This is a genomic window from Inquilinus limosus (assembly GCF_051487185.1).
Lineage (GTDB): Bacteria > Pseudomonadota > Alphaproteobacteria > DSM-16000 > Inquilinaceae > Inquilinus > Inquilinus limosus_F.
Genome location: NZ_JAHVDK010000003.1, coordinates 275,948 through 329,073 on the forward strand (window position 1 = coordinate 275,948; position 53,126 = coordinate 329,073).

The 53,126-nt window shown below is 70.4% G+C and carries 61 protein-coding genes and 1 pseudogene (2 of these 62 running past the window's edge); 33 read left to right on the plus strand and 29 right to left on the minus strand.

The window, feature by feature from the left end:
* The 3 genes in view from KXR53_RS04915 to KXR53_RS04925 are tightly spaced (at most 11 nt apart) and all read right to left on the minus strand, a layout consistent with a single transcriptional unit that may run on beyond the window.
* Positions 1-611, minus strand: the 5' portion of a protein-coding gene (locus tag KXR53_RS04915) for a quinone oxidoreductase family protein (RefSeq protein ID WP_437373967.1). Its footprint begins 370 nt before the window's first position; 611 of the gene's 981 nt are visible here — the first part of the coding sequence; its start codon is at positions 609-611; its stop codon lies off the left edge, out of view.
* A gap of 11 nt (positions 612-622) precedes the next feature.
* Positions 623-1,345: an alpha/beta fold hydrolase gene (locus KXR53_RS04920; RefSeq protein ID WP_437373968.1), complete on the minus strand. Its 723-nt coding sequence runs from the start codon at positions 1,343-1,345 to the stop codon at positions 623-625.
* A complete protein-coding gene (locus KXR53_RS04925; protein WP_437373969.1) occupies positions 1,300-1,539 on the minus strand; it encodes a hypothetical protein in 240 nt (79 codons plus the stop codon). Before KXR53_RS04925 ends, KXR53_RS04920 begins: the two co-directional genes overlap by 46 nt.
* 106 nt (positions 1,540-1,645) lie before the next feature.
* Between KXR53_RS04925 and KXR53_RS04930 the strand changes: the two genes are divergently transcribed.
* Positions 1,646-2,614, plus strand: coding sequence for a GlxA family transcriptional regulator (locus KXR53_RS04930; RefSeq protein WP_437373970.1), 969 nt, complete (start codon positions 1,646-1,648; stop codon positions 2,612-2,614).
* A gap of 3 nt (positions 2,615-2,617) precedes the next feature.
* Here KXR53_RS04930 and KXR53_RS04935 read toward each other — a convergent pair whose 3' ends face one another.
* The gene (locus KXR53_RS04935; RefSeq protein WP_437373971.1) at positions 2,618-2,917 is read right to left on the minus strand and encodes an HlyU family transcriptional regulator; all 300 of its coding nucleotides are present in this window, start codon (positions 2,915-2,917) and stop codon (positions 2,618-2,620) included.
* 272 nt (positions 2,918-3,189) lie between these two features.
* Here KXR53_RS04935 and cml point away from each other — a divergent pair, with 272 nt between their 5' ends.
* Positions 3,190-4,374: a CmlA/FloR family chloramphenicol efflux MFS transporter gene (gene cml / locus KXR53_RS04940; RefSeq protein ID WP_437373973.1), complete on the plus strand. Its 1,185-nt coding sequence runs from the start codon at positions 3,190-3,192 to the stop codon at positions 4,372-4,374.
* A gap of 40 nt (positions 4,375-4,414) precedes the next feature.
* Here cml and KXR53_RS04945 read toward each other — a convergent pair whose 3' ends face one another.
* Positions 4,415-4,783, minus strand: coding sequence for a nuclear transport factor 2 family protein (locus tag KXR53_RS04945; protein WP_437373974.1), 369 nt, complete (start codon positions 4,781-4,783; stop codon positions 4,415-4,417).
* Positions 4,784-4,894: 111 nt separating this feature from the next.
* Between KXR53_RS04945 and KXR53_RS04950 the strand changes: the two genes are divergently transcribed.
* Both KXR53_RS04950 and KXR53_RS04955 read left to right on the plus strand, forming a co-directional pair.
* On the plus strand, positions 4,895-5,719 hold the full coding sequence (locus tag KXR53_RS04950) for a helix-turn-helix domain-containing protein (RefSeq protein ID WP_437373976.1): 825 nt from the start codon (positions 4,895-4,897) through the stop codon (positions 5,717-5,719).
* 83 nt (positions 5,720-5,802) lie between these two features.
* Positions 5,803-5,949: a hypothetical protein gene (locus KXR53_RS04955; RefSeq protein WP_437373978.1), complete on the plus strand. Its 147-nt coding sequence runs from the start codon at positions 5,803-5,805 to the stop codon at positions 5,947-5,949.
* Here the strand turns inward: KXR53_RS04955 and KXR53_RS04960 are convergent, their stop codons facing one another.
* From KXR53_RS04960 to KXR53_RS04975, 4 genes are all read right to left on the minus strand, one after another.
* Positions 5,950-6,489 carry a metallophosphoesterase family protein gene (locus KXR53_RS04960; RefSeq protein WP_437373979.1) on the minus strand — a complete coding sequence of 180 codons (540 nt, stop codon included), beginning with the start codon at positions 6,487-6,489 and terminating at the stop codon, positions 5,950-5,952.
* Positions 6,490-6,575: 86 nt separating this feature from the next.
* A complete protein-coding gene (locus KXR53_RS04965) occupies positions 6,576-7,613 on the minus strand; it encodes a histone deacetylase family protein (protein ID WP_437373980.1) in 1,038 nt (345 codons plus the stop codon).
* A gap of 71 nt (positions 7,614-7,684) precedes the next feature.
* On the minus strand, positions 7,685-9,568 hold the full coding sequence (locus KXR53_RS04970; RefSeq protein ID WP_437373981.1) for a potassium/proton antiporter: 1,884 nt from the start codon (positions 9,566-9,568) through the stop codon (positions 7,685-7,687).
* 108 nt (positions 9,569-9,676) lie between these two features.
* Positions 9,677-10,270: a TetR/AcrR family transcriptional regulator gene (locus tag KXR53_RS04975; RefSeq protein WP_437373982.1), complete on the minus strand. Its 594-nt coding sequence runs from the start codon at positions 10,268-10,270 to the stop codon at positions 9,677-9,679.
* A 102-nt stretch (positions 10,271-10,372) separates the two neighbouring features.
* Between KXR53_RS04975 and KXR53_RS04980 the strand changes: the two genes are divergently transcribed.
* Positions 10,373-11,227: a nuclear transport factor 2 family protein gene (locus KXR53_RS04980; protein ID WP_437373984.1), complete on the plus strand. Its 855-nt coding sequence runs from the start codon at positions 10,373-10,375 to the stop codon at positions 11,225-11,227.
* Here the strand turns inward: KXR53_RS04980 and KXR53_RS04985 are convergent, their stop codons facing one another.
* From KXR53_RS04985 to KXR53_RS04995, 3 genes are all read right to left on the minus strand, one after another.
* The gene (locus KXR53_RS04985; protein ID WP_437373985.1) at positions 11,228-12,415 is read right to left on the minus strand and encodes a M20 metallopeptidase family protein; all 1,188 of its coding nucleotides are present in this window, start codon (positions 12,413-12,415) and stop codon (positions 11,228-11,230) included.
* An 87-nt stretch (positions 12,416-12,502) separates the two neighbouring features.
* Complete coding sequence (locus KXR53_RS04990) at positions 12,503-13,570, minus strand: quinone-dependent dihydroorotate dehydrogenase (protein WP_437373987.1); 1,068 nt, start codon at positions 13,568-13,570, stop codon at positions 12,503-12,505.
* Complete coding sequence (locus KXR53_RS04995; protein WP_437373988.1) at positions 13,567-13,923, minus strand: DUF952 domain-containing protein; 357 nt, start codon at positions 13,921-13,923, stop codon at positions 13,567-13,569. The genes KXR53_RS04990 and KXR53_RS04995 overlap by 4 nt, the downstream gene beginning before the upstream one ends.
* Positions 13,924-14,251: 328 nt before the next feature.
* On the opposite strand from KXR53_RS04995, the gene KXR53_RS05000 reads away from it, so the two are divergent.
* Positions 14,252-14,470 carry a hypothetical protein gene (locus KXR53_RS05000; protein ID WP_437373989.1) on the plus strand — a complete coding sequence of 73 codons (219 nt, stop codon included), beginning with the start codon at positions 14,252-14,254 and terminating at the stop codon, positions 14,468-14,470.
* Here the strand turns inward: KXR53_RS05000 and KXR53_RS05005 are convergent.
* Positions 14,454-16,490 (minus strand): MHYT domain-containing protein, encoded by a 2,037-nt coding sequence (locus KXR53_RS05005; RefSeq protein WP_437373990.1) that lies wholly within the window; start codon positions 16,488-16,490, stop codon positions 14,454-14,456. The genes KXR53_RS05000 and KXR53_RS05005 overlap by 17 nt on opposite strands.
* 318 nt (positions 16,491-16,808) lie before the next feature.
* On the opposite strand from KXR53_RS05005, the gene KXR53_RS05010 reads away from it, so the two are divergent.
* Together KXR53_RS05010 and KXR53_RS05015 are read left to right on the plus strand one after the other, a co-directional pair.
* On the plus strand, positions 16,809-17,345 hold the full coding sequence (locus KXR53_RS05010) for a hypothetical protein (RefSeq protein WP_437373991.1): 537 nt from the start codon (positions 16,809-16,811) through the stop codon (positions 17,343-17,345).
* Between the two features lie 2 nt (positions 17,346-17,347).
* Positions 17,348-17,674: a hypothetical protein gene (locus tag KXR53_RS05015; RefSeq protein ID WP_437373993.1), complete on the plus strand. Its 327-nt coding sequence runs from the start codon at positions 17,348-17,350 to the stop codon at positions 17,672-17,674.
* Here KXR53_RS05015 and KXR53_RS05020 read toward each other — a convergent pair.
* On the minus strand, positions 17,599-19,197 hold the full coding sequence (locus KXR53_RS05020; protein ID WP_437373995.1) for an ATP-binding protein: 1,599 nt from the start codon (positions 19,195-19,197) through the stop codon (positions 17,599-17,601). The two genes, KXR53_RS05015 and KXR53_RS05020, sit on opposite strands and share 76 nt — an antisense overlap.
* Entirely contained in the window at positions 19,184-19,873 is a 690-nt protein-coding gene (locus KXR53_RS05025) for a response regulator transcription factor (protein ID WP_437373996.1), read from the minus strand. Before KXR53_RS05025 ends, KXR53_RS05020 begins: the two co-directional genes overlap by 14 nt.
* A gap of 245 nt (positions 19,874-20,118) precedes the next feature.
* On the opposite strand from KXR53_RS05025, the gene KXR53_RS05030 reads away from it, so the two are divergent.
* The 3 genes from KXR53_RS05030 to sdhA all read left to right on the plus strand — a co-directional run bounded on the left by KXR53_RS05030 (position 20,119) and on the right by sdhA (position 24,138).
* The gene (locus KXR53_RS05030; protein WP_437373998.1) at positions 20,119-21,036 is read left to right on the plus strand and encodes a LysR family transcriptional regulator; all 918 of its coding nucleotides are present in this window, start codon (positions 20,119-20,121) and stop codon (positions 21,034-21,036) included.
* A 64-nt stretch (positions 21,037-21,100) separates the two neighbouring features.
* Complete coding sequence (locus KXR53_RS05035; RefSeq protein ID WP_437373999.1) at positions 21,101-22,345, plus strand: YbfB/YjiJ family MFS transporter; 1,245 nt, start codon at positions 21,101-21,103, stop codon at positions 22,343-22,345.
* Positions 22,342-24,138 carry a succinate dehydrogenase flavoprotein subunit gene (gene sdhA / locus KXR53_RS05040; protein WP_437374000.1) on the plus strand — a complete coding sequence of 599 codons (1,797 nt, stop codon included), beginning with the start codon at positions 22,342-22,344 and terminating at the stop codon, positions 24,136-24,138. The genes KXR53_RS05035 and sdhA overlap by 4 nt, the downstream gene beginning before the upstream one ends.
* Positions 24,139-24,168: 30 nt before the next feature.
* On the opposite strand, the gene choX is transcribed toward sdhA, so the two are convergent.
* The 3 genes from choX to KXR53_RS05055 all read right to left on the minus strand — a co-directional run bounded on the left by choX (position 24,169) and on the right by KXR53_RS05055 (position 26,925).
* Positions 24,169-25,107 carry a choline ABC transporter substrate-binding protein gene (choX, locus tag KXR53_RS05045; RefSeq protein ID WP_437374001.1) on the minus strand — a complete coding sequence of 313 codons (939 nt, stop codon included), beginning with the start codon at positions 25,105-25,107 and terminating at the stop codon, positions 24,169-24,171.
* A gap of 38 nt (positions 25,108-25,145) precedes the next feature.
* Positions 25,146-25,637, minus strand: a complete 492-nt coding sequence (locus KXR53_RS05050) for a thioesterase family protein (protein ID WP_437374002.1) — start codon at positions 25,635-25,637, stop codon at positions 25,146-25,148.
* 160 nt (positions 25,638-25,797) lie between these two features.
* On the minus strand, positions 25,798-26,925 hold the full coding sequence (locus KXR53_RS05055; protein ID WP_437374003.1) for a D-alanyl-D-alanine carboxypeptidase family protein: 1,128 nt from the start codon (positions 26,923-26,925) through the stop codon (positions 25,798-25,800).
* A gap of 378 nt (positions 26,926-27,303) precedes the next feature.
* On the opposite strand from KXR53_RS05055, the gene KXR53_RS05060 reads away from it, so the two are divergent.
* From KXR53_RS05060 to KXR53_RS05085, 6 genes are all read left to right on the plus strand, one after another.
* On the plus strand, positions 27,304-27,933 hold the full coding sequence (locus tag KXR53_RS05060) for a S24 family peptidase (protein ID WP_437374004.1): 630 nt from the start codon (positions 27,304-27,306) through the stop codon (positions 27,931-27,933).
* Between the two features lie 109 nt (positions 27,934-28,042).
* Entirely contained in the window at positions 28,043-28,885 is an 843-nt protein-coding gene (locus KXR53_RS05065; RefSeq protein ID WP_437374005.1) for a branched-chain amino acid aminotransferase, read from the plus strand.
* A gap of 19 nt (positions 28,886-28,904) precedes the next feature.
* On the plus strand, positions 28,905-29,588 hold the full coding sequence (locus KXR53_RS05070; RefSeq protein ID WP_437374006.1) for an FkbM family methyltransferase: 684 nt from the start codon (positions 28,905-28,907) through the stop codon (positions 29,586-29,588).
* 9 nt (positions 29,589-29,597) lie between these two features.
* Positions 29,598-30,548, plus strand: a complete 951-nt coding sequence (locus KXR53_RS05075) for a DUF1624 domain-containing protein (protein ID WP_437374007.1) — start codon at positions 29,598-29,600, stop codon at positions 30,546-30,548.
* Between the two features lie 63 nt (positions 30,549-30,611).
* Positions 30,612-31,241, plus strand: coding sequence for a sigma-70 family RNA polymerase sigma factor (locus KXR53_RS05080; RefSeq protein ID WP_437374008.1), 630 nt, complete (start codon positions 30,612-30,614; stop codon positions 31,239-31,241).
* On the plus strand, positions 31,238-31,930 hold the full coding sequence (locus KXR53_RS05085; protein WP_437374009.1) for an NrsF family protein: 693 nt from the start codon (positions 31,238-31,240) through the stop codon (positions 31,928-31,930). Before KXR53_RS05080 ends, KXR53_RS05085 begins: the two co-directional genes overlap by 4 nt.
* A 6-nt stretch (positions 31,931-31,936) precedes the next feature.
* Here KXR53_RS05085 and KXR53_RS05090 read toward each other — a convergent pair whose 3' ends face one another.
* Positions 31,937-32,617, minus strand: coding sequence for a DUF1223 domain-containing protein (locus KXR53_RS05090; RefSeq protein WP_437374010.1), 681 nt, complete (start codon positions 32,615-32,617; stop codon positions 31,937-31,939).
* 146 nt (positions 32,618-32,763) lie between these two features.
* Between KXR53_RS05090 and KXR53_RS05095 the strand changes: the two genes are divergently transcribed.
* The 4 genes from KXR53_RS05095 (at position 32,764) to KXR53_RS05110 (ending at position 34,750) form a co-directional block, all read left to right on the plus strand.
* Positions 32,764-33,261, plus strand: a complete 498-nt coding sequence (locus tag KXR53_RS05095) for a hypothetical protein (RefSeq protein ID WP_437374011.1) — start codon at positions 32,764-32,766, stop codon at positions 33,259-33,261.
* Positions 33,258-33,755 carry a hypothetical protein gene (locus KXR53_RS05100; RefSeq protein ID WP_437374012.1) on the plus strand — a complete coding sequence of 166 codons (498 nt, stop codon included), beginning with the start codon at positions 33,258-33,260 and terminating at the stop codon, positions 33,753-33,755. The genes KXR53_RS05095 and KXR53_RS05100 overlap by 4 nt, the downstream gene beginning before the upstream one ends.
* Before the next feature lie 90 nt (positions 33,756-33,845).
* Positions 33,846-34,202, plus strand: a complete 357-nt coding sequence (locus tag KXR53_RS05105; RefSeq protein ID WP_437374013.1) for a response regulator — start codon at positions 33,846-33,848, stop codon at positions 34,200-34,202.
* 110 nt (positions 34,203-34,312) lie between these two features.
* Positions 34,313-34,750, plus strand: coding sequence for a nuclear transport factor 2 family protein (locus KXR53_RS05110; RefSeq protein ID WP_437374014.1), 438 nt, complete (start codon positions 34,313-34,315; stop codon positions 34,748-34,750).
* A gap of 9 nt (positions 34,751-34,759) precedes the next feature.
* On the opposite strand, the gene KXR53_RS05115 is transcribed toward KXR53_RS05110, so the two are convergent.
* Entirely contained in the window at positions 34,760-35,287 is a 528-nt protein-coding gene (locus KXR53_RS05115; RefSeq protein WP_437374015.1) for an RNA methyltransferase, read from the minus strand.
* Positions 35,288-35,378: 91 nt separating this feature from the next.
* Between KXR53_RS05115 and KXR53_RS05120 the strand changes: the two genes are divergently transcribed.
* Positions 35,379-36,440 (plus strand): asparaginase, encoded by a 1,062-nt coding sequence (locus tag KXR53_RS05120; protein ID WP_437374016.1) that lies wholly within the window; start codon positions 35,379-35,381, stop codon positions 36,438-36,440.
* On the opposite strand, the gene KXR53_RS05125 is transcribed toward KXR53_RS05120, so the two are convergent.
* The 5 genes from KXR53_RS05125 to KXR53_RS05145 form a co-directional block, all read right to left on the minus strand.
* The gene (locus KXR53_RS05125) at positions 36,437-37,063 is read right to left on the minus strand and encodes a LysE family translocator (protein ID WP_437374017.1); all 627 of its coding nucleotides are present in this window, start codon (positions 37,061-37,063) and stop codon (positions 36,437-36,439) included. The genes KXR53_RS05120 and KXR53_RS05125 overlap by 4 nt on opposite strands.
* Before the next feature lie 71 nt (positions 37,064-37,134).
* Positions 37,135-37,893, minus strand: coding sequence for a GNAT family N-acetyltransferase (locus tag KXR53_RS05130; RefSeq protein WP_437374018.1), 759 nt, complete (start codon positions 37,891-37,893; stop codon positions 37,135-37,137).
* Positions 37,890-39,068 (minus strand): pyridoxal phosphate-dependent aminotransferase, encoded by a 1,179-nt coding sequence (locus tag KXR53_RS05135; RefSeq protein WP_437374019.1) that lies wholly within the window; start codon positions 39,066-39,068, stop codon positions 37,890-37,892. The genes KXR53_RS05130 and KXR53_RS05135 overlap by 4 nt, the downstream gene beginning before the upstream one ends.
* A 334-nt stretch (positions 39,069-39,402) precedes the next feature.
* Positions 39,403-39,666: an usg protein gene (locus tag KXR53_RS05140; protein ID WP_437374020.1), complete on the minus strand. Its 264-nt coding sequence runs from the start codon at positions 39,664-39,666 to the stop codon at positions 39,403-39,405.
* 146 nt (positions 39,667-39,812) lie between these two features.
* Positions 39,813-40,493: a GntR family transcriptional regulator gene (locus tag KXR53_RS05145; RefSeq protein WP_437374021.1), complete on the minus strand. Its 681-nt coding sequence runs from the start codon at positions 40,491-40,493 to the stop codon at positions 39,813-39,815.
* 110 nt (positions 40,494-40,603) lie between these two features.
* On the opposite strand from KXR53_RS05145, the gene KXR53_RS05150 reads away from it, so the two are divergent.
* The 6 genes from KXR53_RS05150 (at position 40,604) to KXR53_RS05175 (ending at position 47,058) form a co-directional block, all read left to right on the plus strand.
* Positions 40,604-41,578: a TRAP transporter substrate-binding protein gene (locus KXR53_RS05150; protein WP_437374022.1), complete on the plus strand. Its 975-nt coding sequence runs from the start codon at positions 40,604-40,606 to the stop codon at positions 41,576-41,578.
* A 70-nt stretch (positions 41,579-41,648) separates the two neighbouring features.
* On the plus strand, positions 41,649-42,173 hold the full coding sequence (locus KXR53_RS05155; protein WP_437374023.1) for a TRAP transporter small permease: 525 nt from the start codon (positions 41,649-41,651) through the stop codon (positions 42,171-42,173).
* Positions 42,173-43,453, plus strand: coding sequence for a TRAP transporter large permease (locus KXR53_RS05160; RefSeq protein ID WP_437374024.1), 1,281 nt, complete (start codon positions 42,173-42,175; stop codon positions 43,451-43,453). Before KXR53_RS05155 ends, KXR53_RS05160 begins: the two co-directional genes overlap by 1 nt.
* A gap of 135 nt (positions 43,454-43,588) precedes the next feature.
* Complete coding sequence (groES, locus tag KXR53_RS05165) at positions 43,589-43,900, plus strand: co-chaperone GroES (RefSeq protein ID WP_437374025.1); 312 nt, start codon at positions 43,589-43,591, stop codon at positions 43,898-43,900.
* Between the two features lie 47 nt (positions 43,901-43,947).
* Positions 43,948-45,594, plus strand: coding sequence for a chaperonin GroEL (gene groL, locus KXR53_RS05170; protein WP_437374026.1), 1,647 nt, complete (start codon positions 43,948-43,950; stop codon positions 45,592-45,594).
* A gap of 288 nt (positions 45,595-45,882) precedes the next feature.
* The gene (locus KXR53_RS05175; protein WP_437374027.1) at positions 45,883-47,058 is read left to right on the plus strand and encodes a L,D-transpeptidase family protein; all 1,176 of its coding nucleotides are present in this window, start codon (positions 45,883-45,885) and stop codon (positions 47,056-47,058) included.
* Between the two features lie 96 nt (positions 47,059-47,154).
* On the opposite strand, the gene KXR53_RS05180 is transcribed toward KXR53_RS05175, so the two are convergent.
* On the minus strand, positions 47,155-47,808 hold the full coding sequence (locus KXR53_RS05180; protein WP_437374028.1) for a class I SAM-dependent methyltransferase: 654 nt from the start codon (positions 47,806-47,808) through the stop codon (positions 47,155-47,157).
* A gap of 301 nt (positions 47,809-48,109) precedes the next feature.
* Between KXR53_RS05180 and KXR53_RS05185 the strand changes: the two genes are divergently transcribed.
* Positions 48,110-48,451 (plus strand): DUF488 domain-containing protein, encoded by a 342-nt coding sequence (locus tag KXR53_RS05185; protein WP_437374029.1) that lies wholly within the window; start codon positions 48,110-48,112, stop codon positions 48,449-48,451.
* Here the strand turns inward: KXR53_RS05185 and ubiA are convergent.
* Positions 48,448-49,371, minus strand: a complete 924-nt coding sequence (gene ubiA, locus KXR53_RS05190) for a 4-hydroxybenzoate octaprenyltransferase (RefSeq protein WP_437374030.1) — start codon at positions 49,369-49,371, stop codon at positions 48,448-48,450. The two genes, KXR53_RS05185 and ubiA, sit on opposite strands and share 4 nt — an antisense overlap.
* On the opposite strand from ubiA, the gene KXR53_RS05195 reads away from it, so the two are divergent.
* Positions 49,370-49,585, plus strand: a complete 216-nt coding sequence (locus KXR53_RS05195; protein ID WP_437374031.1) for a hypothetical protein — start codon at positions 49,370-49,372, stop codon at positions 49,583-49,585. The genes ubiA and KXR53_RS05195 overlap by 2 nt on opposite strands.
* An 11-nt stretch (positions 49,586-49,596) precedes the next feature.
* On the opposite strand, the pseudogene KXR53_RS05200 reads toward KXR53_RS05195, so the two are convergent.
* Positions 49,597-49,713 (minus strand): annotated as a pseudogene (locus KXR53_RS05200) (LysR family transcriptional regulator); the annotation flags it as partial.
* A gap of 142 nt (positions 49,714-49,855) precedes the next feature.
* On the opposite strand from KXR53_RS05200, the gene KXR53_RS05205 reads away from it, so the two are divergent.
* A complete protein-coding gene (locus KXR53_RS05205; protein ID WP_437374032.1) occupies positions 49,856-50,671 on the plus strand; it encodes an aminotransferase class IV family protein in 816 nt (271 codons plus the stop codon).
* A gap of 59 nt (positions 50,672-50,730) precedes the next feature.
* Here the strand turns inward: KXR53_RS05205 and KXR53_RS05210 are convergent, their stop codons facing one another.
* Positions 50,731-51,723, minus strand: coding sequence for a GlxA family transcriptional regulator (locus tag KXR53_RS05210; RefSeq protein WP_437374033.1), 993 nt, complete (start codon positions 51,721-51,723; stop codon positions 50,731-50,733).
* Between the two features lie 86 nt (positions 51,724-51,809).
* Here KXR53_RS05210 and KXR53_RS05215 point away from each other — a divergent pair, with 86 nt between their 5' ends.
* The gene (locus KXR53_RS05215; protein ID WP_437374034.1) at positions 51,810-52,496 is read left to right on the plus strand and encodes a DJ-1/PfpI family protein; all 687 of its coding nucleotides are present in this window, start codon (positions 51,810-51,812) and stop codon (positions 52,494-52,496) included.
* Between the two features lie 81 nt (positions 52,497-52,577).
* Positions 52,578-53,126: the 5' portion of a 16S rRNA (uracil(1498)-N(3))-methyltransferase gene (locus tag KXR53_RS05220; RefSeq protein ID WP_437374035.1), read on the plus strand. 195 nt of this gene lie beyond the right edge of the window; 549 of the gene's 744 nt are visible here — the first part of the coding sequence; its start codon is at positions 52,578-52,580; its stop codon lies beyond the right edge, outside the window.

Consider the following 53,126-nt stretch of genomic DNA (forward strand, 5'->3'; position numbering starts at 1 on the left):
GCCGTGACCTCGGCGCGTAGGTCCAGGTCCGGGCGGGACAGATCGATCACGGCTTCGGCGCCAAGGCCGGGCAGGTCGAGGTCGGCGCGCAGGCGGCGGACGATAGCGACCGTGCGGATACCGCGCCGCCGGGCGAATTGCAGCACCAGGGTCGAGATCGTGGAATAGCCGGCGGTCACCGCCAGCCACTGGCCGGCCCCGACCCCGCATTCCATCACCAGGTCCCAGGCGGTGATCGGGTTCATCAGCTGCCCGGCCTTCTCGGCCGGCATGTCGGGCGGCAGCGGGATCAGGTATTCGGCCGGGACGGCCGCGTATTCCGCCCAGGTTTTCTCGTGGCTGAAGGCCACCAGCGTGCCGGGCGGCAGCGCCACGCCGGGCCCCGCCCGCTCGATCACCCCGGCGCCGTGATTGCCGGCGATCTGCCGTGGGAAGCGCGGCTTCTTCGGCTCGGGATACAGGTTCTGGACGAACAGGAAGTCGCCCGGATTGATCGAGGCCGCGACCATCCGCACCAGCGCCTCGCCCGGCCCGATCTCCGGCACCGGCATATCGGCCAGGTACAGCACCTCGGTCGGCAGGCCGATCCGGTCGAATACCACCGCCTTCATCGGATACTCCGTCATTCGCCGTCGATGAAGTCGCGCAGCAGCGCGACGGTCGCGCCCGGGGCCTCCTCCATCAGCCAGTGGCCGGTGCCGGGGATGACGACGGCACGCACATCGGTGGCGACGGCGCGCATGAACACGGCGGGGTAGGGTCCGAAGGCGCGCTCGGCGCCCACCGCCAGCACCGGCATGGCCAGCTTGCGGTTCTCCGCCCCCACATTCTGCCGGGCGTCCTCGGCGAAGGCGGCGAACTGGGCGAAGGCGGCGCGCATGCCGCCCGGCGCGGCGTATTGCGCGGCATAGTGGTCGCGGATCTCGTCGCCGATCTTCGCCGGGTCGACGGCGAAGGCGTTCCAGAAATGGTCGAAATAGATGCGCTCGCGCCCGGCGACCAGCCGCTCGGCGTCCGGGCCGCCGAAGTTCCAGTGCCACAGCGCGGGGATGGCCTTGACCTCCTCCCAGGGGCCGACGCCGGGGATCGGCGCCTCCAGGAAGGCCAGCCGGGTGACCTTGTCGGGATAGCGCGCGGCATAGGCGTAGGCGACGATGCCGCCGAGATCGTGTCCGACCAGTGTGGCGCGGTCGAAGCCCAGAGCCTCGACCACGGCGCGGATGTCGGCGGCCTGTGTGGCCTGGTCGTAGCCGCCGGCGGGGCGGGAGGACCGGCCGAGGCCGCGCAGATCCGGCACGATCACGGTGTGGTCCGGCGCCAGCGCCGCCGCCAGCGGCCCCCACATGTCGCCCTCTCGGGATGACCGTGCAGCAGCACCACCGGGTCGCCGGAGCCGCCGAATTGGACAAAGATCTCGGCACCGGGCACGGCGACCGTTCGGCCCTGGAAACCCGTCGGCAGGCCGGGCGGCGCGGCGGCAGCCGGCGCGGACAGGGCGGCCGCCGCCACGGCCAGGATGGCGAGAGGGACTCTGGTCATGAAAGCCTCGGAAGGGGAGCGGCCGGGGCCGCGCTCAGAGACCGTAGAGTCGTGCGGCCGAAGGCTGAATTGGCAGGCCTGACAATCTCTATGCTATTTCTGCCAGATGCGGAGCAAACCCATCCATGTGGCGATTTGGCTGCCCGCCAGCTTCTACTCGGCGGTCGCAGCGACGCTGGTCGAGACGCTGGAGCTGGTGAACGCGCTGCGCCGCGAACCCGCCTTCTCCTTCGAGTTCGTGGCGCGGGCGGCGATGGCCGCCGCCACCTCCGGCATCGCCTTCCCGGCCAAGCCCGAGCCCACGGCGCCGGTCGACGTGCTGGTGCTGCTGGCGATGCCGGGGCTGAACGTGCCGGAGATGCTGCAGGCCCTGGCGGAGGAGAGCGGCCACGCCCGGCCGCTGATCGACCAAGCGCGGCAGCAGGGCGCGATCATCGCCGCGCATTGCGGCGCGGCCTATTTCCTGGCCGATGCCGGGCTGCTCGACGGCCGGCGCGCCACCATCTCCTGGTGGCTGAAGGAAGATGCGCTGCGGCGCTTTCCGAAGGTGCGCTGGGATCCGTCACGGCTGCTGCTGCGCCACGACCGGATCTACAGCTGCGGCGGCGGCTTCTCCGGGCTGGAGCTCGCCTCGGCTCTGCTGCGCGACCTCGGCTTCGCCAAGGAGGAGCGGATCGTGCGCAAGCTGCTGGTGCTGCCGCCGGCACGCCGGTTCCAGACGCCCTACGAGTTTCCGCTGGAGGAGGCGGCGCCGACGGCCCAGCCGCTCCGGGACCGGCTCCTGGAACTGGCGCGAGCGGACCTGCCGGCCCTGGATCCTGCCATGCTCGCTCGGACGCTCGGCCTCTCGCCCCGCACCCTGGCCCGGCGCTTCGCCGAAGAGCTGCAGACCACGCCCGGCCGCTGGATCCAGGACCGGCGCCTCGACGCCGCGCGCGACCTGCTCGAGCGCAGCGATCTCGGTATCGCCGAGATCTGCTACCAGGTCGGATACCAGGACGTCGCGTCCTTCAGCCGCCTGTTCTCGCGCCGGATCGGACTGTCGCCCGGCGAATACCGCCGCCAGGCCCGCTGAGTCTCACGCCCCGAACAGCCGGTCGCCCTGCTCGTCGATGATCTGCTGCGCCTTGGTGACGGAGAAGGCGGTGGCGTCGTCCTTGCTGGCGTGCTTGTCGGCGCGGATGAAGCGGTGGGTCTTGGTGCCGTCCGGGAAGTCCTTCTCGATCACGCCCGCGGTCTGGTACTGGCCGCCGGCGGCGAAGGGGGCGGGGCGGATGCGGAAGCCCTTGTACTCGACCGCCGGCCCGGCCGGGGCCTCGCCGGGCGCGGCCTCCTCGCGCTTGCCGCCGCCGAACAGGGATTTGAGGAAGGAGACCATGGTGCTGCCCGCAGCTCAAGGAAGGGGAGGCGCAGCCTAGCCCGGATCGCGCCGCGGATCACGCATTCCCAGCAGATTGACGCGCCGCGGCGCAGCGGCTACAGCCTTCCGATCCAGGCCGGAGCCCCGCGATGAGGACCGACGTCACCGCAACCCGCTGAGCCGCAGCAGCCGATCCGGTTGTTGCGGCGTTCCAGTCACGGCCCCGGCCATCCCTCGCCGACCCTGATGCGGACCGCCGCCGGAATTCCCCTTTCCGCGGAGGTCTTCCCATGCCTGCACCCAGGCCATGGCCCTATTCTCTCGCAGCGACCCTGCTGCTGCTGTCCCCCTTCGACCTGCTGGCCTCGCTCGGCATGGACGTGTACCTGCCGGTGGTGCCGCTGATGCCGGCGGCCCTGGCGGCGACGCCGGCGCTGGTCCAGCTCACCCTCAGCCTCTACCTGCTGCTGCTCGGCTGCGGCCAGCTGCTGTTCGGGCCGCTGTCCGACCGCGTCGGCCGGCGGCCGGTGCTGCTCGGCGGCGCGCTGGCCTTCACCCTCGCTTCGGCCGGGCTGGCGCTGACATCCTCGGCCGCGCCGTTCCTGGCGCTGCGCCTGCTGCAGTCGGCCGGCGCCGCGGCCATGCTGGTCGCGACCTTCGCCACGGTGCGCGACGTCTACGCGGCACGGCGCGAGGGCGCGGCGATCTACAGCCTGCTCGGCTCGATGCTCGCCTTCGTGCCCGCTTTCGGGCCGCTGCTCGGTGCCGCGGTCGATCACGGCTTCGGCTGGCGCGGCATTTTCTGGCTGCTCGCCGGGCTCGGTGCCGCCGCCGGGCTGCAAGCGCTGTGGCGCTGGCCGGAGACCCGGCCCGAGGGCAGCGACGGGGTGCGGCTGCGCCATATCGGGGCGATCCTGGCCAGCACGCCGTTCTGGACCTACACCCTCGGCTTCAGCGCGGCGATGGGCGCGTTCTTCGTCTATTTCTCGACCGCGCCCGCGGTGCTGATCGGCCGACTCGGCCTGGAGCCGATCGGCTTCAGCCTGGCCTTCGGCACCGCCGCCCTGGTGATGATCGCGACCGCGCGCTTCGCCGGCCGCTTCACCGCACGCTGGGGACGGCGCGGCTGCCTGATCCGCGGCATGGCGCTGCTGCTGGCCGGGGCCGGGCTGCTGGCGCTGGGACAGCTCGTGACGGGCCCGTCGCTCTGGGCCTTCCTCGGGCCGGTCTGGGTGATCTCGGCCGGGATCTCAGTCAGCTGCGCCGTCACCGCCAACGGGGCGCTGCAGGGCTTCGGCCATGTCGCCGGCACCGCCACCGCGCTCTATGCCTGCCTGGAGGGGCTGATCGTCGGCGCTGCCGGCACGCTCACGGTGCTGGCGCTGCCGGCCGGCACAGCCTGGCCGCTGGCGGCGTTCTGTGCCGTATCGGCGCTGGCCGTGATCGGCCTGGCTCTGCGGCTGCCGGCCGAGTGAAGCGATGGGGCGGATCCCGCCGGATCCGCCCCCCTTTTTCTCACGCCGCCATCGCCGGGGCGTGGTCGATGAAGCCGGTGATGCCCGACAGCAGCCCGCCGGCGATCTCGCCGAAATCGGTGCCTGCGACCAGTGCCGGCTCGCCCTCCGGCCCCAGCTCCCAGCGGAATCGGATGCGGTCGTTGTGCTCGTCGACCGGGCCGACACGGCGGAAGCGGTGGCCGGGGAAGCGCTCCTGCACCGCGGCGATCATGGCGTCGATCGCGGCGCGGCCGTCGCCCCGCATCATCGGGTCGACATAGACCGCGTCCTCGGTCCAGGTCGCGTCGATCAGGGCGCGCCGGCGGCCGGCATCGGTCTCGTTCCAGATCGCGATATAGCGGTCGACCAGTTCGGTGGCGTTGCTCATCTTCGCTCTCCAGCGGTGGTTGCGATGGCACGATCCTGTCCGGCCCCCGTCGCGAAAGCGATTACCTCCCAGGTCATGGATGCACCGCCGCCCGCCGGCTATCGTCGTCGCATGAACCGCAGCACAGCCCCCAGCTTCGGCGACCATCTGCGCGACTGGCGCCGGCGCCGCCGCCTCAGCCAGCTCGACCTCGCCTGCGAGGCCGACATCTCCACCCGCCATCTCTCCTTCATCGAGACCGGGCGGGCGCGGCCGAGCCGGGAGATGGTGCTGCACCTGGCCGAGCGGCTCGACGTGCCGCTGCGCGAGCGCAACACGCTGCTGGTCGCCGCCGGCTTCGCCCCGGCCTATCCGGTGCGGCCGCTGGATGATCCGGCCCTGGCCCTGGCGCGGCGGGCGGTGGAGCGGGTGCTCGAGGCGCAGGCGCCGAATCCGGCGCTGGCGGTCGACCGGCACTGGCATCTGGTCGCCGCCAACGCCGCGGTGGCGCCGCTGATGGCGGGGGCGTCGGCGGCGCTGCTGCAGCCGCCGGTCAATGTACTGCGGCTCAGCCTGCATCCGCAGGGGCTGGCGCCGCGAATCGCCAACCTGCCGGAATGGCGCGGCCATCTGCTCGAGCGGCTGCGGCGGCAGGTCGAGGCCACCGCCGATCCGGTCCTGGTCGAGCTGCTGGCCGAGCTGCAGGCCTATCCGGCCCCGGCGCGCGGAGTCGCGGCGCTGGCCCCGCCGGAGGAGGCGCATCCCGACATCGTCGTGCCGTTCCGCCTCGCGACCGGATCGGGGATTCTGTCCTTCCTGTCGACCACCACCGTGTTCGGCACGCCGGTCGACGTCACCCTGTCGGAGCTGGCGGTGGAAGCCTTCTTCCCGGCCGACGCCGCCACCGCGGACGCCCTGCGCCGCATGGCCGGAACGGGCGCCGGCAACGCTTTGTAACAAAATTGTCGCCGTCTCGTATTTGACATAATTCCCGCAACCGGGTCACATGGGCTGGAGACTTCCTTGAGGGGAGCCGGCCGATGCGAAGGGTGCTGAACTGGATGCGGCTGCTGGCGGCGGCCATGGCCGACGACGATGGGCATGAGCGCGAGCTGCATGTCGCGCTGCGCCGGGCGACTCGCACCCCGCAACGGTGCCGGCGTCCGCTGCCGGACCCCGAACTCTGATCACACCCCGTCCGGTTCCATCCTTCCCATGGCCGATAGCCGCCGGCGCTTGCGGGCGATGATCTGATCCAGCGTCGCCGGCCTCAGCTCCTGCACATCCACCCCGACATCGTATTGCCGCGTCGCCGGCGTCAGCCTGCCATGTGAATGGCCGTGCAGGTTCAGCGACCCGCGTCCGATCTGATTCCAGGTGCGGAACGGGTAATGACACAGGATCAGGTGCCGTCCTTCGATCCTCAGCTCGGCATAAGCCTGCACCGAGTCCCAGCCCGGGGCCACCAGCGTGCCCGGCCCGTCATTGTTGCCGCTGATCAGGTGCTTGCGGCCGTGCAGGCGGTCCAGCAGCGCCGCCACCGCTTCCGGCGGCGGGCCGAGCGCGAAATCGCCGAGGTGCCAGACCTCGTCCTCCGGCCCCACCGTCTCGTTCCACAGCGCCACCAGCGCCTCGTCATGGGCGGCGACGCTGGGGAAGGGCCGCCGGTCGATCCGCAGCACCCGCGGATCGCCGAAATGGGTGTCGCTGGTGAAGAAGACGGTCATAGGGGAGTGCCCGCTGTCTCGGTCATCTCTCCCGCCGGACGCGGGAAAGCCCGGACATCCGTCAGGACGTCCGGGCAAGGACAGGCTCAGCCCGCAGCCCCCTCCAGCGCCTGAAGCAGGTTGACGACGTTCACGCCCAGCGCGTCGACGGCATAGCCGCCCTCCATCACCGTCAGGGTCGGCACGCCGATGCCGCGGCCCAGGATCTCGCCCATGCGGCTGAAATCCTCGCTGGTCAGCTTGAAGCGCGAGATCGGGTCTTCCTGGAAGGTGTCGGCGCCGAAGGACAGCACCACCGCATCCGGCCCGTAGTCCCGGATCCGCGCCAGCGCGGCGTCCAGCGCCTCGCGGTAGCGGTCCCAGGTGGTGCCGAAGGGCATCGGCAGGTTCAGGTTGAAGCCCTCGCCGGCGCCCTCGCCGATCTCCTCGGCATAGCCGAGATAGTAGGGGTACTCGACATTCGGGTCGGCGTGCAGCGACACGAACAGCACGTCATCGCGGCTGTAGAAGATCTCCTGCGTGCCGTTGCCGTGGTGGTAGTCGATGTCGAGGATCGCGACGCGGCCAGCGCCGTTGTCGCGGAACCACTGCGCCGCCACCGCAGCGTTGTTGAAGAAGCAGTAGCCGCAATAGACGTCGGTCGATGCATGGTGCCCCGGCGGCCGGCACAGCGAGAACACCGGCTTGCGCTCGGCCGTCACCAGTTTCGCGCCGGTCAGCGCGACATCGACCGAACTCAGCGCCGCGCGCCAGGTGCCGGCGGTGATCGGCGTGCCGCAGTCGCTGGCGTAGTAGCCGAGCTTGCCGTCGATTGAGCTCGGCACCACCTGGCGCATGTTGCGCACCGCCCAGTTGGTCGGCAGCGCATCGATCTCGCCATGCTCGGCTTTCCACTCCTCCCAGGCGGTCTCCAGGAAGCGGATGAAGCCGCGGTCGTGCACCCGGGCGATGGGCTCGGTGCCGAAGCGCTCCGGCGCCCGCACCTCGCCCAGCCCCGCGGCCTTGATCCGAGCCAGGATGGTCTCGGCCCGTTCTGGCTTCTCCACCACCGGGATGAAATGGCCGCCGGTCAGCTCCACCTTGCCGTGCTGCAGCCGATGGTCCTCGGAATAGATCGTCAGCATCGCGTCCCCGCTTGGTCCCTGTCGCCGGCGACAGTAGCGGATGCGATGCGGCGCCGGAACCGGTGAACACGCTATTCCGGCCGGCCGGCTGGCGCCGTCTCGTCCGGCGGGGGCGGTTCCGATACCGGGGCGGGTGGCGGCGCTAACCGCCGGGCGCGGCGCTCGCGCAGCCGGCCGCGGACCCAGGCGGCGATCTCCGACAGGTTCTGGAACACCGGCAGCTTCGGCTGGGCGCCGCGGCTCGGTTCCAGCGCCAGCCCGACCTCGGTGACCTGGTTGTCGTCGTCGACGGCGCGGACGATCAGCTCGACCCCGCCGACCGGCAGCCGGTCGCCGACCTCGACCCGGCCGCCGAAGCCGTCCTGCAGGAAGGCGCCGACGGTGCGGGTCTCGGCCGGGTCGGGCAGGGCGAAGCCGTAGCTCTCCGCCACCTCGGCCAGCGGCGCCTCGGCATGCAGGGTGAAGTCGCCGAAGAAGTCGCGGTCGTCCTCGGCCAGCCGGGCCGGGGTGGCGAACAGCCGGTCCAAGAGGCGCACCTGCTGCGGCGGGGTGAAGATGTAGACCTGGTCGCCGGTCTGCAGCCGCCCGGCATGGTGGATGTCGATCGACTGGCCGTCGCGCACGATCAGGGCGGGCCGCGCCCAGCGCGGGATGCGCTCGCCGCGCGCCACCGGGCTCTGCGCCGCGATGCGGTAGACCACCAGCTCGTGGTTGGCACGGCCGGGCAGCTCCAGCTCGACGCGGTCGACCGGGCCGATCCGCGGCGGCACGATCAGGCCCAGCCATTTCGCCAGCGGCCGGATGGTCCAGCCCTGCAGCAGCAGCGAGACGATGACCACCACGAACACGCCGTTGAAGATCATCCGCCCGTCCGGCAGCTGCGCGATCAGCGGCAGGATGGCCAGCAGGATCGACACCGCGCCGCGCAGCCCGACCCAGGCGACGAAGGTGGTCTCGTTGCGCGAGAAGCCGTAGGGCAGGAGGCACAGCCAGACCGCGATCGGCCGGGCCAGGAAGGTCAGCGCCAAGGCCACGGCCAGCGCCGGCAGGAACACCGCCGGGAACTGCGACGGCGTGGCCAGCAGGCCGAGGGTCAGGAACATGCAGATCTGGGCGAGCCAGGTCATGCCGCTCTGGAACCGGCGGATCAGGGCGGCCGCGCGCAGCATGGCGTTGCCGGCGACGAGGCCGGCGACATAGACGGCGACGAAGCCCGACCCGTGCAGCATGCCGGTGGCGGCAAAGAGCACCAGCGCGAGGCTGAGCGCGATCACCGGATAGAGGCCCGGGTCGAGGCTGACCCGGTTGATCACGCGTACGATCAGGAGACCGCCGACGAGGCCGAGGACGATGCCGATGCTGGCCTCCAGCGCAAAGGCCGTGGCCAGCGACCAGCTCAGGGTCTCCGCCCCGGTCCCGAGCCGCGCGGCCTCGACCAGGGCCAGGGTCAGGAAGATCGCGATCGGGTCGTTGCTGCCGGATTCGATCTCGAGGGTGGAGCGCACGCGGTCGCGCAGGGTGATGCCGCCGACCCGCAGCAGGAAGAACACGGCGGCGGCGTCGGTCGAGCTGACGATGGCGCCGGTCAGCAGCGATTCATACCAGCCGAAGCCGAAGGCCAGGCGGGCGGCGACGGCGACCAGCCCGGCGGTCAGCAGCACCCCGGCCGTGGCCAGGGTCAGGGCCGGCGCGGCGGCGGCGCGGAAGTTCTGCAGCCGCGTCTCGAAGCCGCTGTCGAACAGGATCAGCGCCAGGGCGACGGCGCCGATGAAATAGGCCGCAGGCGCGTCGTCGAAATGGATCTTGCCGATGCCGTCCTCGCCGGCGCCGAGGCCGACCGCGAGGAACACCAGCAGCAGAGGGGCGCCGACCCGGAATGAGATCAGGCTGGTGAAGACGCTGAGCGCAATGAGTCCCGCCGCGACGAGAATGGCGAGGTTCATCGCCTCGATCATCGGTTCCTCTTCCTCACTCCTTGGGGCCGCGGCCGCGGCCGCGCGACTCGCCTCCTGCAATCCACCCGAGAAAGGTGACGGAAATCGGGCCCGATGGCGAGGATTCCGTCATCGGTCCAAAGCCTTCACCGCGGCTGTCGCCGCGGCCGTCAGCACCTCGCGGGACGCGCCGTCGCGGGCCTGCAGCGACAGCCCCTGCATCACCGTGCCGAAGAAGGTGGCGAGGCCGTCGATGTCGGTGCCGGGCGGCAGGTCGCCCTCCGTGATGCCGCGCTGCAGCCGCCGGCGGATCCGCTCGGTGGTCTCGCGCCGCAGAGCGGCAAGATGATGGCGCAGCCCCTCGTTTTCCGGCAGGCCGTTGATCAGGCCGAGGATCAGCATGCAGCCGGCGGCTCCGGGTGAGGCAAGGGCGATCTCGGCGCTCGCCGTCAGCATGCCGAAGATCGACTCGCGGGCGGTCGCGCCGGCCTCCAGCGCGCGCATGCTGCCGGCGCCGTCGGTGGCGAGATAGAGGTCAAGCGCCTCGCGGAACAGCGCCTCCTTGGAGCCGAAGGCGGCGTAAAAGCTGGGCGGGTTGATGCCCATCGCCGCGGTCAGGTCGACCAGCTGTGCCCCCTCATACCCCTTGGCCCAGAAGACCTTGATCGCCCGCCGCAGCGCCGCGTCGCGGTCGAAGCTGCGCGGCCGGCCCCGCGTCGCCATTCATGTTCCTTTCTGTAGTTGATCTTACATAATTCGCTTGACCTCCGTCGCGCAAGCCGACAGCATTTCTGTAGTCAAAATTATGGAATTCGGAGTTCCGCGATGACGACCGGCCCCGTGCCCGAACCGGCGCTGACGAACGCCCGGCTGAAGGTGATCAATGCCTATTTCCGCGGGGCGGACACCCGCGACCCGGCCTTCCTCGACCTCTTCACCGAGGATGTGGAGCTGTTCTTCCCGAAATTCGGCCTGACCCGCGGCAAGGCAGCGGTGGCCGAGTTCGGCGCCCGGCTAGCGGCCGAGCTGGAGAGCCTGGAGCACGACATCCCCGGGCTGCGCAAGATCGTCGCCGGCGACACCATCGTGGTCGAAGGCACCGAGCGCGGCGTCACCCGCGGCGGCCTGCGCTGGCCAGACGGCGTGGTGTCGCAGGGCCGGTTCTGCGACGTGTTTGACTTCGAGGGCACGCTGATCCGCAGCGTCCACATCTATGTCGACCCCGACTTCACCAGCGCCGACCGCGACCGCATCCGCATCCTGCGCGGCGAGGCTGCGGCCGGCGGCAGCGCCAGGGCCGCGCTCGAACGCTATATCGCGGCGATGCGGTCGGACGCGGCGCCGGAGGCGGTGGCCTCGCTGTTCACCGAGGACGCGGACTGGGACATCCCCGGCGCGGTCGACCGGGTGCCCTGGATTGGCCGCCGCACCGGCCGCGCCGGCGTCGCCGACTTCGTCCGCGCCTTATGGGAAGGGATCGAGCCGATCCGCTTCGACGTCGACAGGATCGTGGCCGAGGGCGACCGCGCCTTCGCCGCGGGCGAGCTGGAATCGCGGGCGAAGCGCACCGCGCGGATCATGCGCAGCGACTTCGTCATCGACGTCGCCGTGCGCGACGGGCTGATCTCCCGCTTCCGGCTGCTCGAGGACAGCTTCGCGGTGGCCGAGGCCGCCGCCTGATCAGGACAAGAGCTCGACCGCGCTGCGCGCCAGGGCGGCGGCGCCGAGGGCGATGCAGCGCTCGTCCGGCTGGTAGTCGGAATTGTGCAGATGGTCGTCGCGGCCGGGCTGGCCGGCGCCGACCCGCAGGTGGAAGGACGGCACACGCTCGGAGAAGAAGGCGAAGTCCTCGGCGCCGAAGCCGGGCGCGGTCTCGTCCACCACCTCGCCGAACTGCGCCCGCACCGCGGCGACCGAGGCCGTCAGCATGCGGCTGTCGTTCATCAGCGGCGGCACGCCCAGCTGGTAGTCCAGCTCGACGGTCACGCCCTGGGTCAGCTCGATGCCCTGGACGATGCGGCGGATGGCTGCCTCCGCCACGGTCCGCGCCTCGGGCGACCGGGCCCGCACCGTGCCGCGCAGGGTGCAGGTGTCGGGGATGATGTTGTGGGTGGCGCCGCCGGCGATGCTGCCGACCGTCACCACCGCGCCCTGGGCCGGGTCGATCGCGCGCGACACCACGGTCTGCAGCTGCGTCACCAGATAGGCCGCGGCGACGATCGGATCCGCCGCATCCTGCGGCCGCGCCGCATGGCCGGACCGGCCGCGCACGGTGATGTCGAAGGTGTCGGCCGAGGCGGTGCTGGCGCCGTGGATGTAGCCGAAGCGGCCGACCGGCATGGTCGGGCTGTTGTGGAAGGCCAGCGCCATGTCGGCGCCGTCCGCGGCACCGTCCAGGATCATCGCGGCGGCGCCGCTTTCCGGCGTCTCCTCGGCCGGCTGGAACACCAGCCGCACCGAACCGCGCAGCCGCGGCGCGAGCTGCTTCAGCACGGCGCCGACGCCGATCAGCGTCGCGGTGTGGATGTCGTGGCCGCAGGCGTGCATCGCGCCCGGCACGGTGCTGGCGAAGGGCAGGCCGGTCATCTCCTGGATTGGCAGCGCATCCATATCGGCGCGGATCAGGAGGCAGGGTCCCGGGGCGCCACCCTCGATCTCGGCGACGATGCCGGTGCGGCCGATCCCGGTGCGATGGGGGATGCCCAGCCTATCCAGCTCCGCCGCGACCACGCCGGCGGTGCGCTGGACCTCGAAGCCGATCTCCGGATGCGCATGGATGTCGCGCCGCACCTCGATCAGCCCGGGGGCGACGGCCTCGACCGCTGCGTCGATGGTGGCGCCGATATCGTTGATGCCGCGCAAGTCCATGGGCCGGAAGCTCCCCGAAGGCGAAAGTGACGGTTCAGTCATCGCATCGCTGCGTGGCGGCGTCCACCCGCGCCCGTCGTCGCAGCGTCAGCGCAGATCGGCGCCGACCGCCTCGGCGACGGAGCGGAAGCCGTCGGCGCGCAGCCGGTCGGCCAGGTCGCGCTTGATATCGCCGATCAGGGCGGGCCCGCGATAAGCCAGGGCGGTGTAGAGCTGCACCAGGCTGGCGCCGGCGCGGATCTTGGCATAGGCATCGGCGCCGCTGGCCACGCCGCCGACCCCGACCAGCGGCAGCCGGCCGGCCATCAGCTTCGCCATCCGCCGCAGCACCGCGGTCGAGGGCTGCATCAGCGGTCGTCCGCTCAGCCCCCCGGGTTCGCCGGCCAGGTCCGGCGGCAGCCCGGCCGGGCGGGCGATGGTGGTGTTGGACACGATCAGCCCGTCGATGCCGGCGGCCAGCGCCACTTCGGCCACATCCTCCAGGTCCTCGGGCGTCAGGTCGGGGGCGATCTTGACCAGGATCGGCGGTTGCGCCGTGCCTTCGGCTCGCGCCGCGGTGACGGCGGCCAGCAGGCGCTGCAGCGGCTCGCGGCTTTGCATCGCCCGCAGCCCGGGGGTGTTGGGCGAGGAGATGTTGACGACCAGATAGTCGGCCAGCCGGGCGAATGCGCGGACACCGGCGGCGTAATCGGCCTCCGGGTCGCGGCTGTTCTTGTTGCGGCCGACATTCACCCCCAGCAGCCCCGGCGCCGCGGCGCCGGTCAGCCGCCGCGCCTCCAGCCGCGCCACCGCGGCGGCGTGGCCGCGGTTGTTGAAGCCGTAGCGGTTGATCAGCGCCTGCTGACCCGGAAGGCGGAAGGCCCGTGGCCGCGGATTGCCTGGCTGGGCTCGCGGCGTGACGCTGCCGATCTCGACGAAGCCGAGGCCGAGCCGCAGCATCGGGTCGACCACCTCGGCATCCTTGTCGAAGCCGGCGGCCAGGCCGATCGGGTTGGCGAAGCGCCGGCCCCACAGCGTCACCGCGAGGACCGGGTCGTCGGGCTCGGTCATGACCGGCCCGAGGCCGAGCTTCAGCGCGGTGATGGTGGCCCGGTGCGCCGTCTCGGGCGGCAGCGCCTTCAGCAGCGGCGCCGCCAGGGCGAAGAGCCGGCTCACGGCGCGGCGACGGACGGGAACAGATGCGGCGGGAAGGCGTGGCGGCCTTCGACCAGCGGCAGCGGAGCCACGCCCTGCACCGCGCTGAAGGGCAGCTCGCCATAGAGATGCGGGAACAGGGCGCCGCCGCGCGATGGCTCCCAGCGCAGCGCGTCGCCCAGCGCCGCCGGGTCGACCGCCACCAGCACCAACCCGTCCTGGCCGGCGAAGTGGCGGGAAGCGGTCTCCTCCGCCTGCTCGGCCGTCGAGAAATGGATGAAGCCGTCCTGGTGGTCGACGGCGGAGCCGCGATAGGCGCCTTTGGCCTCGGCCGCCGCCCATTCCGCCGCGCTGCAGATCTTGTAGATGGTCATGGCGGCCGAACCCTAGGGAAGCGGTCCTCGGCCGTCAATCGCAGGCAGCAGCTGTCTTGCGGCGACGTGCGGGTCCCTTCGAGGCGGATTGTGAGCATTGCAGAATGCAAACCGTATGCGGCCGCACGTTGCAAATTGCGAAGACGGAGCAGGGATCAGAAATTGGGATCGGATCTAAATGTCCTTTCAGGCTTCAAGTTCGAATGAATATTCCAACTTTCGCCCATTTGGACGATCCCATACCCATAAGGATGGCTCCCCGCCCCCATCCGGACGTTGGCACGGCCCTTGCACCACCCATGGGCATTAACAGTGGGGAGATGCCCAGATGGGCGAGATTGCGATGACGGATAATCTGACTGTGGTCGAGATGAAGACCCCGATGACCTATGCCCTCGACATGGTCACGGCGATGGGCGACCCCGGCATCAGCACGGTCCCGACCAAGCCGACCGCCGGCATGCTGGCGGCGGGCGCGCGGGCGGGCGGTGTCACGGTCGAGGTCGCCTGGCGCGTGTTCCAGGCGATGGTCAACGCCGCCGACTGACCGGCCGGCCGATGCTGAGCGGCGGCGGCTCGATCACGGCCCCGCCGCCGACCCTCTCATAATCGCCGGCGAGGGCCCCGGGGCTGGCCCCGGCCTCACCGGCGGCCGGCAGCAGCACGGTGACGCGGGTGCCGACGCCTGGCTCGCTGTCGATCATCAGCATCCCGCCATGGCTCTCGACCAGCGCCTTGGCCAGCGGCAGGCCCAGGCCCGATCCTTCGCGCGGCCGCCGTGACAGCCGGCGCGCCTGGCGGAACGGCTCCAGCGCCAGGGCGATCTCCTGCTCGGTCATGCCGATGCCGGTATCGGCCACGGTGATGCGGACAGACCGCGCCACCGCCACGGCGTCGATGGTGACGCGGCCACCATCGGGCGTGAACTTCACCGCATTGGTCAACAGGTTGATCAGGATCTGGCGCAGCCGCAGCGGATCGGCGCTCAGCAGCGGCAGGTCATGGGCCACGTGCTGCTCGATGGCGATACCATGGGCCTCGGCGCGCTGCGCCACCAGGCTGACCGCATCCTGGATGTCGCTGCCGAGGTCGACCGGCTCGGGCTGCAGCTCCAGCCGGCCGGATTCGACCCGCGACAGGTCGAGCACGTCGTTGACCAGGGCCAGCAGGTGCTGGCCCGAGCGATGGATGTCCTCGGCATAGCCGCGGTAACGCTCCGGCAGCGGCCCGAGATGGGCGTCGCGGATCAGCTCGGAGAAGCCGAGGATGGCGTTCAACGGCGTGCGCAGCTCGTGGCTCATATGGGCCAGGAAGGTGGTCTTGGCATTGTCCGCCGCCTCGACCGTCCGCATCGCCTCGCGCATACGCTGCTCGGCCAGCCGTTCGGCAGTGATGTCGAGATGCGCCACCACGGCGCCGACCGCGCGGCCCTCGGCGATCGGCGCCGCCAGCAGGCGGATGGTGCGGCCGGCCGCCCCGGCGCCGATGGCGTATTCGACCGGCGCCGCCGGCCGGATGCCCTGGACCACGCCGGCGAGATGCACCCTCACCTCGGCGCCCGCCGGCCCGGCGACAGCGCACAGCCCGAAATAGTCCTCGCCGGGGCGGGAGCCGCCGCCGACGAAGCGTTCGCGCTCCCCCGGCCACTGCCAGGGCGGGTTCGCGGTCAGGATGACGCCGTGCTCGTCGATCAGCGCCAGCGGCATCGGCAGCGCGTTCAGGGTGGCGGCGTGGCGCTGGCCCAGCACGGCGAGCTGGCGGTGCGTCTGCAGCTCCGAGATCCGACGGTCCAGCCGGGCGGCGATCAGGGCCAGGGCGAAGACGATGATATCCGCGGCGGCGATCAGCCCGGCCAGGATCACCGGCGGCACCGGCGTGCCGGCGCCGCCGGCACGGGCCGCGGCGGCCGGGTCGGGCACGAACTGTGCCGCGGCCATACCGGTGAAGTGCATGCCGGAGATCGCGGCCCCCATGACCAGGGCGGCCAGCACCCACCGGCCGCGCCCGATATCGGACAGGGCCAGATGCAGCGCCGCGGTGGCGGCGACCAGGGCGACCAGCACCGACAGGGCCAGGGTGGCGGGGTCGTAGACGATGTGCCCGGGGGCCACGATCGCGGCCATGCCGACGTAATGCATGCCGGCGATGCCGAGGCCCAGGCACAGACCGCCCGCCAGAAGCGGCAGCGGTGTCGGCCGGTCGGTGCCCGGGCGGGCGGCCCCGCCCGGCGCCGGCTTGCCGAGCGTGGCCACGGCGAGGCCGGCGCCGGTCGCCAGCGCGGCGATCAGCAGCGACAGCAGGGTCAGCCGCAGGTCGTATGCGAAGCCGACCGGCAGGTGCAGGGCCAGCATGGCGATGAAGTGCATCGACCAGATGCCGCCGCCCATCGCCACCGCGCCGCCGGCCAGCCACGGCAGGCGTGCCCAGCCCTGGGCGACCCGGATGCGCTTGCCGAGGTCGAAGGCGACGTAGGAGGCGAGCACCGCGACCAGGATGGCCAGTGCCGCCAGCCAGGGGTCGTGGCCGGGCATCAGGGAATGGGACAGACTATGGCCGGTGAAATCCATCGCCGTTCCGGTCGGGGCGGGCCGCCGCCGGAAAAGGCCCGGCCGTGCAGCATGTTAGGAGCATATCCCCGACGCGGCGGCCTGGCTATGGCGGCGAAGAGCGACATCAGCTTTTCGCCGGTCTCGGGGCGCCGACCATTCCATCCCGCCCAAGCGGGCGCGAACGGAATGCGGCATCTGGCATCCGGCAAGACGACCTGGGGGGCATCCGCGGCTCACATTCGGGTTGGCATCCGATAGTGGCACGGCCCACATCTCATGTGATATTATATTATAGATTTGATCACTTTTGATTTGATTATGTCATGGGAGGGTTGGGTGATAGGTTTTGGAAGAAGTAGATATTCTCTTGTTTTGGCGTCAATTCCTATCCTTCTTTATGGCTGCGTTTCATTGGTATCGCCTTATGATGCGTCCTTCGATCAGGGGCTCAACAAGCTGTCTGAGGACACGGCCAGGTTCACTGCTGCGGCTGAAGCCGGCGGAAGCGAGCGGCTGGCGGCTTCGAAAGAGGCGGTGGCCTACTATGCCGTTGCCTACAATACTCTGGACCGGCTATCGCAGCGAGCAATGCTGACGCGTGGCTCAGTGCCGTGCCCGAACAATTCCGTTCTGAAGACTTTCTCGGAGCAACCCACCTCCAGCAGTGAACTTCCGGATGACTATCTGGAGTTCGATTGTCGGGAATATCAGCTCTATTCGGTTCGATTTTTCGTAGATCAGCTCAAGCACGCTCAAGCCCAGGGCGGGACGCTGAATGCAGGCGAGGCGAAGGCGCTTGGTGGTCAGCTCCAGATCTCAATTTTGGGAGCAATTCAGACATTCATCGTCAATAAGCCAGAAGATGGAGAATAAATATGTCTGATGTTGAAAAAATAGCAACGCAGATTCTGCGGGAAGCTGCTCAAATCGGTGGCCGGACCTGGAACGAAATCCGAAAATCGGCATCGTTCTATATCCGTGGCTATGCGCAATCCCTCGTCGATATCGCTTCCGGCGTCGCGAGCGGTGATATCACGAAGAAGGACGGCGTCGTGTATACGAGAAATGCCTTCTTCATGCTGGCACAGGGAATCGCCAACACCGCCCAGGTCATCCTGTTCGAAGTTCAGAACTTTCTGAACCGGGTGCTGTCGATCCTGAAGGGGGCCATCAACAGCGCTCTGCCGATTGCAATCCTGTGAGAAGTGCGGCGCCTGCCGCCTCGATCCGACTGCGGCGCTGCCGTCACACCCGGCCACGGCGCCCGTCTTGAAGCCCGGTGCCTGGGGCTGGTGGACCGTGCGTCGCTCGCCGTCCATGCTGCCCCCGTCCGGTCCGGCGCCGGCCACGGCGTCTCCCCGAACTCCAGCGTCACCGCCAGGCCGGGACGGTTGTCGGACAGCGTCAGCCGGATCTCGTGCAGCTGGGCCACCGCCGCCACCAGGCTGAGGCCCAGCCCGCTGCCCGGGGTCATCCGGCTGGCGTCGAGCCGGAAGAAGCGCTGGAACACCTTCTCCCGCGCCGCCTCCGGGATGCCGGGGCCGGTGTCGCGCACCTGCCCGACCGGGCCGTCCGGCCCCGGCGCCAGGGACACCGTGATCTCGGTCCCGGGCGGGGTGTGACGGATCGTGTTCTCGACCAGATTGGCCAGCATCTGGGTCAGCAGCTGCCGGTCGCCGCGCATCTGCAGCCCGGGCGCCACGGTGCCGGTCAGCCGGTGCCCGGAATCGTCGGCCACCGGGCCGTAGGTGTCGATGATGGTCTCGAACACCCCCGACAGGTCGACCGGGGCGAAGCCTTCGCGTCGCGCCCCGGACTCGATCTGGGCGATGCGCAGCAGCGCCGCGAAGATGGCGAGGATGCCGTCGATGTCGGTCACCGCCCGCTCCACCGCGGCGTCGTAATCGGCGGCCGAGGTGGCCTTGAGCCGTGCCTGCTCCAGCCGCTGGCGCATATGCGACAGCGGCGTGCGCAGGTCGTGCGCGATGTCGCTGGAGACCTGGTGCAGCCCCTGCATCAGCTGCTGGATGCGGTCCAGCATGGCGTTCAGGTTGTCGGCCAGGCGGTCGAACTCGTCGGCCTTGCCGCGGCTCGGCACCCGCTCGTCGAGATGGCCGTCCATGATATGGCGGGCGGCGATGTTCACCGCTTCCACCCGGCGCAGGAAGCGGGCGCTCAGCACCAGTCCGCTGGCCAGCGCCAGCAGCACCGTCGCCGCGGCACCGGCCAGGAAGAAGCGGGTGATGCCCTCCTGCAGCTCGTCCAGGTCGTGGGTGTCGCGGCCGATGACCAGGTGCAGCTCCGGCGTCAGGTCGACGCCCAGGCCGCGGATCGTGTGCCGCTCGCGGTTGCCGTCGCCGTCGGTGGTCTCCAGCGGGATGTCGGCCCAGCCGGTCACGGCCGGCACCGGCCGCAGATTGCCGGCCAGCACGCCGCCGTCGGCATTCTCCAGCGCGAAATAGAAATAGTCCGGGTCGATGTCGGTGATGCGGTCGTCGATCGCCTTGACGATCTCGGGCGGCGAGGCGCCGGCCACCGAATCCCGGACCGTCTTCATCTCCGCGCTGATCGACAGGTCGATCTGCTGGTCGGAGTACCGGGTCATCGCCACGTAGACGATGCTGGACACCGCGATGATCGAGACGCTGAACAGCGCGGCGAAGCCGGCCGCCAGCCGGAACGTCGCGGTGCGGACCAGCCTGGCCCACGAGCTAACCAGGATCACGGAGGCAGTATCCCACGCCGCGGACGGTATCGAGCAGAGGGGCGTCGAAGCCGCGGTCGATCTTGCTGCGCAGCCGGCTGATATGGGTTTCCACCACCGTCGTCTGCGGCTCGAAATGGAACTCCCACACATGCTCCAGCAGCATGGTGCGGGTGACGATCTGGCCGGAATGCCGCATCAGGTATTCCAGCAGCTTGAACTCGCGCGGCTGCAGGTCGATCGACTGGCCGGCCCGGGTGGCGGTGCGTTTCAGCAGGTCGATCTCGAGATCGGCGACGCGCAGTGCGGTCTCGACCGCGGCGGCGCCGGCGCGGCGGGCCAGCGCGTCGATCCGGGCCAGCAGCTCCGCCACGGCGAAAGGCTTGACCAGATAGTCGTCGCCGCCGGCGTTCAGCCCCTCGACCCGGTCGCTGACGCCGCCCAGCGTGGTCAGGAACAGGATCGGCACCGTGTTGCCGTCCTGGCGCAGCCGGCGGGCCAGGGTGACGCCGTCGATGTCCGGCAGCATGCGGTCGATGATCAGGAGGCGGGGGGCGCAGCCCGAACGGGCGGCCGCGGCGCGGGCCAGCCCGTCGGCCCCGGTGAGGCAATGATCGACCGTGTGGTCGGCATCCCCCAGGGAGCCGATAATGTGCTGGGCCGTCTCGATATCGTCTTCGATCAGAAGGATCTGCATGGGCGCGTCAGGCTCTCGGACAGCGGATCGCTGGCAGGACGGACCACCGAGAGGGCTTGCAACCGCTCCCGCCGGACCGTCGCACGCCGAGACGGTGCCGCGGGCGTTTGACCCGGCGGGAGAGTAGGGGGAAGCGCCCCGGCGGCGTACTTACCTTTTGGTAATGCCGAGTCCATGTGTGCGGCGGCCGTATCCTCCGATACAATTGCGCCATCCTCCCCGGACCGAAACGCGCGGGGCGCATCGTGAACGACAGGGATCTCAAGGTGTTCGAGGCAGTGGCCCGCACCGGCGGCATCGGCCGGGCAGCGGCCGAGCTGAACACCGTCCAATCGGCCGTAACCGCGCGGCTGCGCCAGCTGGAGGAGGAGCTCGGCGTCACTCTGTTCGACCGTCACAGTCGCGGCGTGACCCTGACCGCTGCCGGCCAGCGGCTCCGCCCCTTCGCGGCACGCATCACCGATCTGATGCGCCAGGCCCGGCAGGCGGCGCAGGACGACGGCAGGCCCAGGGGGCCGCTGTCGATCGGCAGCATGGAGACGACGGCCGGCCTGCGGCTGCCGGATGTGCTGACCGCCTACACCCAGGTGTATCCCGATGTCGACCTGTCGCTGACCACCGGCACGACGCCCTGGCTGACCCAGGCCGTGCTCGAGCGGCGGCTCGACGGCGCCTTCGTCGCCGGCCCGGTCGACCATCCCGAGCTGGCCGCCGAGACGATCTTTGCCGAGGAGATGGCCATCGCCACAGCGCCGACAATCGGGGGGCTGGGCGATCTTCAGGGCCTGGCGGACCTGAAGATCATCACCTTCCGGTCCGACTGCGCCTATCGGCAGCGGCTCGAAACCATCCTGTCGGCGCAAGGCATCGCCAAGGTGAAGGTGATCGAGATCGGCACGCTCGACGGCATCATCGGCTGTGTGGCGGCCGGCATGGGCATCTCGCTGCTGCCGAAAGGCGTGCTCCTGCACGCCCTGCGCGACCGCCGCGTCCGGACCTTCCGGCCGCCGGCCTGGACCGAACGGATCGACACGGTCTTCATCCGGCGCGTCGACGCCCATCCGTCCAGCGCGCTGGCGGCTTTCCTCCAGATCGCGCGGCCGACGCCCGCCGCCGAGGCCCGTGGGGCCGAGCCGCTGGTCCTGGCCCAAAGTCATCGCTGATCGTGACGGCTTCCATCTGAACTGATCGCTACCGCCGTCGGGGCGGCGCGCGTACATCTGGGGCATGCGCGCGAAGCCCCACAGCCATCGCCATCTCGACGGCGCCCGCCATCGGTCGGGCTCGGCCGGAACGGTCTGGCGCTTCGCAGCCGCAGGGCTGTGCGCCTCGCTGGTCGGGCTCGGCCTGGGGCGCTTCGCCTACACCCCGCTGATCCCGGCACTGATCGCCGCGAAATGGTTCGGCCCGTCGGACGTGATCTATCTCGGTGCGGCGAACCTGGCCGGCTATCTCGCCGGCGCCCTGGCGGCGCGGCCCCTCGCCGTGCGCGTCGGTGCGGTCAGGGCGCTGCGCACCACCATGCTCCTGGCGACGCTGTCCTGCCTCGCCTGCGCCGCGCCGGTCGCCTTCGCCTGGTTCTTCGCCTGGCGGTTCCTGGCGGGGCTCAGCGGGGGCGTCATCATGGTCCTCGCCGCCTCGACCATCCTGCCGCACACCGCGCCGGGCAGGCGCGGCCTCGTCGGCGGCGTGATCTTCGCCGGCGTCGGCTTCGGCATCGCCGCCTCCGGCACGCTGGTGCCGCTGCTGCTGCGGCAAGGCCTGCAGGAAAGCTGGATCGGGCTGGCGGCGCTGTCGGGCCTGCTCACCCTGATCGCCTGGCCGAACTGGCCGAAGGACGATGCCGCCGCCCCTCATGCCCGGCACGGCGCGGTACGGCCGCGGTTCTCCATCGCCGTCCCGGCACTGCTGCTGGAATATGGCCTCAATGCGGTTGCCCTGGTGCCGCACATGGTCTTCGTCGTCGACTTCGTGGCCCGCGGTCTGGGCCAGGGCATCGCCGCCGGATCCGCCTACTGGGTGCTGTATGGGCTCGGCGCCGTCGTCGGACCGCTGCTGACCGGGCACATGGCGGACCGGACAGGCTTCGGGCCGGCGCTGCGGGTTGCCTTTCTGATCCAGGCGATCGCAGCGTCGCTGCCGTCCGTCAGCACCGCACCAGCGGCTCTGGTCGCCTCCTGCGTCGTGATCGGCGGCTTCACGCCCGGGATCGTGCCGCTGGTGCTCGGCCGCATCCACGAGCTGGTCCCGCATGGCGCCGAGGCGCAGCGCGCCGCCTGGGGCCGGGCGACCACCGCGTTCGCCCTGTTCCAGGCCGGGGCGGCCTACGGCCTCTCCTTTCTGTTCGACCGGAGCGGCGGCGACTACCGGCTGCTGTTCGTTCTCGGCGGCGCCGCCGCGACCTTGGCACTGGCGATCGATTTGGTCCTGGCGCTGGCGGTCAGGGCCAGGGCTTCCGGAGCATCATCATGACCCAGGCCTATACCATCATCGACCACAGCTATGACGTGGTGATCGTCGGGGCTGGCGGCGCCGGGCTGCGCGCCGCGCTCGGCATGGCGTCGTCCGGGCTGAGCACGGCCTGCGTCACCAAGGTGTTCCCGACCCGCAGCCACACGGTGGCGGCCCAGGGCGGTATGGCCGCCGCGCTCGGCAATATGGGCGACGGCGACAACTGGCGCTTCCACATGTACGACACAGTGAAGGGTTCCGATTGGCTGGGCGACCAGGACGCGATCGAATACATGTGCCGCGAGGCGGCGCCGGCGGTACTGGAGCTGGAGCGGTTCGGTGTGCCGTTCTCGCGCACCGCGGACGGCCGGATCTATCAGCGGCCCTTCGGCGGGCAGACGCTTGACTACGGCCAGCGGATGGCGCGGCGGACCTGCGCCGCCGCGGACCGCACCGGCCACGCCATCCTGCACACGCTGTACCAGCGATGCCTGGAGCACCGCACCGAGTTCTTCGTCGAATATGTCGCGCTCGACCTGCTGATGGACGAGGACGGCGCCTGCCGCGGCCTCCTGGCCTGGAACGTCGAGGACGGCACGTTGCACCGGTTCCGCGCCCACCGCACGGTGCTGGCGACGGGCGGTTACGGCCGCGTCTACTTCTCCTGCACCGCCGCCCACAGCTGCACCGGCGACGGCAACGCCATGGCGCTCCGCGCCGGTCTGCCGCTGGCGGATATGGAGTTCACTCAATTCCACCCGACCGGCATCTACGGCTCCGGCTGCCTGATCACCGAGGGCGCGCGCGGCGAGGGCGGCTACCTGACCAACGCGCAGGGCGAGCGGTTCATGGAGCGGTACGCCCCGACCGCGCGCGACCTGGCGGGGCGGGACGTGGTCTGCCGCGCGATGACGATCGAGATCAACGAGGGTCGGGGGTGCGGCCCGGACAGGGACCACATCCTGCTGCATCTCGAGCATCTCGGCGCCGACCTCCTGCACGAGCGGCTGCCCGGCATCAGCGAGACGGCGAAGATCTTCGCCGGCGTCGACGTGACCCGCGAGCCGATCCCGGTGCTGCCGACCGTGCACTACAACATGGGTGGCGTGCCGACCAACCTGCACGGCGAGGCGACGACGCTGCGCGACGGCGACCCCGAGGCAGTGGTGTCCGGGCTGATGGCGATCGGCGAGGCCGCCTGCGTCTCGGTCCACGGCGCCAACCGGCTGGGGTCGAACTCGCTGCTCGACATCATCGTCTTCGGCCGCGCGGCGGCGCACCGGGCCGTGGCGACGCTGCGGCCCGGTGAGACTCACACCCCGTTGCCGGCGGCGGCGACCGAGAAGGCGATCGACCGGCTGGACCGGGTGCGCCACGCCAAGGGCGGCACCAGCGCCGGCGAGATCCGGCTGGCGATGCAGCGGATCATGCAGCGGCATTGCGCGGTGTTCCGCGACGGACCGCTGATGCAGGAGGGGCTGGGCAAGCTGCAGCAGGTCGCCGGCCCCATCCGCGCCGATCTCAGCCTGGCCGACCGGTCGCTGGTGTTCAACACCGACCTGGCCGAGGCGCTGGAGCTGGACAACATGCTGCAGCAGGCCGTCGTCAGCCTGCATTCGGCGATCGGCCGCACCGAGAGCCGCGGCGCCCATGCGCGCGAGGATTATCCGGCGCGGGACGACGCGGCCTGGCTGAAGCACACGCTGGCCTGGCTGGACGAGGCGGGCGGCGTGCGCCTGGACTACCGTCCCGTCCACCTGCAGCCGTTGTCCAACGAGGTCGCGCCGATCCCGCCGAAGGAGCGGGTCTACTGAGCGGTGTCCAGGCGCGTGTGGAGTTCGCCCTCAGCTGCTCTTGAGCGATGCCTTCACCGCCTCCAGCCCCGGCTGGCCGTCCAGCGTGGTGACGCCGTCGAGCCAGCGGGTCAGCAGCTCCGGGTTCTCGCTCAGCCATTTCCGGGCGGCGGCGTTCTGCTCCATGCCGTCGTCCAGGATCATCGCCATCATCCGGTTCTCGGTGTTCAGGTCGAACACCAGCTGCTTGGCCAGGCGCTGCAGGTTCGGGCAGCCCGACAGGAACTTCTGGTTGGCCAGGGTGCGCACCGTGGCGCCGCCGTAGTTCGGGCCGAAATAGGCATCGCCGCCGCTCAGATAGTCGATCTTGTACTTGATGTTCATCGGGTGCGGCGCCCAGCCCAGGAACACCACCCATTCGCCACGGCGCTGGGCCCGGTCGACCTGGGCCAGCATCGCCTGCTCGCTGGCCTCGACCAGGTTCCAGTCGCCCAGGCCGAACTCGTTCTTCTCGATGATGGTCGACAGGTTCTTGTTGGCGGAGGAGCCGGGCTCGATCGAATAGATCGACTTGCCGAACCTGTCGGCGAATTTCTGCAGGTCGGCGAAATCCTTGACCCCGGCCTCATACGCCTCGCGGTTGACTGCCAGCGTCACCTTGGCGTCGGCCAGGTTGGTGCCGATCAGCTCGACGCCCTGCTGCAGATAGGGCTCGACCATCGCCGTCTGCGACGGCATCCAGTTGCCGAGGAACAGGTTCACCTGATTGTTCTTGAGCGCCTCGAAGGTCACCGCGACCGACAGCATGTCGACCCTGGGCTCGTAGCCCAGGCCGGTCAGCACCGTGCCGGCCAGCGCCGTGGTCGAGGTGATGTCGGTCCAGCCGGGGTCGGACATCACCACGCTCTTGCAGGCCGCGTCGTCGGCCAGGGCCGCGCCGGCCGGGGCCAGCGCCGCGGCCACCACGGCGGCCAAAAGCAAAGCTCTCATCTCTTGCCTCCTGTTTGTCTGTGGAATCGGGGCCGTGGTCAGCCCTTCTCGTCCTCTGCGGCCTCATGGGCGGCGCGGATCCTGCTCAAGCGGTCATGGATCGCGGTCTCGAACGGTGCGACCTTCGGCCCGGTCGCGTCGATCGACAGGTTCAGCACCTCGCATTCGGCCAGCACCGTCCCGGCCACGGCGTGGCGCATGACGTGGCGCAGGGTGAAGCGCTTGGCATCCAGCGCGGCCAGCCGGGTCTCGACCGCCACCTCGTCGCCGGCATGCGCCTCGCGCCGGTAGCGGATCGTCATCTCGCCGGTGAAGACGGTGCGCCGGCTGCGCGCCCGGTAGACGGCGTCAATGCCGGCGAAATCCAGGAAGGCGTCGGTGGCGTGGCTGAAGATGACGGCGTAGTAGCCGTCGTTCAGATGGCCGTTGTAGTCGGTCCACTCCGCCCGCACCGCCTCGCGGTGCAGCCTCAGCGGCGCCGCGATCGTCCGGTCGGGCGGGGATGTCGGATTGGCCGCGGTCGCTGGCATCCGCCGGTTCGTCCTCGCCTGCGGCCCGCCTCTCGCGGACGGGCTCGGATGCAGGCGATGCTACGCGGCGGCAGCGCGCCTCCTTGACCGAAGGCGTCGCCGACCTGATCGAAAGCGCCGCGGGCCGGGGCGGCGCGCCGAACCGTACGGGACGGGCGGCTCAGAGCCCCAGCAGCAGGCCGAGCTTCATGCCGAGCGCCGCGAAGATCGAGGCCTCCGGCACGTCCTGGGCGGCGATCAGCGGCACCTTGCGCGCCGGCCCGTCCGGCGGGGCGATCTGGAGCTCGCCCAGCACCTGGCCCTTGGCGACCGGCGCCTCGACCGGCTCCTGGAACCGGGCGGTCACCGTCATCTTGTCGAAATCGGCAGGCTGCATGGTCATGGCCAGGTCCTCGGCCACCGTGACCGGCACCTTGTCCTGGGCGCCCAGCCAGACCGTCGCCTCGTCGACCGTGGCGCCGGCTTTGAACAGCGGGTACAGGCGGAACTGGTTCCAGCCCCATTCCAGCAGGCGGGCGCCCTCGTCGGCGCGGGACTGCATGCTCGGCAGCCCGTTGACCACCAGGACCAGCCGGCGGCCGTCGCGCACGCCCGAGGCGGTCAGGCCGTAGCCGCCGGCGTCGGTATGGCCGGTCTTGATCCCGTCCACGCCCATGTCGCGATACAGCAGCGGGTTGCGGTTGCCCTGCTTGATCTTGTTCCAGGTGAACTCCCGCTCGCTGTCGTAGCGGTAGTACTGCGGGAAATCCTTGATCATGCGCTCGGCCAGGATCGCGAGGTCGCGCGCGGTCGAGTAGTGCTCGGGGTCGGGCCAGCCGCTGGCGGTGACGAAATGGCTGTTGTTCATGCCGAGCGTCTTCGCCATCTCGTTCATGCGGTCGGCGAAGGCGGCCTCCGACCCGGCCAGCCCTTCGGCCAGCACCACCGCGGCGTCGTTGCCGGACTGGATCAGGAGGCCGCGCAGCAGGTCCTCGACCCGGATGCTGTCCTCGACCTGGACGAACATCTTCGACCCGCCCATCTGCCAGGCCTTCTTGCTGACCGGGAACTTGGTGTCGAGCGTGATCCGCCCGTCCCGCAGCGCGTCGTAGACGAGATAGGCCGTCATCATCTTGCTCATCGACGATGTCGGCATGCGTTCGTCCGCGGCCTTCTCCATCAGCACCGTGTCGGTGGTGGTGTCGATCAGGATCGCCTGCTTGGCGATGGTGTCGACGGTGGCCGCGCCGGCGGGCAGGGCGGCAAGGCTGGCGAGGAGGAGGATGGCGCGAAAGAGGGGGGCCGGCATCGCGATCTTGATCAAGGGGCGGAGCATGGACCGCAGGGATAGCGTCAACTGACGCCGCTGCCAACCCAAGCCTGTCGCAACCGTCCCGCGGCGAAGCGCGCAACGGCGACACGATGGGAACGCACCACCGCCCCGGTCGCGGATAGGGGACCCGGACCTAACCCCTTACTCGCGTCCTATCCCTTTCGGGTCATAGCGGAAAGGTCGCGCGAATTGTACACTGTGCGCTGTGGTGGGGGCCACGTCTGTCAAACAAGGCGGAACGCGACATGGGGCAGAAGAAGATTTTAGGAAGACAATCGTATCTATTTTTAGGTAAGTTTTATAAATGAAGACATTCCTACTTGCGGTGTCGCGCCCCCGGGAGTCCCTGTTCCCATGCTGAAGCACGCCGACATCTGGGCGGCGATCGATCGTCTCGCCAAGCTCAACGGATTGTCCCCCTCGGGCCTCGCGCGCCGCGCCGGGCTCGATCCGACGACCTTCAACCCGAGCAAGCGCCAGTCGAGCGACGGCAAGCTGCGCTGGCCGTCGACGGAAAGCATCTCCAAGATCCTGGATGCGACCGGCAGCTCGATGGCCGCCTTCGTGCGGCTGATCGACGACGGATCGGGCCTGCCGGCCCGCCGCATCCCCGTCATCGGCCGCGCCCAGGCCACGGCCGAGGGTCTGTTCGACAACGCCGGCCACCCGACTGGCAAGGGCTGGGACGAGGTCGACTTTCCCAACCTCTCCGATCCTAACGCCTATGCGCTCGAGATCGCCGGCAACGACCTGGCGCCGACCTATCGGGACGGCGACGTCGTCGTCGTCTCGCCGGCGGCCGGGCTGCGGCGCGGCGACAGGGTGGTGGCGAAGACGGTCGGCGGCGAGCTTCTGATCGGCGAGCTGGTGCGGATCAGCGCCAACCGGATCGATCTGAAGCCGCTGACAGGCGACGCGGCGCCGCAGTCGCTGAAGCTGTCGGACGTGGCCTGGAAGGCGCGTATCGTCTGGGCCAGCCAGTAGGCCTGCGTCCGACGCAGGGCTGGTCACGGTCGCCTGCGCCCGGTGTTGGCGCGGGCCCGGCCGCTCGCCTATGCTCCGCCGGCACGCATTGCGGGATCGGACGGACGACATGGCGAGATACGCGCTGACCTTCCTCGACGGCTCCTGGCGGGAAGGCAACCCGCCGATCATGGGGCCGCTGACGCATGCCGCCTGGATGGCCTCGATCATCTTCGACGGCGCCCGCGGCTTCGAGGGCGTGGCGCCGGATCTCGACCGCCACTGCGCCCGCGCCGTCGCCTCGGCCCGCGCCATGGGGCTGGGGCCGACGCTGACGGCCGAGGAGATCGAGGCGCTGGCCCGCGAGGGGCTGCGCCGTTTCCCCGCCGACGCCGCGGTCTATATCCGGCCGATGTTCTGGGCCGAGGACGGCTGGATCGAGCCCGACCCGGCGGCGACCCGCTTCTGCCTGTCGATCTACGATTCGCCGCTGCCGCAGCCGGGCGACGACAGCGCCTGCTTCGCCCAGGGGCTGCGCCGGCCGTCGCCGGAGATGGCGCCGACCCGGGCCAAGGCCGCCTGCCTCTACCCCCAGTCCGGCTTCGCCATGCGCCAGGCCAAGCAGCGCGGCTTCACCAACGCGGTGATGCTGGACCCGATCGGCAACGTCGCCGAATTCGCCACCGCCAACATCTTCATGGCCAAGGATGGCGCGGTGCATACCCCGGCGGCGAACGGCACCTTCCTCGCCGGCATCACCCGCCGCCGCGTGATCGAGCTGCTGCGCCATGACGGGGTCGAGGTGATCGAGCGCGCGATCCGGCCGGAGGAGCTGGCGGAGGCCGACGAGATATTCCAGACCGGCAACTTCGCCAAGGTGCTGCCCTGCACCCGGCTCGAGGACCGGCACCTCCAGCCCGGGCCGTTCTACGCCAAGGCCCGCAAGCTCTATTGGGACTGGGCCCATTCCTGAGCGTCCTTGAGCGCATTCGATGAGCGACGCCGCACCACCCGAGCCGGTCTCCAAGGACACGCGCAACCTGATCCGGGTGCTCGAGCACCAGGGCATCACCCTGGTGTTCGACGTCGGCGCCAATGTCGGCCAATACGCGCAGCGGCTGCGGCGCGGCGGCTATGCGGGGCGGATCGTCTCGGTCGAGCCGCTGTCCGCGGCCCATGCGGCGCTGACCGCGGCGGCCGCGGCGGATCCAGACTGGATAGTCGAGTCGCGCATGGCGCTGGGCGACAACGACGCGCCGGTGACCCTGCAGGTCTCGGGTGAGAGCGACATGAGCTCGGTGCTCGACTTCACCGCCGAGATGGCGGAGCTGCTCGACGGCTCGGCCTATGTCGGCACTGAGGTGGCGTCGCAGGCGCGGCTGGAGCGGATCTTCCCCCGCCATGCCCGGCCGGACGACCGGGTGCTGCTGAAGATCGACACCCAGGGCACCGAGCGCCGGGTGCTGGACGGGGCGCGCGCCGTGCTGCCGCGCATCGCCGCGGTGCAGATGGAACTGGCGATCGTGCCGGTCTATGACGGCGAGCCGTCCTATCTCGACACCATCCGGCACATGGCCGAGCTCGGCTTCGTCCCGGCGCTGTTCATCCCCGGCTACTTCAACCGCCGCACCGCCCGCCTGATCGGGATGGACGGGGTGTTCGTGCGGCCGGGCTAGCGGAACAGCATGCCGACTCCGTCGCGATCCGGCCGCCTGCCGGTCATCGACCTGCTCCGCGGCCTGGCGCTGCTGGCGATGGCCCTCTACCACCTGTCGTGGGATCTTAGGTTCTTCCGCTTCGTCGATTGGGATCTGCAGGACGGCACCGGTTGGATCGCCGCCCGCTACCTGATCGCCGGCAGCTTCCTGGCCCTGGTCGGCGTCGGCCTGGCGCTGTGGGACGCGCAGGGCCGCGACTGGCAGCGCTGGGCGATCCGGCTGGGCAAGGTGCTGGCCGGCGCCGCCGCGGTCACGGCGGTGACCTGGGTCGTGATCCCCGACCAGTTCATCTTCTTCGGCATCCTGCACTGCATCGCCGTTGCCAGCGTCCTCGGCCTGTTGTTCCTGCGGCTGCCGCCGGCCGCGAGCTTGGTTCTCGGTCTTGCGGTGATCGCGCTGCCGATCCTCTGGCGCTCACCCCTGTTCGGCCATCCCGCGCTGCTGTGGATCGGGCTCGGCCCCGTACCGCCGCGCAGCAACGACTACGAGCCGCTGTTCCCCTGGTTCGGGCCGGTGCTGCTGGGCATCGCCCTGGCCCGGTGGTGGCTGCGCGCCGGCGCGCCGGGCGGCAAGATCGACGGCGGTGCCGGCGGCCGGCCGCTGCGCTGGGCCGGGCGGCACAGCCTTGCCGTCTATCTGGTACATCAACCGCTGCTGTTCGGGAGCCTGCTTCTGGTCGGCATGGCGCAGGGCCGCGACCTCCAGGAGATGCTGTCGCCGCCCGATAAGGCGTCGACGCTCATCGCGTGCCAAGTCCAATGCGAGACCCGCGGCAGCGGTCCCGAGCAATGCCACGCCTATTGCACCTGCATGGTCGACGGGATCGAGGCCCGCAGCCTGTGGCCAGCGCTGCGGCCGGACGCGGCTCCCGAGCTCAGGGACCGCCTCGACTCCCTGGCCGCCTCCTGCAGCCGCTAGCGCGGTGCGCCGGAAATTCGCCCGCCCGCCGCAGGACGACGCAGGCCATAGGCAGTGCCAGAAATGCGGGCTAGTCTCGGCGCCGATGTCCGGATCGCCCCGCCCATTGTTGCCATGAGCCCGCCCGACGAGCACGGCCCGTCCGGCGCCGCGCCGGATGCCGGCTGGTCGGCGCTGATGGTCGCGGCCCAGGCGGGCGACCGGGCGGCCTATCATCGGCTGCTGACCGAGATCACCCCCTATCTCCGGGCGCTGGCCCGCCGGTCGCTGCACCGACCGGCCGATGCCGAGGACGCGGTGCAGGACGTGCTGCTGACCCTGCACAGCATCCGCCACACCTATGATCCGGCCCGGCCGTTCCAGCCCTGGCTGGTGGCGATCGCCCGGCGGCGGATCGTCGACCGGGTGCGCATCCAGATCCGGACGACCGGCCGCGAGACGGCGATCGACCCGTTCGTGGAAACCTTTGCCGCCCCCGAAACGAATGAGACGGGGATGGAGGCCGATTCGATCGCGCTGCGGCGCGCGATCGCGGAGCTGCCGCCGGGCCAGCGCCAGGCGGTGGAGCTGCTGAAGCTGAAGGACATGTCGCTGAAGGAGGCAGCGGCCGCCAGCGGCGCGTCGGTGCCGGCGCTGAAGGTCGCGATGCATCGCGCGCTGAAGGCGCTGAAGGGGGCGTTGGGACCGAAATGACGGAGACGGGCCGGACTCGCACCGAAGATCTGATCGCGCAGCTCGCCGCCGACGCCCGGCCGGTCCGGCCCCTGCGGCCGCCGATGCTGCGCGCGCTGCTGTGGCTGCTCGTCGCTGCCCTCGTGATCGCCGCCGTGGTCGCGATGAAGGGCGTCCGGCACGAGCGGATGGAGGAGTTGGCGGAGACCTCGTATCAGCTCGAATGGGCCGGCGCGATGCTGACCGGCATTCTCGCCGCCATCGCCGCCTTCCATGTCAGCCTGCCCGACCGCTCCCGGCGCTGGGCCCTGCTGCCGCTGCCGGGACTGGCGCTCTGGCTGGCCTCGATGGGCTATGGCTGCCTGACCGACTGGGTCCGCCTCGGCCCCGACGGCTTCGTGCTCGGCACCAGCTACCGCTGCTTCATGAACATCCTGATGATGGGCCTGCCGCTCTGGGCGCTCCTGGTGCTGATGCTGCGCCACGCCGCGCCGGTGCGGTCGACCGCCACCATCGTCACCGGCATGCTGGCCGCCTCGGCCCTCGTGTCCTGCGGCGTGTCGCTGTTCCATCCGCTCGACACCACCCTCATGATCCTGATCTGGCACGGCGGCTCGATCGCGCTGCTGGTCGGGCTGGCCAAGCTGTTCAGCCGTCGGCTGTTCGATCTGATCGCGCCGCGTTCCTCGGGTCAGGCAACGGCCGGCTGAGCGGTCCTACAGCCGGGCCGCCCCCAGGATCCGGCCGTCGGCGGCCTGCAGCAGCACCGCCGCCCGCTCGCCGGCCGGCCGCGCCGCGTCGATCGTGCCGCCGGGCGTCCAGCCCTCCAGCTGGGTCAGGCTGCGCACGACGTTGCGGTTGACCAGCATCCGGCCGGCATTCTCGCCCCGCCGCACCGGCGTCTCGTGCCGGTCGTCGAAACCGACCAGCCACAGCGCTGCGCCCGGCGGGGCGGCGGCGTCCACCGTCACCTGCAGCGCCGCCTCCGTCGCGGTCAGCGCGACCGGAACCGACGGATCGGACCGCGCCGCGGCGATCGCCGCCTCCATCGCCTCTCGGTCGGAGCCGACGATGTCGCGACCGCCATCGACCACCGCCTGCGGCGTGTAGACCTGGCCCGACCCCCACAGCGCCGCGTAGGCGCTCTGCCGCGCCGTGGCCCAGGGGCCTGAGAACGGGTCCACCCAACCCAGCCGGTTCCAGTAGTCGACATGGAAGGCCAACGCCAGCACCTCCGGCCGGTCCGCCAGCGTCGCCAGCAGGGCGTCGGCCGGCGGACAGGAGGAGCAGCCCTGGGAGGTGAACAGCTCCACAACCACCGGCCGTTCGGCCGCCGCGGCGAGGGACAGGGGGAGGGCGGAGACGGCGAGCAGGCCGGCGAGGAGCGATCGGATCATGGCGAGTCCCTGCAGCGGAAGCCTGCCCCCGGTTCGGTCCGCCCGGGCGCGGGGTTACCGGAGGACATCGCCGGAAACACATCGGGTCTTGATTCGCGATTGATAATCGTTCTCAAATAGGGTTGCCGTTCACACGGGAGCCGAGAATGGACGAGGACCAGATCACCGAGCCGAGCGACCGTCGCGCCCTGCCTTTCGCCGAGCAGCTCGTGCTGTGGGCGCTGCGGCTCAGCGTCGTCGGGCTGAAGACCGGGGCGCCGACCGACCATCCGGTGCTGCTGGCCTTCCGCAAGGTCGGCGCCGAGGCGGCGGCGGAGCGGATCGGCCCCCTGACCCGCATCATCGGCTTCGGGGCCGAGCGGCGGGTGCAGATCGGCGTGCCCTGCGCCTTCACCGTCACCGAGGACGAGCGCCGGATCCTGGATCTGGTCGCGATCGGCCAGTCGGGCGTGGCGGGCGCGCTGATGCTGCGCGGCATGCTGTCGCCGGCCGCCTGCCGCGCCGCCGGCGGCCTGTGCGCCGAGCTGGGCGGGATGCTGGCCGAGGCGGGGGTGATGCTGCAGCATCCGGCACCGGCGCCACGGCCGCTGCGGATGCCGGCCAACCAAGCGTCCTTCGGCCTGGTGCGGGCGGCGCTGCCATGAGCGACGAGACGCATGACTGCGACGACGCCGGCGCGCCGGCGCTGACGCGGGCCGAGACGCTGGTGCTGTGGGCGATCCGCGCCTGGGTCGCCGGGCATCGCCACGGCATCCCGGTGCTGGCCAATCTCCGCACCGCCTTCCGCAACGAGGGCGCGCCGGCGGCGGCCGAGGCGGTGGACGATCTGATGGGCTTCATCGGCGACGGCGCCGGCCGCACCATCCGGGTGAACTGCCCGCGCTGTCGGCTGGTGACCGAGGACGAGCGGCTGCTGCTCGACATCGTGGCGCTGCACCAGCAGGGCGAGACGCTGTGGGCGCCGTTCCTGGCCCGCGCCATCCTGACGCCGGCCGCCGCGCGGCTGTGCGGCGCGGCCTTCGCCGCCCTGGCGGAGGCGCTGCGGGACGGCGGCATCGTGCTGCCCCCGGTCGCCGGCCAGGTGCCGCCGCCGGAGGCCGCTGTCCACGTGGTTCCCGCCGGGGCGACGATCCACTGACGAGACTCGGGCCGGGCATCAAGGGTTGCTCCCGGTCCGGTTTGCCGCCATGAATCGGTCAGTGATCAGAAGAAGCGAACAGTGGACCCGATGCCCGGCGGACGTGTGTTGCTGGTGGAGGATGACGTGCTGGTGCGTCTCCTCGCCGTGGAGGCCTTGACCGATGGCGGCTTCGACGTCGCCGAGGCGGCGGACGGGCTTGAGGCGCTGCGCCTGCTCGACGGCGGCGAGTTCGACCTGATGATCACCGATGTCGGCCTGCCGGGCATGACCGGGGCCGAGCTGGCCGCCCAGGTGCGGCGCGAGCGGCCGTCGCTCAAGGTGCTGTTCACCACCGGCTACGGCGCCGAAGACGGGGTGCCGCAGGATCTGCCCACCCTGCGCAAGCCCTATGCGGCCGACGCCTTGGCCGCGACCGTGCGGTTGCTGCTGGCGCCGGATGCGTGAACCGCCGTCGAAGCAACAGCAAGAAACGGGCAGGCGACCGGCGATCCGGATCCTAGGCTGACGATCGAGGCCGCGCTCCGCGGCCGCTCGCACCAGCCACAGAGGAACGGATGACCCTTCCATCCGACGACCGGCATTCCGCCATGCGGCTCCTGGGCCGCATGTTCGAAGTGGAATTGGCGTTCCTGAGCGCGAAGTCGGAGGATCCCGATGTGCTCGCCACCGCGTTCCACCCGGATGTGGTGGTGCACGAACCAGCGTCGCTGCCTTATGCCGGAGACTGGCGAGGGCTCGCGGGGATCGGCGCCCTGTTCCGCAGGATGCGGGAGGTGTGGAGCGATATCGGCGTGGATCGGCTGGAGGCCGTCCGCACCGGCGACACTGTCTTCATGACCTGCACGCTGCACCTGACAGCGCGGCGCAGCGGCGGCGGCATCACCCAGCCCTTCGCCGAGGTCCTGCGGTTCCGGGATGATCTGCTGATCGAGGGGACGCCCTTCTATTACGACACCGGGGCGCTGACGGCGTTGCTCGCCCGCGACGCCTGAGATCCGGCCTCAGTCTTCCCCCACCTTCGGGCCACCATGGACATGCGGCGGCAGCGCCTCGGTCGGGCCGCCGGGCATGAGCGGCCGGGGCGCGAAGCGGCCGAACGAGATCAGCCGGTCGTACATCACCAGCGCGCCGGCCAACGACAGGTTCAGCGAGAAGCGGGTCGGGATCTGCACGATGTGGTCGCAGCGCGCGATCATCTCGCGCGACAGGCCGCCGCGCTCCGACCCCAGCACATAGACCGCACGACGCGGGTGACGGAAGCTGGGCAGCGCGACCGAATCGGCCATCAGCTCGATCCCGACCAGCGAGCAGCCCTGCGGCAGGGTCATCGATGCCACGTCAGGATAGGTGTAGAGCGGCACGGTGCCGGAGGCGTCCGAGGTGTCGCTCCAGCCGAAGTCCACGGTCTCGGCCACCGGTGCCACGGTGAAGCAGAATGCCGCGCCGAAGGCATGGGCGGTGCGCAGCAGGGCGCCGACATTCATCGGTTTGCTGATGCCCTCGCAGCCGATCGCGAAATAGCCTTTCATCCGGTTCCCGTCTCCGTCATCCGGGTCCGACCTTGCCCCGCGCGGGAGGTGAGGGCAAGGTGCGCCCGGCCTCGACCACGCCGAGACGACGATGACCCACGCGCACGATCACAGCCCCGCCGCCGGAACCGCCGACCTCGCCGAGGACGGCGCGCCGATCCTGGTCGAGGTCACCCGCGGTTCGGTGGTGGAGAGCCGCCATCGCGGCAGCGCCCTGATCGTCGACCGCGCGGGCGGGGTGCACGGCCATTGGGGCGATATCGGCCGGCCGGTCTATGCCCGCTCGGCGATCAAGGCGCTGCAGGCGATCCCGCTGGTCGAGACCGGCGCCGCCGACGCCTTCGGCCTGGGCGACGAGGAGCTGGCCCTGGCCTGCGCCTCGCACAGCGGCGAGCCCGGGCATGTCGAGCGGGTGGCGGCCTGGCTGGCGAAGCTCGGCCTGTCCGAGGCCGATCTCGAATGCGGCAGCCACCTGCCGTTCCACGAGGGCTCGGCCCATGCCCTCGTCTGCAAGCACGAGCATCCCTCGGCCCTGCACAACAACTGCTCCGGCAAGCACACCGGCTTCCTCACCACCGCGGTCCATCTCGGCGAAAAGACCAAGGGCTATGTCCGCTACGAGCATCCGGTGCAGCAGCGCATCCTCGGCGTGCTCGAGCAGATGACCGGCTGCGGTCTCGGCAATGCGCCCTGGGCGGCGGACGGCTGCTCGATCCCGACCATCGCCATTCCGCTGGAAGGGCTGGCTTTCGCCATGGCCCGGATCGCCGATCCCGACGACCTGCCGGAAAAGCGGCGCGATGCGGTGCTGCGGATTCGCAAGGCCTGGGCGGCGCAGCCTTTCCTGGTCGCCGGCACCGGCCGCTTCGACACCGAGATCATGCAGGCCTGCCGCGGCCGGGTGATGACCAAGATGGGGGCGGAGGGCGTGTTCTGCGCCGCGCTGCCGGAGTACGGCCTCGGAGTCGCCCTCAAGATCGAGGACGGGGCAGAGCGGGCGGCGAATGTCGCCATGGCCGCGATCCTGAAGCGGGTCGGCGCGCTGGATGATGCCGATCCGGCGATCGCCGGCCGCTGGCTGGCGCCGGAGATCAAGACCCGGCACGGCGTGACCGTCGGGGCTGTGCGGGGGACGGCTGGTCTGGCCGGCTAGTTCGCCCGGTTCCAGGCGGCGGTGGCGAAGCCGGCGGCGACCAGCACGCCGGCGCCGGCCCGGTTGACGAGGCGCAGCACCGAGGGCCGGCCGATGGTGTCGCGCAGCCTGGCGCCGATCCAGGCATAGGCGGCGGCGTTCAGCGCCGCGAGGGTGACGAAGGTCCCCTCCAGCACCGCCATCTGCGGCAGCAGCGGCATCTCCGGATGCACGAACTGCGGCAGGAAGGCGACGAAGAAGACGATGCTCTTCGGATTCAGCGCCGTCACCGCGAAGGCGTGCAGCAGCATGGCGCGGGGCGACCGGCCGGTCTCGGCCGCCGTAACCCCTTCGGTCTTCGGCGCGGCGCGCCACAGCTTGACGCCGAGATAGACCAGATAGGCGGCGCCGATCCATTTCAGCACGGTGAAGGCGGTGGCTGAGGCCGCGAGCAGGGCACCCAACCCCAGCATCGACAGGGTCATCGCCGTGAAATCGCCGAGCGCGACGCCCGCCACGATCCACCAGGCATGGGCCCGGCCGCGGCCGAGCGCATAGGACAGCACCAGGGTGACCGTAGGCCCGGGGATGATCAGGACGATGCCGGCGGCGAGCAGGAAGGCGAACCACAGGTCGAGCGACATGGCGGCGGCTCCTTGGGGGACGCCGCCAGCAATCCACGGCTTTGCGGATTTGTCCAGCGGCGCGAGGTGGCCTATGACGCGCCGAAGTTGAGCTGCGTGCCGACCGGGCGGAAGCCCAGCTTGGCGTAGAGCGGCTCCGCCCCCGCCGCGGCGGACAGCCAGGCCAGCTCGCCGCCGGCGAAATAGGTGGCGAGCAGGCGGTGGCACACCGCCTCGGCCAGACCGCGGCGGCGGAAGGCCGGCCGGGTGCCGACCGCCGCCAGCTCGGCCGTGTCGCCGCCGATCAGCAGCAGCCCGCTGGCGGCCGGAACGTCGTCGATCCGGGCGAGCGCGGCCTGCCGGCTGCCGCTGGCCAGTCCCAGCCGCAGCCGGGCGCGGAAATCCGCCTCGCCGGCGCCGTCCAGTGGCTGGTTGAAGGCCTCGCGCTGGACCAGCATCAGGCCGTCGATCGCCGCCTCGTCCTCCGCGGTCAGCAGCCGGGCCGGGCCGTCCGGGGCGGGCCGCCAGGCGTTGCGGTGCAGGGCCATCAACGGCGCCTCCATCTCGCGTTGATAGCCCATGGCGTGGAGAGTCGGGGACAGGGCGGGATGCAGCTCGCGAAAGAACTCGATGCGGAAGCGGCGGCCTGCGGTGTCGAAGGCGCGCTGCAGCTCGGCCACCGCCGGGCGCCAGTCCTGGGCCGGGGCGACCGGCACGGCGAAGCTCTGGATCGGGTCGTCGCTGCCGTCGGAGACGAACAGCGCGAAGGGCCCGATATCGATGCGCTGTCGGCCCTCGGTGGCGGCCGCGAGGGTGTTGGGAACCAGGCTCTCTAGGAGTGTTCGGTTCACGACAGGGCGGGCAGCAGCCGGTCCATCGCGGTCTGCAGGCGGTCGACCGAGCCGGCGAAGCACAGCCGCAGATGGCCCTCGCCGCCGGGCCCGAAGGCCGAGCCGGGGGCGAGGCCGACATTGGCCTCGTGCAGCAGGCGCAGGGCCAGGGCCCGGCTGTCCGGCTCGCCCTCGACCCGGAAGAACAGGTAGAAGGCGCCGTCCGGCCGGGTCAGCCGCACCCGCGGCGACTCCGACAGCCGGCCGATCACCAGGTCACGCGCGGTGCGGCAGCGCTCCACCTGACTGTGGATGAAGGGTTCGCCTTGCTCGATCGCGGCGACCGCGCCGTATTGCAGGAAGGTCGGCACGCCCGAGGTGTTGAACTGCTGCAGGTTCTCGTAGACCTGCCCTAGCTCCTCCGACGCCACCACCCAGCCGATGCGCCAGCCGGTCATCGCCCAGTTCTTGGAGAAGGTGTTGACCACCACCAGCCGGTCCTCCGGCGCGGCGATCGACAGGAAGGACGACGCCACCGGCCGGTCATAGACGAAGCGGGCATAGACCTCGTCGGCGACGATCCAGATGCCGCGGGCGCGGCAGAAGTCGAGGATGGCCTTCTGCTCCTCCGCGGTCAGCGTCCAGCCGGTCGGGTTGCCCGGGCTGTTCAGGAACAGGGCGCGGGTGCGCGGCCCGCAGGCGGCGAACAGCCGGTCCAGGTCCAGCCGCCAGCGGCCGTTCTCGACCCCGATCGGCACCGGCACGGTACGGCCGCCGGCGATCTCGACGGCGCTGAAGATGTTCGGCCAGACCGGGGCGGGCATGACCACCTCGTCGCCCGGCGCGACCAGCGCCTGCATGGTCATCATGATCGCCTGCATGCCGCCGACCGTGACGTAGATCCGGCCCGGCGACACGGCGGTTCCGGCGATCCGGCCGACATAGCCGGCCAGGGCCTCGCGCAGCGGCGGGATGCCGCGCTGCCAGGTGTAGAAGGTCTGGCCCTCGGCCAGCGCGCGGTTCGCCGCCTCGGCGATGAAGGCCGGGGTCGGCTGGTCGCCCTCGCCGACCCAGAGCGGGATCAGGTCCGGCTTGCCGCGGCCGGCATTGACCACCTCGACGATGCCGCTCTCCGGCAGCCGCGCGATATCGGGTCGGATGCCGCCCAGCAGGCCCGTCGCAATCTGTCCGTCCACTCTGTCCTCTCCCTTGCCCGGGGCGGAGGTTAGCAAGACGGGGCGGCAGGCGTCATCCGCGGCCGGCGCATGGGCGGCGCGCGGCGCAAGCGGGCGAGACGAGGGTGAGCGTTTCTCGGAACCGATCGGGATACTCGTTGTTAGGGAGACGGGCGCCGTCGGCTCCTTCTGCGATCGGCATCGATCGTTCGATAGCGGCGGGCCTTGCCGCCATGGCGGAGCCCCTCCCCGCCAGAGGCGCATGGTGCAGGTTCCCGCAACCGGATCCCCCTCCTGGTTGCGGGTGGCGGCGGGGCTCCCGGCCCCGCCGCCAGCCTGCCATCTCATCCCGATCTCAGTGCAGCCGGAACTCGGCGGCGCAGAGCCGCAGCTCGCCGGACTTCACCACGGCGGTGGAGGCGACCCGCACCGAATGCAGCTTGCCGTCGATGTTGTGGATCCAGAAGTCGAGGAACCGGTGCAGCTCGGGAAAGCGCGGGGCCAGGTCGAGCTTCTGCCAGACGAAGCTCTGCAGCAGCCCTGGATGGTCGGGCATGTGATACAGGATCTCTGCCGTGGTCAGGCGGTAGCCCTGCAGCTGACGTTCCAGATCGGTCATTCCTTACGCCATCCCTTCTGCACGGCCGGCTTGATCGTCCGGTCTGTGAAGAAAATGTGATGTGGAGTTCCGGCGCAGGCAAGGGTATATGTAGGAAAATCAATGTGTTAGCAGCATCCGGGCAGGACTGCTGCCAAAACGGCGTCTCACTCGAACAAATCGCGGTGGTCCCGCTGTACCGCGGGGAGGGCGCGCAGGATCTCCGAAAGGTGGGCGCGCAATGCCGCCTCGGCGCCGTCGGCGTCGCGCCGGTCGATCGCCGCCAGGATGGCGCGGTGCTGGGCGATCAGCGTCGGCAGGGACGAGGCCGAGGGCAGCGTGAGATGGCAGACGCGGTCCATATGCGCCTTCAGATCCTCGATCACGGTCCAGGCCGACGGGCAGCCGGCTCCCTCCGCGATCGCCGCGTGGAAGGCCTCGTCGGCGCGCTGGAACTCGTAGTGCTCACCGTCCGCGGCCGCGGCCTCCTGCGCCTCGAGATGGAAGTCGATGCGGGTCCGCACCCGGGCGTCGAAGCGTTCACAGGCCCGCCGCACCACCGCGCTCTCCAGCGATTCCCGGATGAAGCGCGCCTCCAGCATGCGCTCGATCGAGATCTTGACCACGAAGGTGCCGCGCCGCGGCAGCACCTCGACCAGCCCGGACCGGGCCAGGGCGATGAAGGCCTCGCGCACCGGCTGGCGCGACACGCCGTAGCGGATGGCGATCTCCTGCTCCGACAGCGGCGCGCCCGGCTTCAGCGCCAGGGTGATGATGGCCTTGCGGATCTCGAGCTCGATCAGCCGGGCGATGCTGGTGGTCTGGTCGAGGAGATCGAGCAGTGCCATGCGGGGCTCACAAGGGATATTGCCTCAGCCCAAGTACCATACTAGGCTCGCGCTTACCATACTAGACCGAGGCCTGATCATACCAGGCCGTGCATCAGGGGGAGGCGTTCGTGAAATCCATTGCGGCATTGGTCCTGGGGGCGGCGCTGTCGCTGGCGGCCCTCCCGGCCTCGGCGCAGAGCGTCACGCTGCGCTCGGCCGACATCCATCCGGACGGCTATCCGACGGTGGAGGCGGTCAGGTACATCGGCGAGCTGATGGAGCAGCGGACCGGTGGCCGGATCAAGATCCAGGTCTTCAACAACGCCCAGCTCGGCGCCGAGAAGGACACGATCGAGCAGACCCGGTTCGGCGTGATCGACATGAACCGGGTGAACACGGCGCCGTTCAACAACCTGGTGCCGGAGACGCAGGTGCTGGGCCTGCCCTTCCTGTTCCGCTCGGTCGACCACATGCACAAGGTGGTGGACGGCCCGATCGGCGACGAGATCCTGAAGGCGTTCGAGCCGCACGGGCTGATCGGCCTGGCCTTCTACGATTCGGGTGCGCGGTCCTTCTACACCACCAAGAAGGCGATCCGCTCGATCGACGACATGAAGGGGCTGAAGATCCGGGTCCAGCAATCCGACCTGTGGATCGCGATGATACAGGCCTTCGGCGCCAACCCGACGCCGATGCCCTTCGGCGAGGTCTACTCCTCGCTGGAGACCGGCGTCGTCGACGGCGCCGAGAACAACTGGCCGTCCTACGAATCCTCGCGTCACTTCGAGGTGGCGAAGCACTACACCCTGACCGAGCATTCGCTGACGCCGGAGGTGCTGGTGATCTCCAAGATCTCCTGGGACCGCCTCACGCCCGACGACCAGGCGCTGCTGCGCCAGGCCGCCAAGGAATCGGTGGCCAAGATGCGCGAGCTGTGGACCGCGCGCGAGAAGCAGTCGGAGGAGAAGGTGCGGGCCGGCGGCGCCGAGGTCATCACCGTCGACAAGGCCTCGTTCAGCGCCGCGATGGGGCCGGTCTATGACAAATTCATCACCAGCGACGCGATGAAGTCGCTGGTGGAACGCATCCGCGCGGTCCAGTAAGGCCGCGTCACCCGGCCGGCCCCGCCATGCCGCGCGGGTCCGGCCTTCGTGTCATGGGAGATCGGCCGGGATGGCATCGGCCCTGAACGTGATGCGCCGGACCCTCGGCGTCCTGTCCACCGGCGCCCTTTGGCTGGCCGGCCTCGGCATGGTGGGGATGACCGTCACCGTCGGGTGGCAGGTCTTCGCCCGCTACGTGCTGAACGACACGCCGAGCTGGGCCGAGCCGCTGACGCTGCAGCTGATGGGCTGGTTCATCCTGCTCGGCGCCGCGGTCGGGGTGCGCGAGAGCTTCCATCTCGGCCTCGACCTGCTGCAGCAAGTGCTGCCGCCGGCGCTCGGCCGGGTGCTGGAGGTGGTGAACCTGCTGCTCATCCTCGGTTTCGGCATCGCCATGGTCTGGTATTCGGTCCAGCTCGCGGCCGGCACCTGGACCGCGACCATCCCGGTCCTCGACTTGCCGGGCGGCTTCGACTTCCTGCCGCTGGTCGTGGGCGGCGTGCTGATCGCGCTGTTCGCGGCGGAGCGGCTGGTCGAACGGCTCGCCGGCCTCGAGCACGAGGCTGCGGTCGAAGGCGTGCGGGAGCTGGCGTGATGGAGCTGTGGATCCTGTTCGGCAGCTTCACGCTGCTGCTGCTGCTGGGCACGCCGATCGCCTTCTGTCTCGGCATCGCCTCGCTGGCGACGGTGCTCTATATGGGCCTGCCGCCGGTGGTGGTGTTCCAGCAGATCAACTCCGGCATGAACGCCTTCGCCATGATGGCGATCCCGTTCTTCATCTTCGCCGGCGACCTGATGATCCGCGGCGGCATCGCCGAGCGGCTGATCCGCTTCGCCGCCGGCCTGGTCGGCCATCTCCGCGGCGGCCTGGGCCAGGTCAACATCGTCGCCTCGACCCTGTTCGGCGGCATCTCCGGCTCGGCCGTGGCCGACGCCTCGGCGATCGGCGGGCTGATGATCCCGCAGATGGCGGCCCGCGGCTATGACCGCGACTACGCCGTCAACGTCACCGTGAACTCGGCGATCATCGCCCTGATGGTCCCGCCGTCGCACAACATGATTCTCTATTCGATCGCGGCGGGCGGCAACGTCTCGATCGCCGATCTGTTCACCGCCGGCATCGTGCCGGGGCTGCTGCTCGCCGCCGCGCTGATGGTGACCGCCTATGTCGTCGCCCGTCGCCGCGGCTACCCGGCGGATCCGTTCCCCGGGCTGCGCGCCGTCGGCCGCTATCTGGTGGTGGCGCTGCCAGGGCTGCTGCTGATCGGGATCATCTTCGGCGGCGTCCGCTCCGGCATCTTCACCGCGACCGAAAGCTCCTGCATCGCGGTGATCTACGCCTTCCTGGTGGCGCTGCTGGTCTATCGCCAGCTCGACTGGCGCGGCTTCATCGAGGCGGTGCAGGGCGCGGTCCGCACCACCGCCATGGTGCTGCTGGTGATCGGCGCCGCCGGCGCCTTCGGCTGGCTGATGGCGCTGCTGCAGGTGCAGACCGCGACGGTCCAGGCGATCAACGCGATCTCCAGCGACCCGCTGGTGGTGCTGCTGCTGATCAACATAGCGCTGCTGCTGCTCGGCACCTTCATGGACATGGCGCCGATGATCATCATCTGCACCCCGGTGCTGCTGCCGGTGGTCAAGGCCTTCGGCATCGACCCGGTGCATTTCGGCGTGATCCTGATCCTCAACGCCGGCATCGGGCTGAACACGCCGCCGGTCGGCTCGGTGCTGTTCGTCGGCTGCGCCGTGGGCAAGATCACCATCCGCGAGGCGATGCGCACGATCTGGCCGTTCTTCGGCGCCTCGATCGCCGTGCTGCTGGCCGTGACCTACGTCCCGTCGCTCTCGCTCTGGCTGCCGGCCCTCTTCCGCTGAAGAGAATCTTCGCGCGGGCCTTGACCCGTTTCCGCCGTCCCCTTAAATGCGTAGCACTCGCCGGCCGAGAGTGCTAACGACGGCCGGGACAAGTTCCTGAACGCAGATCTCTAGACGAGAGTGGGAGAGCGAGCGATGCAATTCCGTCCCCTGCACGACCGTGTGCTGGTGCGCCGCATCGAGCAGAATGAGAAGACCGCGGGCGGGATCATCATCCCGGACACCGCCAAGGAGAAGCCCCAGGAGGGCGAGGTGATCGCGGTCGGCGCGGGCGTCCGTGACGAGTCCGGCAAGCTGCAGCCGCTGGACGTCAAGGCCGGTGACCGGATCCTGTTCGGCAAGTGGTCGGGCACCGAGGTCAAGCTCGACGGCCAGGATCTCCTGATCATGAAGGAGAGCGACATCCTCGGCATCATCACCACGAAGAAGTCGGCCAAGGCCGCCTGATCCGCCCGTCGCCTTACCGAAATCCCGAGACATAGAGGAAAAAAGAGATGGCAGCGAAGGACGTGAAGTTCTCGCTCGACGCCCGTTCGCGCATGCTGCGCGGCGTCGACATCCTGGCCGACGCGGTCAAGGTCACCCTGGGCCCGAAGGGCCGCAACGTCGTGCTCGACAAGTCGTTCGGCGCGCCGCGGATCACCAAGGACGGCGTCACCGTCGCCAAGGAGATCGAGCTTTCCGACAAGTTCGAGAACATGGGCGCGCAGATGGTGCGCGAGGTCGCGTCGAAGACCAACGACCTGGCCGGTGACGGCACCACCACCGCGACCGTCCTGGCCCAGTCGATCGTGCGCGAGGGCGTCAAGGCCGTCGCCGCCGGCCTGAACCCGATGGACCTGAAGCGCGGCATCGACAAGGCGGTCGAGTCCGTGGTCGCGGACCTCAAGACCCGCTCGAAGGTCATCAAGACCAACGCCGAGGTCGCCCAGGTCGGCACCATCTCCGCCAATGGCGAGCGCGAAGTCGGCGAGATGATCGCCAAGGCCATGGAGAAGGTCGGCAACGAGGGCGTGATCACGGTCGAGGAGGCGAAGAGCCTCGACACCGAGCTCGAAGTGGTCGAAGGCATGCAGTTCGACCGCGGCTACCTGTCGCCGTACTTCATCACCAATGCGGAGAAGATGATCGCGGAGCTCGAGAGCCCGTACATCCTTCTGCATGAGAAGAAGCTGTCGAACCTGCAGGCCATGCTGCCGGTGCTCGAGGCGGTGGTGCAGTCGGGCAAGCCGCTGCTGATCATCGCCGAGGACGTCGAGGGCGAGGCGCTGGCCACCCTGGTGGTCAACAAGCTGCGCGGCGGCCTCAAGGTCGCGGCGGTCAAGGCCCCGGGCTTCGGCGACCGCCGCAAGGCGATGCTCGAGGACATGGCCATCCTGACCGGCGGCCAGGTCATCTCCGAGGATCTCGGCATCAAGCTCGAGAGCGTCACGCTCGAGATGCTGGGCCGTGCCAAGAAGGTCGTGATCGCCAAGGAGGAGACCACGATCGTCGACGGCGCCGGCGCCAAGAAGGAGATCGAGGGCCGCTGCAACCAGATCCGGGCGCAGATCGAGGAGACCACCTCGGACTACGATCGCGAGAAGCTGCAGGAGCGTCTGGCCAAGCTGGCGGGCGGCGTCGCGGTGATCCGCGTCGGCGGCGCCACCGAGGTCGAGGTGAAGGAGCGCAAGGATCGCGTTGATGACGCGATGCACGCGACCCGCGCCGCGGTCGAGGAAGGCGTGGTCCCGGGCGGCGGCACCGCCCTGCTGTACGCCTCGAAGGCCCTGGACAAGGTCAAGCCGGACAACGACGACGAGCGTGTCGGCATCGACATCGTCCGCCGCGCGCTGCAGGCGCCGGTCCGGCAGATCGTCACCAACGCGGGCGGCGACGCCTCGATCGTGGTCGGCAAGCTGCAGGACAAGAACGACAAGAACTGGGGCTACAACGCCCAGACCGGCGAGTACGGCGACCTGATCAAGGCCGGCGTCATCGACCCGACCAAGGTCGTGCGCACCGCGTTGCAGAACGCCGCGTCGGTGGCCAGCCTGCTGATCACCACCGAGGCGATGGTCGCCGAGCACGTCGAGAAGAAGGCCGCGGCCCCGGCCCCCGGCCCGGGCGGCATGGGCGGCATGGGCGACATGGACTTCTGATCCCGTGGATCAAACCGGACGCCTGGTTCCAGGCGTCCGGGAATTTGATCCACAACTTGATGTTTTGTGGTTCGCCGCAGGGCGAGCCACAGGGGATCACCGTCCAAAAGTCGAATTGTGGAGGGGCGCTCTTCGGAGCGCCCCTTTTTTGCCATATCGACCGGCGATGCAAGGTCTCGCCCGACTTCCGCAGTCTTTCGATTGTCGGGCCGAGTATCGTCAACTAAATCAGGAAGAACGGTCTCGGGCTCGACCGCCCGGCCGCCCGCGACGGAAGGGGAATTCGTGATGACCGCCTGCCAGAAGAGCGCGCCATACCACCGCGGGCCGTTCGTCCGCGCCGCCTTGGCGGTCGCCTCGATCCTGGTGCTCGCCGCCTGCGTGCCGGCCGCGCCGCAGCAGACCGCCAGCCTCACGGCACCGGCCCTGCCCGAGCCGCCCCCGTCCCCCTTCGTCCAGGCGATGCGCGACGCCGGCGTCAACGTCGCCGTCCCGTCCCGCGGCAAGTTCATCCTGGTGAACATCCCGTCCTACGAGTTGATCGCCTTCCAGGACGGCAGTCCGGTGCTCCGCAGCAAGGTCGTGGTCGGCGCCCCGGCGACCTCGACGCCCGAGCTGCTGTCGAACATGTACGCGATCAAGTACAACCCGGACTGGACCCCGACCCCGTCGATCGTCCGCAACGAGGCCAGTGTCTACATCCCGTCGGGGCCTCGCAGCCCCCTCGGCCGGATCAAGCTCGAGCTCGACAACGACCAGTCGATCTACCTGCACGACACGCCGCAGAAGAGCTATTTCGGCCGCGAGAAGCGGGCGCTGAGCCATGGCTGCGTCCGGGTCCAGCAGGTCCGGGAACTGGCGGCATGGGCCGATGGCGTCAGCGTCGACGAGATAGACCGGAAGATCCGCACCGGCCGCATGTACACCGAGCGCCTGCCGGAAGAGATTCCGGTCTTCATCGGCTATTTCACCCGTTTCCCGGACGAGTTCGGCCAGCCGGTGAACTATCCGGACATCTACGCCAACAAGGACGAGGCGCGGCAGGCCTATCTGGCACGTGCCTCGGCGCGGCGCGCGGCGGCGGCGAAGAAGGCTGCACAGCCGGCGGTCGAGACCCCGGCCCAGCAGGCGCCCGCCCAGGCCGCGCCCGGCCAGGCGACGCCGGGCGGCGATCCCGTCGTGCCGCCGGCGACGGCGCCGGGCCAGACCGGCACAGCGCCCGCGGCCGGAACCCCGGCCGAACCCGCCGCCCCGGCCACGACGGCTCCGGCCGTACCGGCTGCCCCCGTGGCGCCGGCCGCACCGGCCGAGACGCCTGTGGCCCCGGCGGCCCCTACCGTGACTGAGCCCGCCGCTCCGGCGGCCCCGGCCACGAGCGAGCCGACTCCCGCGGTCACGCCGCCCCCGGCGGCCGCTCCGGCCGCGCCGGCCGCCACGACGCCGGCGGCACTGACCACCAACTGACCGGCTGCTGGTCCGTAGGTTGGGTTCGTGAACGCGAACCCAACGAGTTCTCGGCGGGGCGATGCTGGGTTCGCCTTGGCGAACCCAGCCTACCGGCTATCCTGGCAGCACGCGCCAGACCACGGCCTCGCGCACGGCGCGATCCTCGATCTCGACGCTGGTCGGCACCTGATGCCGGGCGATCTCCTCGAGCCCGTCCTGCGGCCGATAGGCGCGGCCGGGGTCGCCCAGCAGCACGGTCTTGCCGGCACTGGCCAGGGCGCGCAGCCAGGGCATGACCCGGTCCGACATCGGCTTCTCGTAGCAGACGTCGCCGGCGCAGACGATGTCGACGCCGTCCAGAGGATCGCCGATCCGGTCGCCGCCGTCGACCGCGACGGCGTAGCCATTGGCGGCGGCGTTCAGCCGGATCGCCGCCAGCGCGATCGGGTCGATCTCCGCCGCCGTCACCGCGGCGGCGCCGGCCCGCGCCGCGGCCAGGGCGACGATGCCGGAGCCCGAGGCGAAGTCGAACACCCGCTTTCCGGCCACGCTCGCGGGGTGGTCCAGCAGGTGGCGCGCCACCGCCTGGCCACCGACCCAGGCGAAGGCCCAGTAGGGCGGCGGCAGCCCGCTGCGGCGCAGCGTCTCCTCCGTCGCCTGCCACAGCGGCGTCACCTCGGTGGCGAGATGCAGCACCAGCTCGGGCAGCAGCGGCGGCCGGGTCGGCGCGGTGTTGGCGCGGATGAAGGCGTCGATGTCTGAGATCATCGCTCTTCCTAGCGCGCAGGGCGGCGATGAGCCACGGCGGTCTTGATGTCGGGCGCCGGATTGCGGGAGACTCGGGATCACGGCGACGGCGCAGACCGTCGCTGCAGACCGAGGAAACGAACGAGATGGCGAGCCGCCATGCCCAGGCCCGACCGGAGGACGGTCCGGCCGAAGCGGAAATCGGGGAGTGTAGCTCCCCACCCTGTTACTTGCACGAGATCGACCCGGCCTATGCCGGGCTGGACCCGAGGCCGCCGGCGAAGGCCGATGCGAACGCCCCGAAGCGCGACGAGGCCGGGTCATGATCCGGGTCAAGCGCGTCTACGACCCGCCCGAGGAGGGCGACGGCTTCCGCGTCCTGGTCGACCGGCTGTGGCCGCGCGGCCTGACCAAGGAGCAGGCGGCGCTCGACCTCTGGCTCAAGACCGTGGCGCCGAGCGACGAGCTGCGCCACTGGATTCATCAGGAGCCGGAGCAGTGGCCGGAATTCTGCCGGCGCTACTATGCCGAGCTGGACGCCCATCCGAACGCGGTGGCCTTCCTGCGGCAGAAGAGCAAGGATGGCTGGGTGACCCTGCTCTATGCCAGCCGTGACGAGCGGCAGAACAACGCCGTCGCGCTCGCCAAGTATCTCGGCGGCTAGGCGAGGGCGCGACCGGCCAGAAGCCCGGCCAGCACCAGCAGGCCGAACCAGCGGTTCGACTTGAACTTGACCAGGCAATCGGCCGGCCGGTCGGTGGCCAGCGTCGCCACTTGCCAGGCCAGCTGCGCCGCGCCGGCGGCCAGAAGCAGAAGGAAGGGCAGGGGCGCCAGCCCGGCCGAAAGGCCGGCGGCGCCGATCCCGAGCACGGTCAGGGCGTAGAAGCCGGCGACCCAGCGCCGGGCGGCGGCGCCGAACAGCCGCGCCGTCGACTTGATGCCGATGCGGGCGTCGTCCTCGATATCCTGCAGCGCATAGACCGTGTCGTAGCCCAGGGTCCAGCAGATGCCAGCGGCGTAGAGGAGCAACGAGGGCAGGGCCAGTTCGCTGGTCACCGCGGTCCAGCCGACCAGGGCGCCCCAGTTGAAGGCGAGGCCGAGGAAGGCCTGTGGCCACCAGGTGATCCGCTTCATCAGCGGATAGGTGAAGACCAGCACCAGCGAGGCGACGCCGAGCCCGACGGTGGTGCTGTTGAACTGGATCAGGACCAGGAAGCCCAGCAGCAGTTGGGCGATCAGGAACAGCACCGCCTGGGTCGGGCTGACCGCGCCGCTCGGGATCGGCCGGGTCCGGGTGCGCGCCACCCGGGCGTCGAAGTCGCGGTCCAGGATGTCGTTCACGGTGCAGCCGGCGCCGCGCATCACCAGAGCGCCGATGCCGAACAGCGCCGCGTACCACAGGTCGGTCCAGCCGAATCCCGCCGGCCGCGGTGCCATCGCCAGCCCCCACCAGCAGGGGTAGAGCAGCAGCCAGGTGCCGATCGGCCGGTCCAGCCGGGCCAGGGTCAGGTAGGGCCGCACGCCGGGCGGCGCCCAGCGGATCAGCCAGCTCTCGGCCCGGATGTCGGAAGCGGTGTCGGTCATGGCGGGAACCCATGCCGACGGCGCGGTCGGCGTCACTTCAGCAGAATGGAACGGCTTCGGGAGACTACTCGACCCCGCGATCGCGGAACAGCTGCCCCCTCGATCCGCGGCAAGACCGACGATGCCGCTGTCGATCGCCGCCTGGACGACATGGCGTGAATCGGAGAACGCCACGGGGTGGCTGGTGCGCGTGGACAGCAAGATGCCCAGGTGATCCTCGATCTCCTTGATCCGATAACTGACCGCCGCCGGCGTCAGCCCAACCTCCTCGGCCGCCCGTGTGAAGCTCAGATGCCGTCCTGCCGCTTCGAGCGCCCTGAAGGCCCGAGTTCCTGGCAGCAGGCGGTTTCATCAAGCTTCAAGCAGCATTTAATGATCAGTTCAAAACTACTCGTTTTTCAGCGTGTTCGAAAATGCACATGTAAATGCAGCTTGATAAGCACGACGGCTGGGCGCTGCCCGGCCGAAACCCGGAGCAAACGGAATGTCGATCAACTCGGGCTCTTTTGTCGCCCAGCGCAACGGCCGGGCCGCGACCGCGGAGGAGCTGGCGCCGCTCGCCTTCGCCGGCTACGCCCATTTCACGGCCGCCCAGGTGCGCGGGGGGCGCATCCGCGGCTTCGACCTCCATCTGGAGCGGCTGCGGTCGGCCTCGATGCTGCTGTTCGGCCGGGCTCTCCCTGACGACCGGGTGCGGCTCTACATTCGCTCGGCGCTGGAGGCAGGCCCGGCCGATCTGTCGCTGACCGCGGTCGTGTCCTCTCCGGCGGGCGAATTCTCAGCGGATGAAGGCGGCAAGGACCTCGACATGCTGGTCCGCACGGGACCGGCCGCTTCCGCCCCGGAAGGCCCGCTGGCTTTGTCGATGGTCGAGCACGAGCGGTTCCTGCCGACGGTGAAGCATGTCGGCGAGGCGGCCAAGACTTACTTCCTCCACCAGGCCGTCGGCCAGGGCTTCGATGACGCCGCCTTCCTGGATCGCCGCGGCCGGCTCAGCGAAGGGACGATCTGGAATCTGGCCTTCTGGGATGGCGCCGCGGTGGTCTGGCCGGCGGCCGAGATGCTGGGCGGCATCACCATGGGAATCGTCAAGCGGCAGTTGGATCGCCTCGGCATCCCCCAGCGCGTCCAGGAGATCACGCCAGCCGACCTGCCGAAGCTGGCCGGGGCCGCGGTCATGAACTCGTGGACGCCGGGCGTGGCGGTCCGCCGGATCGGCTCCGTGTCCTTGCCCGAGGCGCCGTCCTTCCTGGAGCTGCTTCATCGCGCCTACGAGGCAGAGCCGGCCGTTTCGCCTTGAGGGCGGCGTCCCGGCCGACCGCCGCGATCGACTCACCGGCATCGTCACCCGATCTGTGCCTAGGGAAGCGTCGCCGGCGGTGCAGGCAGCGGCGGGCTTCGCGCATGCCTTCGCCGACCGGCACCCCGCCGCATCGCCTGCGGCGGCTGCCCGAAGCAGCGGAGGAAGGCGCGTCGCATCCGCTCCGGGTCGGTGAAGCCGACGTCGCGCGCGATCGCCTCGATCGGTTCGGCGCCGTCCTCGACCCGTGGCCGGGCTGCCTCGGCGCGCAGCCGCTCGACCGCCTTGGCCGGCGTCTGCCCGGTCTCGGCCAGGAAGGCGCGGCCGAACTGGCGGGGGCTCAGACACGCCGCCTCGGCCAGGCGGTCGACCTGCAGCGGCTCCCGCAGATGCTCCCGCGCGAAGCAGAGCGCGGCCTGGATCCGGTCCGAGGCCGGGGCGAGGTCGAGGAGGGCAGAGAACTGCGACTGCCCGCCGGGGCGGCGATGATAGACGACCAGGGCCCGGGCCACGGCGCGGGCGGCGTCGGCGCCCAGATCCTCCTCGATCAGGGCCAGCGCCAGGTCGATTCCGGCGGTGATCCCGGCCGATGACCATACCGGGCCGTCCTTCACGAAGATCCGGTCCGCCTCGACCCGCACCCGTGGATGCAGGCGCTGCAGCGTCGCCGCCTGCTGCCAATGGGTGGTGGCGCGCCGCCCGTCCAGAAGGCCGGCCGCGGCCAGCAGGAAGGCGCCGGAGCACACGCTGGTCACCCGCCGCGCCGCGGCGGCCTCGCGGATGAAGGCGAGCAGCCGCGCCGAACCCAGCGCTTCCGGAACCCCGCGGCCGCCGGCGACCACCAGCGTGTCCAGGGGCTCGTCGCCGAAGGGCTGGGTCAGCACCGGCAGGCCGGCTGAGCTTTCGACCGCGCCGCCGCGTTCCGAGATCACCCGCAGCCGGTAGGGCGGCGGCACGCAGTCCCGCGAGGCGGTGTCGAAGGCGGCGAGCGGCCCCGACAGGTCGAGGATGTTGAAGCCCGGAAAGACCAGGAAGCCGATGGCGCGGGTCATGGCGGCAAATGAGGGAACTATGTCGTTTCAGACATGACCCTGCGCGGCGATACTGGTGCTGTCAACCCGTCCCGGAGGCCGCCGCCATGGATGACATCGCCATCCTCTTCCCGATCTATCCCGGCGTCACCCATCTCGACTTCACCGGTCCGCACCAGGTGCTGGCGCGGCTGCCCGGCGCCAAGACCATTGTCGCCTCGATCGGCGGGGAGGCGGTCAGCGTCGACGGGCTGACCTTCTCAAACCTTGCGCGGCTGGAGGAGGTGGAGCGCTGCGACGTGCTGTGTGTGCCCGGCGGGTTCGGCTGCGTCGACGCGATGCGCAGCGACGCCTATCTGGCGCAGATCCGCCGGCTCGCCGCCTCGGCCCGCTACGTCACCTCGGTCTGCACCGGGTCGCTGATCCTCGCCGCCGCCGGCCTGCTCGAGGGGCGGCGCGCCGCCTGCCACTGGGCCTGGCGCGATCAGCTGGCCCTGTTCGGCGCCATCCCCGATCCCGGCCGCGTGGTCCGCGACGGCAACATCGTCACCGGCGGCGGGGTCACGGCGGGCATCGACTTCGCCCTGACCCTCGCGGCCGAGCTGGCGGACGAGACGGTGGCGAAGGCGATCCAACTCGGCCTCGAATACGCGCCGGCGCCGCCCTACGATTCCGGCCGCCCCGAGACCGCGGCGCCGGAGATCGTCGAGCTGGTCACCGCCCGCAACCGCGCCCGGATGCCGGACCGCGCCGCGATCATCGAGCAGGTGGCCCGGGAGCGGCGCCGGGCCTGACCCCGGCTTTTCCTCCCAAGGATCCGTTGCCGGACGACCGGGCAGCGGCTAGCGTCGCGCATGACCTCGCCGACAGATGCCTTGCCGCGCACCCGTCTCCATGTCGACGCCCCTCTTGCGGCCGGGCGGAGCGTGGCGCTGTCCGAGGCCCAGGCACACCATCTGCGCAGCGTGCTGCGGCTGGCGCCCGGGGCGGGGCTGCGCCTGTTCAATGCGCGCGATGGCGAATGGCTGGCGCGGCTCGACGGCCTTTCCAAGGCTGGCGGCACGGCCCTGGCCGAACGGCAGCTCCGCCCGGCGGAGCCGGCCCCCGACCTCTGGCTCTGCTTCGCGCCGGTGAAGAAGGACGCGGTCGACGCGGTGGTGGAGAAGGGGACCGAGCTCGGCGCCGCCGTGCTGCAGCCGGTCTTCACCCGCTACACCGACGTCCAGCGCGTCAACCTCGACCGGCTGCGCGCCCACGCCGTGGCCGCGGCGGAACAGTGTGAGCGGCTGGACGTGCCGGAGGTGCGCGACCCGGTCGGGCTCGACGCCCTGCTCGCCGCCTGGCCCGCCGGCCGCACCCTGCTGGTCTGCGCCGAGGCGGGGGAGGCCCGTCCCATCGCCGATGCGGCCGCGGAGGCGTCCGGC

Bases quoted from the DNA above. Each gene is read 5' to 3' on its own strand.
- KXR53_RS05025 (WP_437373996.1), bottom strand. From the start codon at position 19,873: ATGCAGATCCTTCTGATCGAAGACGATATCGAGACGGCCCAGCACATT.
- KXR53_RS05180 (WP_437374028.1), bottom strand. From the start codon at position 47,808: ATGATCTCAGACATCGACGCCTTCATCCGCGCCAACACCGCGCCGACC.
- choX (WP_437374001.1), bottom strand. From the start codon at position 25,107: ATGAGAGCTTTGCTTTTGGCCGCCGTGGTGGCCGCGGCGCTGGCCCCG.
- KXR53_RS05105 (WP_437374013.1), top strand. From the start codon at position 33,846: ATGCCCGGCGGACGTGTGTTGCTGGTGGAGGATGACGTGCTGGTGCGT.
- KXR53_RS05155 (WP_437374023.1), top strand. From the start codon at position 41,649: ATGGCATCGGCCCTGAACGTGATGCGCCGGACCCTCGGCGTCCTGTCC.
- KXR53_RS05095 (WP_437374011.1), top strand. From the start codon at position 32,764: ATGGACGAGGACCAGATCACCGAGCCGAGCGACCGTCGCGCCCTGCCT.
- groL (WP_437374026.1), top strand. From the start codon at position 43,948: ATGGCAGCGAAGGACGTGAAGTTCTCGCTCGACGCCCGTTCGCGCATG.
- KXR53_RS04975 (WP_437373982.1), bottom strand. From the start codon at position 10,270: ATGGCGACGCGGGGCCGGCCGCGCAGCTTCGACCGCGACGCGGCGCTG.
- KXR53_RS04920 (WP_437373968.1), bottom strand. From the start codon at position 1,345: ATGTGGGGGCCGCTGGCGGCGGCGCTGGCGCCGGACCACACCGTGATC.
- KXR53_RS05145 (WP_437374021.1), bottom strand. From the start codon at position 40,493: ATGGCACTGCTCGATCTCCTCGACCAGACCACCAGCATCGCCCGGCTG.
- KXR53_RS05215 (WP_437374034.1), top strand. From the start codon at position 51,810: ATGGATGACATCGCCATCCTCTTCCCGATCTATCCCGGCGTCACCCAT.
- KXR53_RS05035 (WP_437373999.1), top strand. From the start codon at position 21,101: ATGCGCGCGAAGCCCCACAGCCATCGCCATCTCGACGGCGCCCGCCAT.
- KXR53_RS04950 (WP_437373976.1), top strand. From the start codon at position 4,895: ATGAACCGCAGCACAGCCCCCAGCTTCGGCGACCATCTGCGCGACTGG.
- KXR53_RS05085 (WP_437374009.1), top strand. From the start codon at position 31,238: ATGACGGAGACGGGCCGGACTCGCACCGAAGATCTGATCGCGCAGCTC.
- KXR53_RS05115 (WP_437374015.1), bottom strand. From the start codon at position 35,287: ATGAAAGGCTATTTCGCGATCGGCTGCGAGGGCATCAGCAAACCGATG.
- KXR53_RS05060 (WP_437374004.1), top strand. From the start codon at position 27,304: ATGCTGAAGCACGCCGACATCTGGGCGGCGATCGATCGTCTCGCCAAG.
- KXR53_RS05050 (WP_437374002.1), bottom strand. From the start codon at position 25,637: ATGCCAGCGACCGCGGCCAATCCGACATCCCCGCCCGACCGGACGATC.
- KXR53_RS05110 (WP_437374014.1), top strand. From the start codon at position 34,313: ATGACCCTTCCATCCGACGACCGGCATTCCGCCATGCGGCTCCTGGGC.
- KXR53_RS04995 (WP_437373988.1), bottom strand. From the start codon at position 13,923: ATGACCATCTACAAGATCTGCAGCGCGGCGGAATGGGCGGCGGCCGAG.
- KXR53_RS05070 (WP_437374006.1), top strand. From the start codon at position 28,905: ATGAGCGACGCCGCACCACCCGAGCCGGTCTCCAAGGACACGCGCAAC.
- KXR53_RS05015 (WP_437373993.1), top strand. From the start codon at position 17,348: ATGTCTGATGTTGAAAAAATAGCAACGCAGATTCTGCGGGAAGCTGCT.
- KXR53_RS05090 (WP_437374010.1), bottom strand. From the start codon at position 32,617: ATGATCCGATCGCTCCTCGCCGGCCTGCTCGCCGTCTCCGCCCTCCCC.
- KXR53_RS04970 (WP_437373981.1), bottom strand. From the start codon at position 9,568: ATGATCGAGGCGATGAACCTCGCCATTCTCGTCGCGGCGGGACTCATT.
- KXR53_RS05120 (WP_437374016.1), top strand. From the start codon at position 35,379: ATGACCCACGCGCACGATCACAGCCCCGCCGCCGGAACCGCCGACCTC.
- KXR53_RS04965 (WP_437373980.1), bottom strand. From the start codon at position 7,613: ATGCTGACGATCTATTCCGAGGACCATCGGCTGCAGCACGGCAAGGTG.
- groES (WP_437374025.1), top strand. From the start codon at position 43,589: ATGCAATTCCGTCCCCTGCACGACCGTGTGCTGGTGCGCCGCATCGAG.
- sdhA (WP_437374000.1), top strand. From the start codon at position 22,342: ATGACCCAGGCCTATACCATCATCGACCACAGCTATGACGTGGTGATC.
- KXR53_RS05000 (WP_437373989.1), top strand. From the start codon at position 14,252: ATGGGCGAGATTGCGATGACGGATAATCTGACTGTGGTCGAGATGAAG.
- KXR53_RS04945 (WP_437373974.1), bottom strand. From the start codon at position 4,783: ATGAGCAACGCCACCGAACTGGTCGACCGCTATATCGCGATCTGGAAC.
- ubiA (WP_437374030.1), bottom strand. From the start codon at position 49,371: ATGACCGACACCGCTTCCGACATCCGGGCCGAGAGCTGGCTGATCCGC.
- KXR53_RS05160 (WP_437374024.1), top strand. From the start codon at position 42,173: ATGGAGCTGTGGATCCTGTTCGGCAGCTTCACGCTGCTGCTGCTGCTG.
- KXR53_RS05175 (WP_437374027.1), top strand. From the start codon at position 45,883: ATGACCGCCTGCCAGAAGAGCGCGCCATACCACCGCGGGCCGTTCGTC.
- KXR53_RS05005 (WP_437373990.1), bottom strand. From the start codon at position 16,490: ATGGATTTCACCGGCCATAGTCTGTCCCATTCCCTGATGCCCGGCCAC.
- KXR53_RS05125 (WP_437374017.1), bottom strand. From the start codon at position 37,063: ATGTCGCTCGACCTGTGGTTCGCCTTCCTGCTCGCCGCCGGCATCGTC.
- KXR53_RS05065 (WP_437374005.1), top strand. From the start codon at position 28,043: ATGGCGAGATACGCGCTGACCTTCCTCGACGGCTCCTGGCGGGAAGGC.
- KXR53_RS05075 (WP_437374007.1), top strand. From the start codon at position 29,598: ATGCCGACTCCGTCGCGATCCGGCCGCCTGCCGGTCATCGACCTGCTC.
- KXR53_RS05100 (WP_437374012.1), top strand. From the start codon at position 33,258: ATGAGCGACGAGACGCATGACTGCGACGACGCCGGCGCGCCGGCGCTG.
- KXR53_RS05140 (WP_437374020.1), bottom strand. From the start codon at position 39,666: ATGACCGATCTGGAACGTCAGCTGCAGGGCTACCGCCTGACCACGGCA.
- KXR53_RS05195 (WP_437374031.1), top strand. From the start codon at position 49,370: ATGGCGGGAACCCATGCCGACGGCGCGGTCGGCGTCACTTCAGCAGAA.
- KXR53_RS04960 (WP_437373979.1), bottom strand. From the start codon at position 6,489: ATGACCGTCTTCTTCACCAGCGACACCCATTTCGGCGATCCGCGGGTG.
- KXR53_RS04925 (WP_437373969.1), bottom strand. From the start codon at position 1,539: ATGACCAGAGTCCCTCTCGCCATCCTGGCCGTGGCGGCGGCCGCCCTG.
- cml (WP_437373973.1), top strand. From the start codon at position 3,190: ATGCCTGCACCCAGGCCATGGCCCTATTCTCTCGCAGCGACCCTGCTG.
- KXR53_RS05205 (WP_437374032.1), top strand. From the start codon at position 49,856: ATGTCGATCAACTCGGGCTCTTTTGTCGCCCAGCGCAACGGCCGGGCC.
- KXR53_RS05080 (WP_437374008.1), top strand. From the start codon at position 30,612: ATGCGGGCTAGTCTCGGCGCCGATGTCCGGATCGCCCCGCCCATTGTT.
- KXR53_RS05055 (WP_437374003.1), bottom strand. From the start codon at position 26,925: ATGCCGGCCCCCCTCTTTCGCGCCATCCTCCTCCTCGCCAGCCTTGCC.
- KXR53_RS05185 (WP_437374029.1), top strand. From the start codon at position 48,110: ATGATCCGGGTCAAGCGCGTCTACGACCCGCCCGAGGAGGGCGACGGC.
- KXR53_RS04930 (WP_437373970.1), top strand. From the start codon at position 1,646: ATGCGGAGCAAACCCATCCATGTGGCGATTTGGCTGCCCGCCAGCTTC.
- KXR53_RS04955 (WP_437373978.1), top strand. From the start codon at position 5,803: ATGCGAAGGGTGCTGAACTGGATGCGGCTGCTGGCGGCGGCCATGGCC.
- KXR53_RS04935 (WP_437373971.1), bottom strand. From the start codon at position 2,917: ATGGTCTCCTTCCTCAAATCCCTGTTCGGCGGCGGCAAGCGCGAGGAG.
- KXR53_RS05210 (WP_437374033.1), bottom strand. From the start codon at position 51,723: ATGACCCGCGCCATCGGCTTCCTGGTCTTTCCGGGCTTCAACATCCTC.
- KXR53_RS04980 (WP_437373984.1), top strand. From the start codon at position 10,373: ATGACGACCGGCCCCGTGCCCGAACCGGCGCTGACGAACGCCCGGCTG.
- KXR53_RS04985 (WP_437373985.1), bottom strand. From the start codon at position 12,415: ATGGACTTGCGCGGCATCAACGATATCGGCGCCACCATCGACGCAGCG.